The following is a 55,836-nucleotide window of genomic DNA, read 5'->3' on the forward strand; positions in this document are numbered from 1 at the left end:
CAAGTCGACCGACAAGGGCACGCTGGCCATGAACAGCACGAACAAATGGCTGGGCGACAAGCGCGTGCGCCAGGCGATCCGCCAGGCCATCGACCACAAGGCGGTCATCGAGGCGCTGGGCTCGGGGCAGACCCTGTTCGGGCCCATCCCCGAGCTCGACCCGGGCTATGAGGACCTCTCATCGGTCGCCCCGTACGACCCGGCCGCCGCGAAGAAGCTCCTGGCGGAGGCCGGGGCCGAGGGCATCACCCTGAACCTCACCATCTACAACGGCTACGGCACCACGATCCCGCAGATCCTCGTCTCCGACCTGAACGCCGTCGGCATCACGCTGAAGGTCGACGCGGTCGAGTTCCCCACCTGGCTCAACGACGTCTACGTCAACAAGGACTACGAGCTGAGCTTCGTACTGCACACCGAGGCGCGCGACTTCGAGAACTGGGCGAACCCCGACTACTACTTCACCTACGACAACCCGACGGTGCAGCAGCTGTACCAGGATTCACGCAGCGCCACCACCGATGAGGAGTCCGCGGCCGACCTGAAGAAGGCCGCCCGCATCGTCTCCGAAGACATGGCGGCCGACTGGGTCTACAACGGCGCGTCCGTGGTGGCCGTCGGCACTAACATCACCGGTATGCCGGAAGACAGCGTCAACGAGCGCCTGAACCTGTTCGAGATCGCCAAGAGCTCGGAGTGATCCGCTACGCGCTGACGCGACTGGCCCTCCTCGTGGTGGGCCTGTTCGTCGCCAGCGTGCTGATCTTCCTGACGCTGCGGGTGCTGCCCGGCGATGTGGCCCAGCTGATCGCCGGCACGAACAGCACACCGGCGCAGGTCGCCGCGATCCGCGACGAGCTGAACCTCGGCGCACCGCTGCCCGTGCAGTACGCGGACTGGATCGGCGGCGTTCTGCGCGGCGACTTCGGCTCCTCGCTCATCACCGGCAGTCCGGTGCTGGGCGAGCTGGCGCAGAAGGCGCAGGTCACGATCCCGCTGGGGCTGATGGCCATGGCGGTGGCCCTCGTCATCGCCGTTCCCCTCGGCGTGCTCTCGGCGATGCTGCGGGGTCGCGCCGGCGGCACCGCCATCAACGTCTCGTCGCAGGCCGTGGCCGCGGTGCCGGTGGTGTGGGCCGGGATGATGCTGGTCGTCGTGTTCGCGGTCTGGCTGGGCTGGCTGCCGGCCCAGGGCTTTCCGCGCGCGGGATGGCACCAGCCGGGCTTCGCGCTGCGCGCGCTGCTGCTGCCGGCGATCACGATCGGCGTCGTCGAGGGCGCCATGCTGCTGCGCTTCGTGCGCAGCGCGACGCTGCAGGCGATCGGGCAGGACTTCGTGCGTACCGCCGCCGCGAAGGGCCTGACCCGCACACAGGCGCTCATCCGCCACGGGCTGCCGAACATGGCACTGTCGGTCATCACGGTGCTGGGCCTGCAGGTCGCCGGCATCATCGTCGGCGCCGTCGTCATCGAACAGCTCTTCTCGCTGCCCGGAATCGGGCGGATGCTGGTGGCCGACGTCGGCAACCGCGACCTGGTGAAGGTGCAGGGCGAGCTTCTCGTGCTCACCGGTTTCGTGCTCGTCGTCGGCTTCGTGGTCGATCTCTTCCACCGGGTCATCGACCCCCGGCAGCGGGAGGCCGCATGAGCCGGGGTGCGTGGCTGCGCCGCCTGTGGCGCCTGTCGACCGGTCGGTTCGGCATCATCGTCGTGATCGTCATCGCCGCGACGGCGGCCGTATCTCTGTTCTGGACCCCGTTCGATCCGCAGCACGTCGACATCGCGGCGCGCTGGCAGGGCCCGGGCTGGCCGCACCTGCTCGGCACCGACGGCTCGGGCCGCGACATCCTGAGTCTGATCATGAGCGGCGCCCGCACGACGGTGTTCGTCGCGATCGGGTCCGCGGTGATCGCGGGGGTCTTCGGCATCGCCCTCGCGTCCCTCGCGGCCCTCACCGCACGCTGGGTGCGCGAGTCGATCGCGGTGTTCGTCGACATCCTCATCGCGTTCCCGGTGCTGCTGATCGCGCTCATGATCTCGGCGATCTTCGGCCGGTCGCTGTGGGTGGTGATCTGGGCGGTGGGAATCGGCTTCAGCGTCAACATCGCCCGCGTCGCCCGGCCCGAGCTGCGCCGCGTGCTGCACAGCGACTTCGTGCTGGCCGCGCGCGCATCGGGCCTCACCCCTGCCCAGAACCTGTACCGGCATCTCCTGCCCAACATCGCGCCGGTGTTCATCGTGCAGCTGTCGTGGGGCATGGCCGTCGCGGTGCTCGCCGAGGCGGGCCTGTCGTATCTGGGCGTGGGCGCCTCGGTCACCGAACCCAGCTGGGGACTGCTGCTCGCCGAGCTGCAGCAGTTCCTCACCGTGCATCCGCTGTCGGTGCTGTGGCCGGGGCTGGCGATCACGTTCACGGTGCTGGGGCTCAATCTGCTGGGCGATGCCCTGCGCGAGGCCACCGACCCGACGCTCAGCCGTCACGAGGAGCATGAGCCGGTGGTGGTGGCATGAGCCTGTCCGTACGCGACCTGAGGATCACGATCGGCGGACGCCGCGTCGTCGACGGGGTCTCGTTCGACGTCGCCGACGGACAGCGCGTCGGCCTCATCGGCGAGTCGGGCTCGGGCAAGTCGCTGACGGCGCTCGCGATCCTGGGCCTCCTGCCCGACGGCGCCGAGGCGACGGGGTCGATCCGCTGGGGCGGGCGCGAGCTCATCGGCATGCGCGACCGCGAGCTCGCCGGCATCCGCGGCGACGAGATCGGCATCGTGTTCCAAGAGCCGCGCACCGCATTGAACCCGATCCGCACGGTCGGCCGGCAGATCGCCGAGGCCGTGCGCATCCACGAGCGGGTGACGCGACGCGAGGCCCGCGAGCGCGCCGTCGCCGAGGCCGCGCGGGTGAAGCTGCCTGATCCCGCGCACATCGTCGACCGCTACCCGCATCAGCTCTCCGGCGGTCAGCGTCAACGCGTGGCGATCGCCATGGCGCTCGCGTGCCGGCCGCGGCTGCTGATCGCCGACGAGCCGACGACCGCGTTGGACGTCACGATCCAGGCCGATGTGCTCGAGCTGCTCGCCGGTCTCGTGCGCGACGACGGCATGTCGCTCGTGTTCATCACGCACGACCTCGCGGTGCTCTCGCACATCGCGACGCAGGGCGTGGTCCTCGAGCACGGGCACGTCGTCGAGGCCGCCCCCGTGCGCACGCTGCTGTCGGCACCGCAGTCCCCCGTCACGCAGGGGCTGCTGCGCGACGCGACGGCGACCCTGTGGCGACCGGAGGGACGCGCATGAGCTTCCTGTTGAGCGCACGCGGGCTGACCCGCCGCTACGCGGGTCCCCGGACGGCGCCCTGGCGCCCGCGCGGCGTGACGACCGCTCTCGAGGACGCCGACTTCGATCTGCGCGAGGGTTCGGCGGTCGGCGTCATCGGCGAGTCCGGGTCGGGCAAGTCGACGCTGGTGCGCCTGCTGCTGGCGCTGGACACGCCCACGTCGGGCTCGGTCGCCTTCGACGGGAAGACGGTGGATGCCGCGACCGGCGCCCGCTCGCTGCACTGGCTGCGCCGCCAGACGGGGATCGTGTTCCAGGACCCGTACGCGTCGCTCGACCCGCGCATGAGCGTCGGGCGGATCATCGGCGAACCGCTCTGGGCCATGAACGTCGCCGGTTCCGGCGCCGCCGGGTCTGCGGGCCGCCGCGAGCGCGTGCGCGAGGTGCTCGAGGACGTGGGACTTGAGCCGGAGATGGCCGCACGGTTCCCCCACGAGTTCTCGGGCGGCCAGCGCCAGCGCGTCGCGCTGGCGCGCGCCATCGTGCACCGGCCGCGCCTGCTCGTCGGCGACGAGCCGATGTCGGCGCTCGACGTGACGGTGCGTGCGCAGATCCTCGAGGTGCTGGAGCGCCTGCGCGCGCGCGACGGGATGAGCCTCGTGCTCGTCTCGCACGACATCGGCGTCGTGCAGAACCTGTGCGACGAGGTCGTCGTCATGAAAGACGGCCGCATCGTCGAGGAGGGACCCACCGAGAAGGTGCTGCTGGACCCCCAGGTCGCCTACACCCGGCACCTGCTCGCCTCGATCCCGGCGATCGGGCCGGATGTCGCCGGCTGACACTACGCTCGGGATATGAATCTCGGGATCGTCCCTCCTTTCCTGCTCGACCGCGTGGCCGCGACCGACAAGCCGCACCTCGTCCGCGCCGCGCAGGCGGCCCGCCGCACGCTGGTGGCGCCGCGCACCTACCGTCCGCTGCGCACGACGCTGAAGCTGTCCGTCGACGGCGACACGCTGGTCGCCGAGACCGCACCGAGCCCTGATCGCACGATCGCCGACGCGCACAACACCGAGACGCTGCCCGGCGACACCGTGCGCACCGAAGACCAGGGCCCGGTCGCCGACGCGACCGTGAACCAGGCGTTCGACGGCCTCGGCATCACGTTCGACTTCTACTGGAACGCCTACCAGCGCGACTCGATCGACGGGCGCGGCCTTCCCCTCGACGCGACGGTGCACTACGGCCAGGACTACGACAACGCCTTCTGGAACGGCGAGCGCATGGTGTTCGGCGACGGCGACGGCGACGTGTTCACCGGCTTCACCGGGTCGATCACGGTCATCGCGCATGAGCTCACGCACGGGGTGACCGAGGCCAGCGGCGGCCTCGACTACCAGGGGCAGTCCGGCGCGCTGAACGAGTCGATCTCCGACGTCTTCGGGGTGCTCACCGAGCAGTACCACCTGGGCCAGACGGCCGACCAGGCGTCGTGGCTCGTGGGGGCGGGCATCTTCTCCGACCAGGTGACCGGCGTCGCCCTGCGGTCACTGAAGGCACCCGGCACCGCCTATGACGACGATGTGCTCGGCAAAGACCCCCAGCCGGCGACGATGGCCGGCTACGTCACCACGAGCGAAGACAACGGCGGCGTGCACATCAACTCGGGCATCCCGAACCACGCCTTCTATCTGGCGGCCACGACGATCGGCGGCAAGGCATGGGAGACCGCCGGCCTCGTCTGGTACAAGACGGTCACCGCCGGCACGCTGCCGTCGAGCGCCGACTTCGCGACGTTCGCGAACGCCACCCTGAAGACCGCACAGGCGGAGTACGGTGAGCAGTCGAAGGAGGTCGACGCCGTCCGCACCGCCTGGATCGGCGTCGGTGTGCTTTCGGATGGAAACGACTGACGACCCCGTCCTCTCGATCACGGTCGTGCGCACCGGCGGTTTCGCCGGGCTCCGCCGTGAGTGGAGCGTGCAACCCCCCGAGCCCGCGCGCGAGCACTGGATCATGCTGATCCGGCAGTGTCCGTGGAATGACGTGGATGCCGCGGCCCCGCCGGGCCCCGACCGGTTCACCTGGCACATCCAGGCGCAGCTGGGCACCGACGATCGGCGCGCCGACGTTCCCGAGACGCAGCTGCACGGCCCCTGGCGCGACCTCGTCGCGGAGGTGCAGTCGTTCGAGCAGGAGCGCGAGGGCAACGGCCCCGGCGCCGCGGACGACCCCGGCCGCTGAGCGGTCCTCAGTCGGGCAGACGCCAGTCCACCGGTGCGGCGCCCTGCTGCGCGAGCAGCTCGTTCGCGCGCGAGAACGGCCGCGAGCCGAAGAACCCGCGGCTCGCCGACAGCGGTGATGGGTGGGCCGAGGCGATGATGGGCGTCTCGCCGAGCAGCGGGCGCAGGTTCGCGGCATCCCTCCCCCACAGGATCGCCACGAGCGGGCCACCCCGCGCCACCAGTGACCGGATGGCGTGCTCGGTGACCTTCTCCCAACCCCATCCGCGGTGGGATGCCGGGGCTCCCGGCGCGACGGTGAGCACCCTGTTCAGCAGCATGACGCCCTGGTCGCTCCATGCGGACAGGTCGCCGTGCGATGCACGCGGGATGCCGAGGTCGGCCTCGAGCTCCTGGTAGATGTTCCCCAAGCTCCGCGGGAGGGGGCGCACATGCCTGTCGACGGCGAACGACAGCCCGATCGGATGGCCGGGGGTCGGGTACGGATCCTGACCGACGATGAGCACCTTCACCTCGGACAGCGGCCGTGCGAACGCCCGCAGCACGCGGTCACCCGCGGGCAGATAGTGGCGGCCGGCCGCCACCTCGGCGCGCAGCTTCTCACCCATCGCGGCGATGTCGCCGGCGACCGGCTGCAGCTCGCGCGCCCAGCCGTCGTCGATGAGGCCGGCGCCGGCCAGCTCGGGCAGTGTCATCGCCACGTCAGGGCCTCGCTTCCCGGCCGGTGTCCTCTTCGATGACCGATCCGCGCGCCGACCACGGGAAGTCGATCCAGCGGTCGGTCGCGGCGAAGGAGAAGTCGGGCTCGATGATCGTCGTCGGCTTCGTGTAGATGACGGCCGAGCGCACCTCGGCGCCCTGCTCGACCAGCAGCCGCACGGCGAGATCGAGCGTGCGCCCACTGTCGGCGACGTCGTCGACCAGCAGCACACGGCGCCCATCGAGGTAGCTCATGTCGAGCTCCGGAGGCAGCAGCTCGGGGTTGTCGAGCACTGTGCCGATGCCGGTGTAGAACTCGACGTTGATCGCGCCGCAGTTCTTGGCGCCCAGGCCGTAGGCGATGGCACCGGCGGGCAGCAGTCCCCCGCGGGCGATCGCGACGACCACCTCGGGAACGAACCCCGACGCGACGATGTCGCGCGAGATCGTGCGTGTCGCGGCGCCGAAGCCCTCCCAGGTCAGGACCTCACGTTCGTCTTTCATCGCTCCGCGCCCCTCTCGTCCGCGCCCAGTGTGCGCACCAGCACGCCCTGCTCGGTACCGGTCACCGTCCAGACGCTGCCCGCGCCGGCGACCCGCAGCGGCCCGTTTCCGGCGATCAGCACCGTGTTCTCGTCGATGCCGATCACCGCTTCCACGGCCTGCGCCTCGACCGCGGCGACCATGCGTGAGAGCGCACCCCACTGGGCGACGTGCACATCGACCGATACGTCGACGAGCCCGATGCCCGGCAGGACCGTGAGCTCGTCGAGGTCTTCCGAGACGTCCTCGGGTGCGATCTCGACCGCGCCGATGCGCCAGCCGCCCACGATCGCGCGGGCGGCTGTGATCGCCGCGCCCGCGGAGAAGCCGAGGTACGGGATGCCCGCGCCCACGCGTGCGCGGATGAGATCGGCGTGCGGCGCGATCCGATCGCGGTAGACCGGGGTCAGGCCGCCGCCGACGGCGATTCCGTCGACGCCCTCGAACGCGGAGGCGGGGATCTCGTCATCCAGTCCGCCGGCGGTGACGACCGGGTCGATGGCGCCGCCCGCGGCGATCGCCTCGATCAGCTTGGCGGCGTGCGCGTCGCCGTCGCCGTCGCGCACCGCGATCACCGCGACGCGCGGCACGTCCCGCCCGCCGGCCGCGGCGCACGCGGTCGCCTCGGCGACGAACGCCCGATAGGCGACGCCGTCGGGCGCGTCCTGCCAGCCGCCGCCGACGAGGTGGATGCTCACTCGCGCACCCGCAGCGGGCCGCGGGCGAGCAGGTGCTGCGCCGACTGCGCGACGGGGCGCATCGTGATGAGGTCGAGGTTGACGTGGCCCGGGGCGTTCACGGCGTACGCGATCACATCGGCGACGTCGGCGGCGACGAGCGGAGCATCCACCCCCTCGTACACCTTCTCGGCGGCCGACTGGTCACCGCCGAGGCGGTTGAGCGTGAACTCATCGGTGAACACCATGCCGGGGGCGATCTCGACGACGCGGATCGGCTCGCCGTTCAGCTCGAGGCGCAGCGCGTGCGCGAGCATCGACTCCCCCGCCTTCGCCGCGTTGTAGCCGGCGCCGCCCGGGTAGGCGCCCTGCGCGGCCGTGGACGTGACGAACACGGTGTCGGCGTGACCGTCGGATGCCGCGGCGCGGCGCAGCTGCGGCAGGAGCGCGGCCGTGACGCGCTGTGCCGACATGACGTTGACGTCGAACATCCACTGCCAGTCGGCCGGTTTGCCGTCTTCGACCCGGTCGGTGCCGCGCGCTCCTCCGGCGATGTTGATCAGTGCATTCACGGGGCCGGTCTCGCCCAGCCAGCCGGCGAGGGCATCGACATCCTGCTGCTTCGTGAGGTCGGCGGCGAAGGCCGCGGCCCCGGTCTGCTGCTCGACCTCGGCCAGTCGCTCGGCTCGGCGGGCGACCGCCACGACATCCCATCCCGTGGCCCGGAGGGCCTCGACCGTGGCGCGCCCGATTCCCGAGCTGGCGCCGGTGACAACTGCTCGTCTGCTCATGTGACAACGCTACCTGCGCGGCCGCGCGCGAGGTTACGTCACATTTCCCGCACGTTGTTGACAACGACCCCGATCCGTAGCCTCGTAGGAGCCGCACGGAGACGCGTGGCCGCAGACGACCCGAGGAGATCCCATGTCCGCTTCCGAGAACTGGCGTTTCGAGACCGCGCAGATCCACGCCGGCGCCCAGCCCGACCCGGTGACCGGCGCGCGCGCCACCCCCATCTACCAGACCACGTCGTACGTGTTCCGCGACACCGAGCACGCGCAGAACCTGTTCTCGCTCGCCGAGACCGGCAACATCTACACGCGCATCCAGAACCCCACGCAGGACGTCGTCGAGCAGCGCCTCGCGGCGCTCGAAGGGGGCACCGGCGCCCTCCTCACCGCGTCGGGCATGTCTGCGGTCACCCTCGCGATCCTGAACATCGCGGGCGCCGGCGACCACGTCGTCGCCTCGTCGGCCCTGTACGGCGGCACCTACAACCTGCTGCGCTACACGCTCGACAAGCTCGGCATCCACACCACGTTCGTCGAGGACCAGGACGACCCCGAGGCCTGGCGTGCGGCCGTGCAGCCGAACACGAAGGCGTTCCTGGCCGAGACGATCGGCAACCCGAAGATCAACGTGCTCGACATCCGCACGGTCGCCGACATCGCGCACGCCGCGGGCGTGCCGCTGATCGTCGACAACACGATCGCCACCCCGTACCTCATCCGTCCGTTCGAGCACGGCGCCGACATCGTCGTGCACGCCGCGACGAAGTTCCTCGGCGGACACGGCACCGTCATCGCCGGAGCCATCATCGACGGCGGCGCCTTCCCGTGGTCCGAGCACGCCGACCGCTTCCCCGGACTGACCGAGCCCGATCCGTCGTACCACGGCGTCAGCTACACCGGTGTGCTCGGCGACGGCATCGCGTACATCATCAAGGCGCGCGTGCAGCTGCTGCGCGACCTGGGCCCCGCCATCTCGCCGAACAGCGCCTGGCAGCTCATCCAGGGCATCGAGACGCTGTCGCTGCGCGTCGAGCGCCACGTGCAGAACACCCAGGAGATCGCCGAGTGGCTCGAGGCGCGCAGCGATGTCGCGAGCGTCAGCTACGCCGGCCTGCCGAGCTCGCCCTGGTACGCCAACGCCAACAAGTACGCGCCCAAGGGCGCCGGTGCGGTGCTGTCGTTCGAGCTGACCGGCGGCGTCGACGCCGGCCGTGCGTTCGTCGACAACCTGAAGCTCTTCAGCCACCTCGCGAACATCGGCGACGTCCGCTCGCTGGTCATCCACCCGGCATCCACCACCCACTCGCAGCTGAGCCCCGAGGAGCAGCTGTCCAGCGGTGTCACGCCGGGCCTGGTGCGCCTGTCGGTCGGCCTCGAGAACGTCGAGGACCTCAAGGAAGACCTCGAGCAGGCCCTCGCCGCCGCGCACGAGGTGCGTGAGGCCGCCCGCGTCTGACCTCCTCCTCAGGGACACGATGCCCCGCCCCGCGCCCGTTCTCACGGGCCGGGGCGGGGCATCGGTCGTCTCGCCGCGGAGACGCGCTCAGGCGGCATCCCACCACCGCAGCACGCGCAGCGCGCGCAGGGTGACCCAGCGGCTCGGAAAGCCCTCGGGCACCTCCTCCATGTCGAACAGCGTCGGCCCCTCGTGGACGTTCTCGAGGTGCCACCGCCCGTCGGCATCGGCCTTCGCGCGGAGGATCTCCACCGCCTCGGCGCAGCGCTCGTCGCGCGCGTGGCCCGTGCGACGCAGATACTCGAGGCCGCGCAGCACGTCGTAGAACCACCGCACCGGGTACGAGGCCATCGTGAACCGCGGATCGATGATCTCGCCGGTGCTGCGGCGGCGGAACAGCCCGCGCTCGAGCAGGTACTCCTCGCCGCGCCGCCGCGCCGCGCGCGCCGCGTCGGAGCCGCCGGTGGCCTGCTCGGCGTCCCACAGCCCCTCCAGCGCGCAGATCGTCGAGTGCAGCGACGCCACCCGGGCGCCGTGCTCGGCCCAGCAGTTCCACCCGCCATCGGCGAGCTGGCCGGCGAGCAGCTGCTCGACCGGATGGTCGTCGAGCTCACCGAAGTACGCACCGACCGTGAGCACGACGCCGTTGATGCACGGCTCGGTCTCACCCGCGAAATACAGCTCGCCGGCATGGTCCCACCGCACGTTCTCGCGCACGCGCGCGATCGCGGTGCGCACGCGTTCGTCGGCCGGATCCACGCCGAGATCGACGAGCTGCTGAAGGCTGAAGTGCGTCGCCGTCCAGGCGTCGTACATGGGCCGTGACTCATCTGCCCACCCGGGACGGTAGACACCGCCGTCCCACAGGCCGTCGTCCGTCTGCTCGTCGAGGAGCCGCCCTCCCCATCCTTCGCGGGCGACCCGGGCGCGCTCGGCGGCGACCTCGTCGGCGGGCGCGTCGAGCAGGTCGCGCATGACCTGCCAGCGGATCGCCGGGTCGCCGGACATCAGATACTCCATCGTCGACTCCATGCGCGCGAGGCTACGCCGCACCTCGGACATCCCGGGTCTCGCCGCCTCCCGCCCCGCGCGCGGCCCGCCTCGCCTGCCGGCTGCCTCGCCTGCCGGATACCCCGCCTCACAGACTTCGGAGCATGCAACGAAGTTCGGACCCATTCGCTCAAAAGCTCCGAGCTTTGTGTCATCCTCCGAACTCTGTAAGCGCGTAGACGCGGAGCGCACAGACCCGGAGCGCACAGACCCGGGGCGCGCCCACCAGGAGCACGACGCCCCGCAGACCCGGAGCCCGCAGACCTTGAGCCCGCGCGCGGACCGGCGTAACAGCCGAGGCGGCGCGGTGTCGATACGGGAGAATGGATCCATGGATTGGCAGCAGACCTCGGAAGACACCGTGCCCAGCGCACCGGTCACCGAGGCCGACGCCCGATCCCTCCTCGGACGCCCGCCGGCCACCGGCGCGTGGCGCGACGGCGACCGGCCCGGTGACCGGCGTTTCGTCGGCATCGGTGCCTTCCGCACCGAGAACGGCGCCGAGCTGCCCTTCGTCCGGCTCGCGTACGAGTCGTGGGGCGAGCTGAATGAGACGCGCGACAACGCCGTGCTCATCCTGCACGCCCTGACCGGCGACAGCCACGTCCGCGGGCCGGCCGGCCCGGGGCATCCCACGGCCGGCTGGTGGGAGGACGTCGTGGGCCCCGGCTGCGCGATCGACACCGATCGCTGGTTCGTCATCGCCCCGAACATGCTGGGCGGATGCCAGGGGTCCACCGGTCCCGCGAGCATCGGCCCGACCGGCCGGGAGTGGGGCTCGCGCTTCCCCTACCTCACGATCCGCGACCAGGTTGCCGCCCAGCAGCGCCTGGCCGACGCGCTCGGCATCGACCGCTGGGCGGGCGTCATCGGCGGTTCGATGGGCGGCATGCACGCCCTCGAGTGGGCGATCTCGTCCCCCGAACGCGTCGCCCGCCTCGGCGTGCTCTCGTCGCCGCCGTTCAACACCGCCGACCAGATCGCCCTGAACTCGGTGCAGCTGGAGGCCATCCAGATCGACCCGCACTTCGCCGGCGGGGACTACTACGACGAGGGCTCCGGCAACGGCCCGCACCGCGGTCTGGCATTGGCCCGCCGCATGGCGCTGCTGAACTACCGCAGCCCGGCCGAGCTCAACATGCGCTTCGGCCGCTCGTGGCAGTCGGGCGTCTCACCGCTGGGGCAGGACGGCCGGTTCGCGGTCGAGTCGTACCTCGACTTCCACGGCAACAAGTTCACGCGCCGGTTCGACGCGAACAGCTACATCCGCCTGGTCGAGGCCATGGACTCGCACGACGTCGGGCGCGACCGCGGCGGCATCGAAGACGCCCTCGCTCGCGTGACGGCGACCACGCTGGTCCTCGGCATCGACACCGACCGGCTGTTCCCCGTCGACGGGCAGCATCGCATCGCCCGCGGCATCCCGAACACCCTCGACGGCAACGAGGCGGTCGTGCTCACCAGCGACTTCGGTCACGACGGCTTCCTCATCGAGACCGAGCTGGTCGGCCACCACCTCCGGCGGCTGCTCGAGGCCTAGTCCGACACCTCGTAGCGCCACGGCAGCGTCTCGGCGAGGAGGCGATGGCGGGGGCCGGATGCCGCGAGCTCGACGCTCTCGTCGCAGGCGACATCGGGCTCCCAGAGGAAGACCCGCCCGCGGATCACCGTCGCGAACATGCGGGGCGCGGCATCCCGCGCCTCTTCCAGCGCCGCGGCGACGTCGGCGTGCGCGGTCAGGCCGTGCAGAGTGACCCAGGTGGGCGGATAGAGGCGGATCCCGCCCTGCGCGTGGCGGGCGAGCACTGCTGCCGGCGACACCCACGACGCCGTGACGACCTCGTCGGCCGACAGCGTGAGCGCGGCGTCGGCACCGGCGCCGAGGTAGAACCAGGTGCGGATGCGCTTGGGCGCACCCGCCGGCGGCAGCGTCGGCGGGGTCCAGCGGCTGAGGGGCACGAGTGCGTCGGGGTCGATGGTCAGCCCGACCTCTTCCGCGGTCTCGCGGGCCGCCGCCCGCCGGGCGTCGTCGACGATCTCGGCCCGCGGCATCCGGTCCACGTCCTCCAGGCCCCCGCCGGGGAACACCCAGGCGCCCGCGAACGAGCCGCGGTCGGGGCGCTCGATCATGAGCACCTCGAGGCCCGCCGCACCGTCGCGCAGCAGCACCGCCGTGCCGGCCAGCGGCAGATCGTCGTCGCTCACGCCTCGTCGCCGATCGCGCGCTCGAGACGCTCGACCTTCGCGTCGATCTCGCCCGTGTAGCCCGGACGGATGTCGGCCTTCAGCACGAGCGACACGCGCGAGCCGAAGGGCAGGACGGCCTCTGTGGCGCGCTTGACGACGTCCATGACGGTGTCCCAGTCGGGGCTCTCGATCTCGGTGAACATCGAGGTGGTGCGGTGCGGCAGACCAGACTCGCGGACGACCCGGACCGCGGCGGCCACGGCGTCGTGCACCGAGCCGTCCTCGCGACCGGTTCCGGACGGGGCGACGGAGAAGGCGATGAGCATGCCTCGACGCTACCGCGCTGCCGCCTCTACCGTGCCGTGTCGGGGTGGACGACCGACACCGCGGCGAGCGCACGCGCCGGCCGCGGCATCCGCGCCGGGATCCGTGCGACCCGCACGACGCTCCACACGAACAGGACGACCGTGAGCGCATTGCGCACGGTCAGCACCGCGACGGGCCCCGCGTGCGCGGCGAGCAGGCCGCTGTACGTCATCGGGTAGACGACCTGCGTGAGCGCGGAGATCACCAGGACCAGTGCTGCCGGGCCCCACCAGCGACGCCGTTCGAGCACGATGCCGACCAGGACGGGCACGACGATCCACGTGAAGTACTGCGGCGAGCCGACCTTGTTGAAGACGATGAAGCCGGTGACCAGCGCCAGCGCGAGCGGCGGGAACAGCCGGACGAAGGATGCCCCGCGCCATGCCTTCACGGCTCCGAGGACGGCGACCGCCGTCATCGCGAGGATGAGCAGCGGGGTCATCAGCGCGATGAGGACGTCGACGTTCGGACCCGTCACCTGGAAGGTCAGCATGTCCTGGTCGTAGAAGATGAACGACCCGTCGATGCGCGCGACCGCGCGCCACATGTAGAAGGCGCTCACCGGCGCCTCGATCTGCAGGTCGCGCCCGGTCTGGTCGCCGATGAAGCCGAAGGCGTAGGCCGCGCCGCCTGCCGCCACGATCGCGACGAGGGTGAGGGCCGAGATGACGGCCGCGCCGCCGATGACCGCCAGACGCCGGCGGAGGGCGATGACCGCTGCCGCGAGGATCGCCGCCGGCCACACCTTGATCCACGTCGCGACCGTCAGCAGGATCGACCCCAGCCACGGGCGGCCGACCAGCCACAGGCATCCCGCGATCGCGAGCGGAATGGTGATGGCGTCGATGCGGTACATGCCGACAGGTCCCAGGCACGCGATCGCGACCAGCCAGAACCACGCGGCGGCGCGCCGCCCGCGTGAGGTCGCGCGGCCGATGAGCATCCAGAACGCCAGCGCGTTGCAGACGGTGACGAGGATCGCCCACCCGACGATGTACCCGTGGAGCCAGCCGAAGCCGTGCGCGAGCACCATGGGCACCAGCGCGAGCTGCGGATAGACCCAGGCCTCGGTGATGCCGACGATGCCGCCGCCGTTCAGCGCTTCGCGCGACCAGGGTTCGTAGACGAGGTAGACGTCGCCCATCGGCTGGTTCGGCATCACCCAGCCGAGCGTGGCGACGCCCAGGTGCACCACGACGAACGCCACCCAGAGCCATCCCCGTCTCGCCACCCCGACATCCTATGCGGCGCCGCCCATGGGTCCGCCGAGAGCGTGGCACGGCCGCCCGGCGCCTCTGCGCGTGCGCGCGTCGCCCGCCGAGATCGCACGCATCTCGCCGAGGTCGCACGCATCTCGCCGAGGTCGCACGCTTTTCACCGAGATCGCGTCGTTCTTCACGAGGTCGCGTCCGTTGGTCCGATGCGACCTCGCGAGTTCCCGTGCGACCTCGCGAGATTCCGTGCGACCTCGCGAGAATCCATGCGACCTCGGCGATCGGGGCCGCGGGCCGCGGGCAGGCCGCACGGCGGCGACGACTCAGGTGCGGGATGCCGCGGCCACCGCCTCGGGCAGCGCGAGCGCCACATCGAGCGCGGTGATCGGGCCCGGCGCGCCTCCGCCGGCGCGGCGCGCCGCGATCGCCCCGGCCCGCCCATGCAACCACGCCGCGGTCGCCGCCAACGGCCCGAGCGCCTCGACGTCGAGCGTGCCGCGCTCGGCCTCTGCCCGCGCCTGTGCGGCCGCGACCACGGCGCCGAGCACGCCGCCCAGCACATCCCCGGTGCCGGCGGTGGCCAGCCAGGGAGTACCGGCATCGACCCGCGCCGTCCATCCGGACGGCGCCGTCACGATCGTCTCCGCACCCTTGAGCAGCACCGCCCCGCCGAGCGCGGCCGCCGTCTCGTGCGCCGCGGCCACGCGTCCGGCGCCCGCGGGCTCCAGCCCGAGCGCCGCGCGCAGCACGTCGTGCTCGCGCGCGTGCGGCGTGACCACGACCGGTGCCGCCGCGCCCACCGCCAGATCCAGCGCGCCCGCGTCGACCACGGCCGGCAGCGCGCCGGCCAGCACAAGACGCAGATCATCGGTCAGCGCGGCCGGCCGCGCAGCGGCATCCATCCCCGATCCCATCAGCCATGCCTGAACCCGGCCCTCCGCGGTCACCGTCTCGGGCCGCCGCGCCATCACCAGGTCACGAGCGGCACCGAGATACCGCACCATGCCGATGCCGGTGCGCCACGCGGCCTCGACGCCGAGCACGGCCGCGCCCGGGTATGAGTCCGAGCCGGTTTGGACCCCGACCACCCCGCGGGAATACTTGTCGTCACCGGCCGTCGGCGCGTGCAGATACGCCGCCGCGTCGGCCGACGTCCAGGTCACCGGCTCTGCCATGGCCACACCCTACCCGGAGCATCCCGATGAGCGTCCTCTTCCGCCCGCTGACCGTCCGCGGCACGACCGTGCGCAACCGCCTGTGGGTGTCGCCCATGTGCCAGTACAGTGCACGGGACGGGATGCCGCAGGAGTGGCACCACGTGCATCTCGCCCAGTTCGCGTCCGGCGGCGCGGGCCTCGTCATGGCCGAGGCGACCGCGGTGAGCCCCGAGGGGCGCATCTCGCCCGACGACACCGGCATCTGGACCGACGCGCAACAGGACGCCTGGGCGCCGATCGCCGCCGCGATCCGCGCACGGGGCGCGGTCGCGGGCATCCAGCTCGCCCACGCCGGGCGCAAGGCCTCGACCTGGCCGCCGTTCGCCCCGCAGCGCGGGTCGGTGCCCGCCGACGCGGGCGGCTGGCAGACCGTCGCGCCCTCCGCGCTCGCATTCGGCGACTTCGCGACGCCCGCCGCGCTCGACGCCGAGGGCATCGACCGTGTGGTCTCCGCCTTCGCCGCGGCCGCCCGTCGCGCGCACGCGGCGGGATTCGAGGTGCTCGAGATCCACGGAGCGCACGGATACCTGCTGCACCAGTTCCTCTCGCCGCTGTCGAACACGCGGGGCGACGAATACGGCGGGTCCCTCGAGAACCGCGCCCGCCTGCTGCTGCGCGTGATCGACGCGGTGCGCGACGCCGTGCCGGACGCCCCGTTGTTCGTCCGTCTGTCGGCCACAGACTGGGCGGACGGCGGGTGGGACCTCGACCAGACCACGACCGTCGCCCGCTGGGCGGGCGCCCACGGCGCCGACCTCGTCGACATCTCCAGCGGCGGCCTGGTCGCCCACCAGAAGATCACGCTCGGGCCGGGCTATCAGGTGCCGTTCGCCGCGCACGTGCGCCGCGAGACCGGGCTGCCGGTCAGCGCCGTCGGGCTCATCGACGACGCCGCCCATGCCGAGCGGATCGTGGCCGACGGCGACGCCGATGCCGTCATGGCCGCGCGCGAGTGGCTCCGCGACCCGCACTTCGCCCTGCGCGCCGCGTTCGAGCTGGGCGACGACATCGACTATTGGCCGCCGCAGTACGAACGGGCGCGGCCGCGGCGCTGACGACCTCGCGAGAACACGCGCGACCTCGCGAGAACACGCGCGACCTCACGAGAACACGCGCGACCTCGCGAGAATCCGCGCGACCTCGCGAGGTCAGCGACCGCGACGGCCGCGCCGCGTGGCGTCCTGCACCTCGCCGATGAGCTCTTCGAGCACATCCTCGAGGAACAGCACCCCGGTCACGCGGCCGTCCGTGTCCCGCACCTGCGCGAGGTGACGGCCGGCACGGCGCATGAGCGCGAGTGCATCCTCGAGGTCGGTCGTCTGCAGCACAGGCACCATGTGGTGGATGCGCTTGGCCGGAATCGACTGCTCCACGTCCACCGGATCGATCGGGTCCTCCGCCGCCCGGAGCACGTCCTTCAGGTGCACGTATCCGATGGGCTCGCCGTCGTCGCCGGTGATCACATAGCGCGAGAAGCCGTATTGCGACACGGCATGCTCGATCTCGGCCGGCGTGGTCGTGCGCGGCAGCGTCACGAGGTCCGCGAGCGGCACGGCGATGTCGGCGGCCTTCTTGTCGGTGAACTCGACCACCGCGGCGACGGTGCCCGAGGCATCCTGCAGCACTCCCTCACGACGTGACTGGTCGACGATCGTCGCCACCTCGTCGAGCGTGAAGGTGGAGGATGCCTCGGCCTTCGGCTCGACGCCGAACATCTTCACCACGACATTGGAGAGCCAGTTCAGCGCGACGATGATCGGGTGGAACACCTTCGACAGCCACACCAGCGGCGTCGCGAGCATCAGCACGGCGCGGTCGGGCACCGAGAACGCGAGGTTCTTGGGCACCATCTCGCCGAAGACGACATGCAGGTACGAGACGAGCAGCAGCGTGATGATGAAGCCGAGGATGTCGACCATGGCCTCGGTCGCGCCGGTCAGGCCCAGCGGCACCGAGAGCAGATGGTGGATCGCCGGCTCGGAGACGTTCAGGATCAGCAGCGAGCAGATCGTGATGCCCAGCTGCGTGGTCGCGAGCATGAGCGTCGCGTGCTCCATCGCGAACAGCGCCGTCTTGGCCGCGCGCGACCCCTTCTCGGCGAGCGGCTCGATCTGCGAGCGTCGCGCCGAGACCACGGCGAACTCCGCACCGACGAAGAAGGCGTTGCCGGCCAGCAGGATGACCAGCCAGATGATTCCGGCCCAGTCGCTCATGCCTGCTCACCGCCTTCGCCCTCGAGCGGGCTGGGCACCGGCGTGAACGTCACCCGGTCGATGCGCCGCCCGTCCATGCGCGCGACGGTCAGCGTGCCGCCGTCGATCGCGACGGTGTCGCCGACCTTCGGGATGCGCTCCAGCACGCTCATGATGTACCCGCCCACGGTGTCGTAGACGTCGTTCTCGGGCACGCGCACGGCGGCGCGATCGCGCAGTTCATCGGGGCGCCAGTCGGCCGGGAAGGTCACCGTCTCTCCCCCGCGCACGAGCTCCGCGCGGCGCCGGTCATGTTCGTCGAGCACCTCGCCGACGATCTCTTCGACGAGGTCCTCGAGCGTCACGATCCCGGCGGTCCCGCCGTACTCGTCGACGACGATCGCGACCTGATAGCCGCGCGATCGCAGCTCCGACAGCAGCGAGTCCAGGTGCACCGACTCGGGTACGCGCAGGGCGTCCTGCGCCAATGCCGCCGCGGGCACGTCGGCGCGCCGGTCGCGCGGCACGCTGACGGCCGCCTTGAGGTGCACGATGCCGACGATGTCGTCCATCGAATCGTCATAGACCGGGAAGCGGCTGTACCCGGTGCGGCGGGCGAGCTGGATGACGTCCTCGGCGCTGTCGTCGGCGGCGAGCGCCTCGACACTGGGGCGCGCGGTCATGACGTCGGCCGCGGTGAGCTCCGAGAACCGCAGGCTGCGATCCAGGAGCGACGCCGTGTCCTTCTCGAGCACGCCGGCGCTGGCCGATCGGCGCACGAGGCTCGACAGCTCCGACGCGGTACGGGCGCCGGAGAGCTCTTCCTTCGGCTCGATGCCCATCGCGCGCAGCACGGCGTTCGCCGAACCGTTCAGCAGCGCCACGGCCGGCTTGAACACCGTCGTGAACGCGACCTGGAACGGTAGCACGAGCTTGGCCGTCTGCCGCGGCAGCGCGAGGGCGAAGTTCTTCGGGACCAGCTCGCCGAGGATCATCGACAGGATCGTCGCGATCGCGACGCCGATGACCGCCGAGATCGGCCGCACCGCGGCATCCGGGATCCCCCACCCGTCCATGAGCGGGCGCAGCAGGTTCGAGATGGCCGGCTCCATCGTGTAACCGGTCAGGAGCGTGGTCAGCGTGATGCCCAGCTGCGCACTCGACAGATGCGTCGCCGTCTTGCGCAGTGCGGCGATCGTGAGCGCCAGGCGGGTCTCGCCCCGCGCCTGACGGGCTTCGAGGTCGGCGCGGTCGAGGTTGACGAGCGCGAACTCGCTCGCCACGAACAGCCCGGTGCCGATCGTGAGCAGGAGCCCCACGCCCAGCAGGATGTAGTCCATCACTCGTCACCCCGATTCACGGGGCCTGGTTCGTGGGGCGGGCGTCTGCAACTCGGCGGGTCGTCCATCGTGCGGAACATTCTATGTCAGGCAGACGAGTGGATGCCGCACGCCGAGGCCACGCGGTGGACAGGCGTGGCGGTGGGCCGCGCTACCAGCTGACCGGCAGGGCCTTGCCCTCTTCGTAGCCGGCCGCCGACTGCAGGCCGACGCGCGCGTTCTCGTGGAACTCGGCCACACTGCGCGCGCCCGCGTACGTGAACGACGAGCGCACGCCCGACGTGATCATGTCGAGCAGGTCCTCGAGACCCGGCCGCAGCGGGTCGAGGTAGATCTTCGACGACGAGATGCCCTCCGCGAACAGCTCCTTGCGGGCGAGCTCGTAGGCGTCCAGCCGCCCGAACCGCTCGCGCACGGCCTTCGTCGAGGCCATGCCCCACGATTCCTTGTACGCGCGGCCGTCGGCGTCGGCCAGCAGTTCGCCGGGCGCTTCGACGGTTCCTGCGAACCACGACCCGATCATGACGGATGCCGCGCCCGCCGCCAGTGCGAGGGCGACGTCGCGCGGGTAGCGCACTCCCCCGTCGGCCCACACGTGCGCCCCCATGAGGCGCGCGGCCTGCGCGGTCTCGAGCACCGCGGAGAACTGCGGCCGCCCGACGGCGGTCATCATGCGGGTCGTGCACATGGCACCCGGGCCGACGCCCACCTTGAGGATCGACGCACCCGCCGAGACGAGGTGGTGCACCCCCTCGGCGGTCACGATGTTGCCGGCCACCAGCGGCAGGCCGAGGTTCAGCTCCGACACCTTCTGCAGCGCGCGCAGCATGCCCTCCTGGTGTCCGTGCGCGGTGTCGAGCACGAGCACGTCGACACCCGCGGCGACAAGTGCCTTGGCCTTGGCCTGCACGTCGCCGTTGATGCCGATCGCCGCTGCCACGATGAGCCGCCCGTCGGCGTCGACCGCCGGGCGATACAGCGTCGCGCGCAGCGCGCTGCGCCGCGAGAGCGTGCCGACGAGGGCCCCGTGCCGCAGCACGCAGACGGTCTCGGCCTCCGCATCGACGATGAGGTCGAACGCATGCCGCGCATCGGTGACGTCCTCGGCGTCGATCGCCGTGGGGCGCGCGTGCACGAGGTCGCCCAGCTGCGCGTCGGGCAGCGCCGTGCCCAGACGGCTCGCCGGCACGACGCCGCGCACGGCGTCGAGGGTCATCCCCTCGGCCGGATGGTCGGCCACCACGATCCCGTACCCCTCGAGCGGGGGCAGGATGCGGGCGGCATCGGCGACCGTCGCGTGCGACGGCAGCACGACCGGGGTGTCCCACGGCACCGGCTGGGCCTTCACCCAGCGGATCGCGGCATCCAATTCCTGCAGCGGCATGTCCTGCGGCAGCACCCCGAGACCGCCCCGACGTGCCAGCGTCGCGGCCAGCCGCGCGCCCGTCACGGAGTTCATGTTGGCCGAGACCAGCGGGATCGTCGCGCCCGTCCCGTCCCCCGGCGCGAGGTCCACGTCGAGCCGGCTGGTGACGTCCGAGCGGCGCGGGACGAGGAAGACGTCGGAGTACGTCAGATCGACCGCGGGCTGTTCCCCATAGAACTCCATGCTGTCAAGGCTAGCGATTCCTTCCCCCAGGGAAAGTGATGCGCAATCGTGCCTGCGCACACGCCGCGGCGCGAAGCGGGCGCACAGGCGCAGGGACTAGGCTTGGTGGTCGTGCGCAGCGGCTCAGCAGAGTCGGCACAGACCCAGATCTCAGCGAGGAAAGCAGGCGAGCGAACGTGTCGAGCCAGGTGGCAGGCGTCGGGACTTCGAGCGAGGGAGAGTTCGGGGCCAATGAGTGGCTCGTGGACGAACTCTACGAGCAGTTCAAGAAGGACAAGAACTCCGTCGACAAGTCGTGGTGGCCCATCCTCGAGGCCTATCACCCCGTCGACACGAGCGGTGTCGGAGGGCCGAACGACACGGCCACGACCACCCCGCCGGTGACCACGCCGTCGGCCGACGCGCACCCGGTGACCGCGCCGGTGCCCGTCATCGGCAGTCAGCCGGTCGCGCGGACCACCGCAAAGCCGGCGGCGCCCCAGCCGATCCCGGCACAGGCGCCGAAGGTGAAGCCCGCCGCGAACGGCGAGGCCGAGGCATCCACCGCCGACGACGACGTCGTCACCCCGCTGCGCGGCATGACCAAGACCCTCGCGGCGAACATGGACCAGTCGCTGACGGTCCCCACCGCGACGAGCGTCCGCACGATCCCGGCGAAGCTGATGATCGACAACCGCATCGTCATCAACAACCACATGGCCCGCTCCCGCGGCGGCAAGGTGAGCTTCACCCACCTGATCGGCTGGGCGATGATCCAGGCGCTCAAGGAGTTCCCGAGCCAGAACGTGTTCTACGGCGAGGTCAACGGCAAGCCGTCGGTCATCGCCCCCGCGCACATCAACCTCGGCATCGCGATCGACCTGCCCAAGCCCGACGGGACCCGTGCCCTGCTCGTGCCGAGCATCAAGCGCGCCGACACCCTCACCTTCAGCGAGTACCTCGCCGCCTACGAAGACCTCGTGAAGCGCGCGCGGGCCAACAAGCTGACCGCGACCGACTTCGCCGGCACCACGATCTCGCTGACCAACCCGGGCGGCATCGGCACCGTGCACTCGGTCCCCCGCCTGATGAAGGGCCAGGGCTGCATCATCGGCGCCGGCGCCCTCGAGTACCCGGCCGAGTTCCAGGGCTCGAGCGCCCGCACGCTCAACGAGCTGGGCATCGGCAAGACCATCACGCTGACCAGCACCTACGACCACCGCGTCATCCAGGGCGCCGGCTCGGGCGAGTACCTGAAGAAGGTGCACGAGCTTCTCATCGGCGAGCGCGGCTTCTACGACGCCATCTTCGCCGCGCTGCGCATCCCCTACGCACCCATCCGCTGGGCGCAGGACATCAAGGTCGATATCGCCGAGCGCGTCGACAAGACGGCGCGTGTGCAGGAGCTCATCAACTCCTACCGCGTGCGCGGCCACCTCATGGCCGACGTCGACCCGCTCGAGTACGTGCAGCGCACGCACCCCGACCTCGAGATCGAGACCCACGGCCTGACCTTCTGGGACCTCGACCGCGAATTCGTCACGAACGGGTTCGGCGGCAAGCGCCAGATGAAGCTGCGCGACATCCTCGGCGTCCTCCGCGACTCGTACTGCCGCACGATCGGCATCGAGTACATGCACATCCAGGACCCGGCCCAGCGCCGCTGGTTCCAGGAGAACATGGAGGTCCCCTACCAGAAGCCGAGCCACGACGAGCAGCTGCGCGTCCTCAGCAAGCTCAATCAGGCCGAGGCGTTCGAGACCTTCCTGCAGACGAAGTACGTGGGCCAGAAGCGCTTCTCCCTCGAGGGCAGCGAGTCGCTCATCCCGTTCCTCGACCAGACGCTGCAGGGCGCGGCCTCGGCCGGCCTCGACGGCGCCGCGATCGGCATGGCCCACCGCGGGCGCCTGAACGTCCTCACCAACATCGCCGGCAAGACGTACAGCCACATCTTCCGCGAGTTCGAGGGCTCGGTCGCCGTCGGCAACAAGAGCGGCTCGGGCGACGTGAAGTACCACCTCGGCACCGACGGCACGTTCGTCGCCGACGACGGCGCGCAGCTGCCGATCCACCTTGCCGCGAACCCGTCGCACCTCGAGACCGTCGACGGCGTGCTCGAGGGCATCGTGCGCGCCAAGCAGGACCGCAAGCCGATGGGCTCGTTCACCTACCTGCCGATCCTCGTGCACGGCGACGCGGCGTTCGCCGGTCAGGGCGTGGTCGTCGAGACGCTGCAGATGTCGCAGCTGCGCGGCTACCGCACCGGCGGCACGATCCACGTGGTCGTCAACAACCAGGTCGGCTTCACGACGCTGCCCAACGACGGCCACACCTCCGTCTACGCGACCGACGTCGCCAAGACGATCCAGGCGCCGATCCTGCACGTGAACGGCGACGACCCCGAGGCCGTCGTGCACGTGGCCGACGTCGCGTTCCGCTACCGCCAGGAGTTCCACCGCGACATCGTGATCGACATCGTGTCGTACCGTCGCCGCGGCCACAACGAGGGCGACGACCCGTCGATGACGCAGCCGCTGATGACGAACCTCATCGAGGCCAAGCGCTCGGTCCGCCGGCTGTACACCGAGTCGCTCGTCGGCCGCGGCGACATCACCGAAGACGAGTACGAGACCGCGAAGAAGGACTTCCAGGACCGCCTCGAGATCGCGTTCGCCGAGACGCACGCGGCCGAGACCGGCACCTCCCCCGTGGTGACGCCCGACGCCGCGGCGGCCGAGACCTTCGCGGGCGAGCCCGAGACCACCGGTGTGGACCGGGCCGTCATCGAGTCGATCGGCGACGCGTTCGTCAACAAGCCCGACGGCTTCACGGTGCACGCCAAGCTCGACAAGCTGCTGAACAAGCGCCTCGAGATGAGCCGCCACGGCGACATCGACTGGGGCTTCGGTGAGCTGCTCGCGTTCGGCTCGCTGCTGCTGGAGGGCACCCCGGTGCGCCTGGCAGGTCAAGACACCCAGCGCGGCACGTTCGTGCAGCGCCACTCGGTGCTGCACGACCGCGAGAACGGCCAGGAGTGGATCCCGCTGACGAACCTGTCGGCGAACCAGGGGCGCTTCTGGGTGTACAACTCGCTGCTGAGCGAATACGCCGCGATGGCGTTCGAGTACGGCTGGTCCGTCGAGCGCCCCGAGGCCCTCACCCTCTGGGAGGCCCAGTTCGGCGACTTCGCCAACGGCGCCCAGTCGGTCGTCGACGAGTTCATCTCCTCGGCCGAGCAGAAGTGGGGCCAGCAGTCCAGCGTCGTGCTCCTCCTGCCGCACGGCTACGAGGGCCAGGGTCCCGACCACTCGTCGGCGCGCATCGAGCGCTACCTGCAGCTGTGCGCGCAGAACAACATGACCGTCGCGCGGCCGTCGACCCCGGCATCCTATTTCCACCTGCTGCGTCGCCAGGCGTACGCGCGTCCGCGCCGTCCGCTGGTCGTCTTCACCCCGAAGGCGATGCTGCGTCTGCGCGGGGCGACCAGCCAGGTCGAGGACTTCCTCACCGGCAAGTTCGAGCCCGTGCTCGACGATGACCGCGGCATCGAGGCGGCGGGAGTGAAGCGCGTGCTGCTGCACTCCGGCAAGATCCACTGGGATCTGAGGGCCGAGCTGACGAAGAACCCGAACCCCGAGATCGCTCTCGTGCGCCTCGAGCAGTTCTACCCCGCCCCCATCGACGAGCTGAAGACGGTGCTGGCGCAGTACCCCGACGCTGAGCTGGTGTGGGTGCAGGACGAGCCCGAGAACCAGGGCGCGTGGCCGTTCATCGCGCTCGAGGTCGTCGAGCACCTCGACGGTCGCCCGGTGCGCCGCATCTCGCGCGCCGCGTCGGCGAGCCCCGCGACCGGGTCACCGAAGGTGCACGCGGCCGAGGCCGCCGCGATCGTCTCGCAGGCCACGACCCTCTAGCACTCCCTTCTCACCGCGAGAGAACATCTGACGGACGAGGATGCGGGTATTACCCGTGCTCTCGTCCGTCAGTTGTTCTCTCGGCCAGAATGAAGAGCCCGCACACAGAAGGAGGCGCCCGTGAGCATCGCGCTGCTGGTCAACCCCGCCGCCCGGGGCGGCGCGTCGCTGGCCGCCGCCGAGCGCGCCGCCGAGCGGCTGCGCGGGCACGGCGTGTCGACGGCGCTCATCTCGGGCGGGTCCGCGGCCGAGTCCGCCCAGTTGCTGCGGGTCGCCCTCGACGCGGGCGCCACCGGCGTGCTCGTGGCCGGCGGCGACGGCACCGTGAACATCGCCCTGCAAGAACTGGCCGGCACCGGCACGCCGTTCGGGATCATCCCGGTGGGCTCCGGCAACGACTTCGCCTTCGCCCTCGGGCTGCAGGAGATGGGGGTGGATGCCGCAGCCGACGCCGTCGCCGGCGGACGCACCCGGCAGGTCGATCTGGCCCGCCTCACCCGCGCCGACGGCTCGACGATGCTCTTCGGCACCGTGCTGGCCAGCGGCTTCGACGCGCGTGTCAACGACCGCGCGAACCGGATGCGCTGGCCGCGCGGCGGATCACGCTACACGATCGCGCTGCTCATCGAGTTCCTCGAGCTGCATTCGCTGCCGTTCACGCTCGAGCTCGAACTCGAAGACGGCACCACGACGCGCCTGGAGAAGGACCTCGTGCTCGCCGCGATCGGCAACGGACCGAGCTACGGCGGCGGGCTGCGCATGTGCCCCGACGCGGATCTGGCCGACGGGCTGCTGGACGTGACGACGGTGGATGCCACGGGTCGGCTGCGTCTGCTCCGCGTGCTGCCGACCATCTACAGGGCGACGCACACGGCGCTGCCGATCGTGAAGACGTATCGCGCGCGCAGCGTGTGGATCGACGCGCCCGAGGCCACCGGCTATGCCGACGGCGACGCCGTGGGCGTGCTGCCCGTGCGGGTGGACGCCGTGCCGGCGGCGCTGCGCGTGTTCACGCCCTGAGCGGGCTCACGCGACGGTGTGCTCCGCGCGCAGCCGCGCCAGCACCATCTCGCGCAGCTGCTCGGGAGCGGCCTCCTTGCACGAACGGGCCAGCACCTCGGTCAGCGTCCGAGAGACGAGCGCCTCGTCGCGGCATCCCGGGCACCCTTCCAGGTGCTCGCGGATGTCGGCCTCCGCCGTCTTGCACATCTCGTGGCGCAGGTATTCCTCGAGGTCTTTGCGGGCTTTCTCGCAGCCGCAGTCACTCATTTCTCACTCCCTGGTGCGGTGATGCCGCGCTCGGCGGCGTAGTCGGACAGCAGGTCGCGCAGCAAGCGCCTGCCACGGTGAAGGCGGCTCATGACCGTGCCGATCGGGGTCTTCATGATGTCCGCGATCTCCTGATAGGCGAATCCCTCGACGTCGGCGAGATAGACCGCCATGCGGAAGTCCTCGGGGATCGACTGCAGCGCCTCTTTGACGATGGATGCCGGCATCCGATCTATCGCCTCGGCCTCGGCCGAGCGGGCCGTGGTGGACGTGGTCGACTCGGCTCCGCCGAGCTGCCAGTCCTGCAGGTCGTCGATGGGGCTCTGGTACGGCTCGCGCTGCTTCTTGCGGTACGTGTTGATGTACGTGTTCGTGAGGATGCGGTAGAGCCACGCCTTCAGGTTCGTGCCCTGCGTGAACGTCTTCCACGAGCCGAAGGCCTTGACGAAGGTCTCCTGCACGAGATCGGCGGCATCGGCGGGATTGCGCGTCATGCGCATCGCCGCCGCGTACAGCTGGTCCATGTACGGGAGGGCCTGTTCTTCGAACTGCGTGCGCGCGTCGACTGCGGTCTGCGACTCATCCATCGCCCGCAAGTCTACGTGCGGCACCTGCCGCGCGGACTGACGTTCCAGAGTGGCGATCATCCGGCTCCATTCATAGGTTCGTTAGGGTAGAACGCGATGAGCGATCACCGGTATTCCCCTTCGGCCGGACCACGCACGTCCGGCACGACGTCTCCGCACGTCTTCTGGCATGCCCCCGCGGCCGCCGGGCCCCTCGAGGCAGTGGTCACCGTGCCCGGCTCGAAGTCGCTGACCAACCGCGAGCTCGTGCTCGCGGCACTGGCCGACGGGCCGAGCACCCTGCGCGAGCCGCTGCACTCCGACGACTCCGACCGCATGATCGAGGCGCTCCGGGTTCTCGGCGTGGGCATCGAACCCGTGCCCGGCGACGGCGCGTTCGGCGACGACCTGCACATCACGCCGCTGGGCGCCAGGGGTGCGTCGGGCGAGATCGACTGCGGGCAGGCCGGCACCGTCATGCGCTTCCTCGCGCCGGTCGCGGGCCTCGTCGAGGGCGAGATCACCCTCACCGCCCACGAGAGCGCTCTGCACCGCCCGATGGGCGCGATGATCAAGGCGCTGCGCGACCTGGGCGTCGACGTCGACGACGAGGGCCGCTGGGCACTGCCGTTCACCGTCCGCGGCCACGGGCACATCCGCGGCGGCGAAGTGACCATCGACGCGAGTGCGACCAGCCAGTTCGTGACGGGCCTGCTGCTGGCGGCCCCCCGGTTCGACATCGGCCTGCGCCTCATCCACGACGGCGAGCGGCTGCCCAGCATGCCCCACATCGACATGACGATCGAGGCTCTGGCCCACCGCGGCGTGAACGTCGAGCGCCCCAGCGGCACCGAGTGGGTCGTGCCCGCCGGCCCCATCCGCGGCAAGGACGTGCACGTCGAACCCGACCTCTCCAACGCCGCGCCGTTCCTGGCCGCGGCGATGGTCGCAGGCGGCCGGGTGTCGGTCACCGGGTGGCCCGTGCACTCGACGCAGCCGGGGGCGCTGCTGCCCGACATCCTCACCGTCATGGGCGCGCGCACCCAGCGTCGCGGCGGAGCACTGCACGTCACCGGCGGCGACGGGATCTCGGGCGTCGACCTCGACCTTTCGGCGGCCGGTGAGCTGACGCCCACCATCGTGGGGCTGGCCGCCCTCGCCGAGACGCCGTCGACGATCCACGGCATCGGGCACATCCGCGGCCACGAGACGAACCGCATCGAGGCTCTGATCGAGAATCTGCGGGCACTCGGCGGCGAAGCCGAAGAGCTCGAGGACGGCATCCGCATCATCCCGCGCCGCCTGCACGGCGGCGTGTGGCGCGCCTTCCACGACCACCGCATCGCGACCACCGGCGCCCTCATCGGTCTGGTCGTCGACGGCGTGCAGGTCGACGACATCGGCACGACCGCGAAGACCATGCCCCAGTTCCCGCAGCTGTGGGCTCGCATGCTGGGCGACGAGTCGGGGGATGCCGCGGCCTAGCCGTGCGGGCACGATGAGCTGGCTCGACGACACCGACGACGACGAACCGGAGTTCGACGAATCCTCGGTGCGCGTGCGCCCGAATCCCAAGGGCAACCGGCCGCGCACGAAGCGGCGGCCCGCCCACGAGGATGCGGTCCTGGCCCGCGTGCTGGGCGTCGACCGCGGGCGCTACACCGTGCTCGCCGACGAAGACCGTCCCGACGAGCGCGAGGTCACCGCGACCCGCGCCCGCGAGCTGCGCCGGCAGCCCATCGTCACCGGCGACATCGCCCGCATCGTCGGCGACACGTCCGGCGCCGAGGGGACCCTCGCCCGCATCGTGGGCATCACCGACCGCACGACCCTGCTGCGCCGCAGCGCCGACGACACCGACCAGGTCGAGCGGGTCATCGTCGCCAACGCCGATCAGATGCTCATCGTGGTGGCCGCGGCCGACCCCGAGCCGCGCGAGAGGCTCGTGGACCGCTACCTCGTGGCGGCGCTGGATGCCGGCATCCAGCCCCTCCTCGTCGTGACGAAGACCGACCTGGCCGACCCGACGGCGTTCCTGCAGCACTTCGACGGGATCGACCTGCGCGTGTTCACGAGCGCGCGCGGCGACATGCCGGTCGATGAGATCGGGGATGCCCTCGTCGGCCACGCGACCGTGTTCGTCGGGCATTCCGGCGTCGGCAAGTCGACGCTCGTGAACGCCCTCGTGCCCGACGCCCAGCGTGCAACGGGCCACGTGAACCAGGTGACCGGCCGCGGCCGGCACACCTCCAGCTCGACGGTCTCGCTGCGCTATCGCGGCCGCGCCGGCGCGGGGTGGGTCATCGACACCCCGGGGGTGCGCTCGTTCGGCCTGGGGCACGTCGACCCCGCGCACATCCTCGATGCGTTCACCGACCTCGCCGAGGTCGCGAAGGACTGCCCGCGCGGCTGCACGCACCTGCCCGACGCGCCCGACTGCGCGATCAACGAGGCCGTCGCCGACGGGCGGCTGGGCACCGGCGCCGCGGGCCGGCTGGACTCCCTCCAGCGGCTGCTCGCGACGTTCGCCGACACGACGTCCGGGCACTGACGCGGCCCAGGGCAGAGGCACGTGGCCGCGGCATCTCGCCCCGTGGCTCTCTGGCAGATGGGCTCCACAACGTCGCGCCCTTGCCCGCGCCCTTCCCGCGCGTCATGCCCGCCCCTTCCCCACCCGCCATCTCCCCTCGCCTCGGGCGAGGGGAAAGGCCGACGCGCGGACCGAAGCGCCGGAAAACCTCCTCGCTTCGGCAGATCTCCTCGCCTGAGGCGAGGGCGCCGCGGTGCGCGCCATGCGGACGCCGGGCGCGGCGGCGCGGCACCTGCGGACGCCGGGCCGCGGCATCCCGCACCGTAGGCTGGGAGCATGACCGTTCTCACCACCGGATCCGCCGCCCCCGATTTCACGCTCCTCGACCAGGACGAGAACAGCGTCAGCCTGCACGATCTGCGCGGGCAGAAGGTCGTGCTGTACTTCTACCCCGCCGCGATGACGCCCGGCTGCACGACCGAGGCCTGCGACTTCCGCGACAGCATCGCATCACTCGCCGGCGCCGGGTACACCGTGCTGGGCGTGTCACGCGACACCCCCGCGAAGCTGCGTGAGTTCCGCGAGCGCGACGGGCTGACATTCGCGCTGCTGAGCGACCCCGACCACGCCGTGCACGACGCCTACGGCGCCTGGGGCGAGAAGATGAACTACGGCAAGAAGATCGAGGGCGTGCTGCGCTCGACGTTCGTGATCGACGAGCAGGGCGTGATCACGCACGCCCAGTACAACGTCAAGGCCACCGGGCACGTCGCCCGCCTGCGCAAGACGCTCGGTATCGACTAGCGCTTCGGGGCCTCGTCGTCGCGGCGCTCGGCGTTCGCGCGACGGACGTCGAGGATCAGCGGCACGAGGCCCACCACACCCACCGCGGCGATGGCCAGGCCGATCAGCGGGTGTGCGTATCCTCCGGTCGCCGCGCCCAGCGCGACGGCCAGGATGAGCAGCTGCGTCACGATGCCGCCCGAGCGGCTCCACGAGGCGCCGCGCGCCACCCCGACGGCGAACGCACCCACCGCGACCGCGCCGATGAGGGTCAGCACGATCAGCGCGATGCCGCTGGCGATCGAGACCGTGTCGCCCTCGCCGAGGGCGACCACCTGCCAGACGGCGAGGGCCAGGATGCCGAGAGCCTGCAGCCCGAGGACGGCCGCCGCCACGCGCGCCGCAGGGTTTGTCCGCATCGTTCATCGCCCTTTCGAGACAGCATGTCGCGTTTGTCGGCACCCTCCAAGCCATACGGAGGACTGACAGCACACGGCACGGCTTTCACCAGAGAAAACCCTTGATTAGACCGCAACGCTGTGAAACCATGGAACATGTTGTGTGCTCCCACAGCGCGGTGGGGCGAGCATTCCGCTCGCGCAACGTCCAGGTTACCGGAACCCGAATCCCGACCTGGAACCGAACCCGACACGACACCACGTGACGTTTCACTCAAGGAGCACCCCCATGGATTGGCGCGACAAAGCCGCTTGCCTCACAGTCGACCCCGAGCTTTTCTTCCCGGTCGGCAACACCGGTCCTGCCGTCGAGCAGATCGAGAAGGCGAAGGCCGTGTGCGCACGGTGCACTGTCACCGAGATCTGCCTGCAGTACGCGCTGGAGACCGGCCAGGACTCGGGCGTGTGGGGCGGTCTGTCCGAAGACGAGCGTCGCGCTCTCAAGCGGCGCGCCGCCCGCGCCCGCCGCGCGTCCTGATCGCACTGCACGAAGCGCCGGCACCCGAGGGTGCCGGCGCTTCGTCATGCGTCAGACGACGTCGCGTTCGAGATAGCGCAGCGGGATGTCGATCGTGACCTCGGTGCCCTCGCCGTTCAGCGTGTGCCAGTCGATCGAGCCGCTCAGCTCACCCTGGATGAGCGTGCGCACGATCTGCGTGCCCAGACCCTGACCGACCTGCCCCTCCGGCAGCCCGACGCCCGTGTCGCGCACCCGCACCTCGAGCTTCTCCTCGGTGCGCTCGGCGCTGATCTCGACGTCGCCCTCCTTGCCGGCGAGGCCGTGCTCGACGGCGTTCGTGACCAGCTCGGTCAGCGCGAGCGCCAGTGGCGTCGCATATTCACTGGGCAGGGTCCCGAAGCGGCCGGTGGTGTGGGTCTTCGCCTGTGTTCCGGCGCCGGCGGCCACCTCGGCGACGAGCTTGAGCACGCGCTGGAAGACGTCGTCGAAGTCGACGTTCTGGGCGAGCCCCTGCGCCAGGGTGTCGTGCACCACCGCGATCGCCGACACCCGGCGCATGGCCTGGGTGAGCGCGTCGCGCGCCTCGTCGGAGTGCGTACGACGCGCCTGGATGCGCAGCAGCGACGCCACCGTCTGCAGGTTGTTCTTCACCCGGTGGTGGATCTCGCGGATCGTCGCGTCCTTGGTGATGAGCTCCTGCTCCTGATGCCGCATCTCGGTGACGTCGCGGCACAGCACGATGGCGCCGATGCGCGTGCCGTGATCGCGCAGCGGAATCGTGCGCAGCGAGATGGTCACGCCGCGTGCGTCGACGTCGGTGCGCCAGGGCGCACGGCCGGTCAGCACGAGCGGCAGCGACTCGTCGAACTGTCGCTTCTCGGGAAGGATGTCGGTGACCACCTTCACGAGCGACTCGCCCTCGAGCTCGTCGTCGAACCCGAGCCGGTTGAACGCCGAGAGGGCGTTCGGGCTCGCGAACGTCGCCATGCCGTCGACGTCGAGACGGATGAGGCCGTCGGCCGCACGCGGCGCGCCGCGACGGGGGCCGGTCGGTGCCGACAGATCGGGGAAGTCGCCGCAGGCGATCATGCCGAACAGGTCGTCGGCGCACTCGTTGAACGTGATCTGCTGCCGTGACGGGGTGCGTGCCTCGCTCAGGTTTGTGTGCCGCGTGAGCACGCCGATGACCTTGGGCTGCTCACCGGCCCGCGGAGGCTCGCGCACGATCGGCACCGCGCGCACGCGGGTCGGCGTCTCCTCGAACCAGTCGGGCGAGGCCGAATCGACGATCTGGCCGCTCGTGAACGCCGACTTCACCTGCGCACGCCACTGCGGACGCACCCGCTCGCCGACGATGTCGCGGTAGAAGAGCGTGGCCGCTCCCCCCGGCCGGGTGTGCGCGACGGCGGTGAACTGCGCGTCGGCCGTCGGCACCCACATGACGATGTCTGCGGAGGCGAGGTCGGCGAGCAGCTGGCCGTCGCCGGCCAGGCGGTGCAGCCATTCCACGTCGGCCTCGTTGGACAGGCCCTGGGCGTAGACGAGATCTGTGAGCGTCGACACGGATTCAGCCTACGGTGCCGCGACCCCCTCGGCGACGCGCACCCGCGGACGTGTCTTCATCTTGCGCTGCTCCGCACGAGTGAGCTCCCGCGGCGGAGCGATCGCGTCGGCCGCGAACCGGCGCACGGCCAGCGGCAGCGCGCTCTTCGGCGCGATGTCGGCCATCGGCCGGGCGGCGAGCAGCGCGGCATCCACCCCGCGGGTGTCGTGCGGCACGAACCACACGTCGCGGATGCCGGCGAACCGCTCGAGCGTGCGGCGGATCTGTCCGCGTGCGTCGATGCCCAGCGCCCCCGGGCGCACCTTGTTGGCCACGACCGAGATGGGCGCGGCGCCCACGACCGCGCGCAGTTCGCTATGGCCGCGCAGGAATCGCGCGACGCCCACGGGGTCGGCCGAGAGCACGGCGACGATGCGGTCGGCGGCCCGCAGCGCGGCGAGCGTCGCGGCGTTGCGCCGGGGCCCGTCGGTCAGGTCGCTGACGATCTCCTCGTCGCTCTCGAGGGCGGCCGCGGCATCCACCACCGTGTATTCGGCCCAGTCGCGGCACGCCTCCAGCGCGGCGGACACCCGGCGCTCGCTGAGCTCGGGCCACCGCGCCGGCCGGTTGATGCCCGGCAGCACCGACATCGCGCCGTCGCGCACCGGCACCGCCGTGCAGATGCGGTCGAGCTCGGCCGGGTCGAGGGTGCCGCGCTCGGCCTGCCGGCAGGCGACGGCGAACCCCGGGCCCTCGTCGGCCAGTCCGAGCAGCAGCGCGAGCGAGGGGGCGTGGGTGTCGGCGTCGACGAGGGCCACCCTTCGCCCCCCACGGCTGAGCTCCGACGCGATCTCGATCGCGAGGGTCGAGCGTCCGGGCGCGCCGTGCGCACCCCACACCGTGATGACCTGGCCGCGCTGCGCGGGCACGGCGGGCGAAGGCGCCGCCGCGGGAGCCGTCAGGATCTCGGCGATCGCCCAGGCGTCGGCGTCGGCGGGCAGCGCGGGCGCCAGCCCGAACGCCGCCGCGCGCCGGGCGTCGTCGCCGGCGCACAGCGGAACGATGCGCACGCCGAAGCCGTCGCACGCCTGCACGAGTTCGGCCGTCAGTGTGTGCGCGCCGGCCTCGAGCACGAGCGCGTCGACGCCCGCCAGCAGCCCCTGCGCCGCGCCGGCGAGCACGTGCTCGGGCGCGACGGCGGCGCGCACCGACACTCCGGCGCGGATGAGGTCGTCGGCCAGCTGCGCGGCACGGGATGCCGCCACGACGACGGTCGGCATCAGTGCCCTCCTGCCGGAACGACCGAGAGCTCGGCATCGGCGGCGATGGCGGCGAGCGCCGCCGCGACGTCGGCGCGCGGGATCACGAGCTCGACCGCGTCGGCACCGCCGCCGATCATGGAGTCGTCGTGGGTCACCGACACGACCGTGGCACTCGGCACGAGCACGCTCGGGGTCGCGAACCCTCCGTTCTCGGCGGGCGCCGCCGACCACAGGTCGACCGCGCTCCCCGCGGCCACACCGCTGGGCACCGTGACGCTGCTGTGCACGACGACGGTCGTCGTCTCGGACTGCGCCGCCGGCACGGTCGCCGCGGCCGGGACCAGCTCACCCGTGCCGATCGTGCGCGTCGCGACCACGCCGTCGAGCGCGGCGCCGGGTGCCAGGTACGCATCGCCGGAGCGCCCCAGCGACACGTCGACGACGGTCACGTCGGCCGCGGTCACCGCCTGGCCGGGCACGATCGTGTGCGCCGCGGCGTAGACCGGCGCGGTCTGCCGCGACAGGGCGACCACCGCCCACACGCCGGCGATCGAGGCCACGATGAGCACCACCCCGAGGAAGAACCGGAGGTCGGTCCAGAACCCGCGCCGGCGCGGACGCACCGGGGTCGGGGTCGGCGGCGCAGCGACACGGTCTTCGACGGCAGTCATGTCTTCATCGTGCCGCAGACGCGCGAACGACGTCGAAAGTTATCCACAGGCATGATCCGGAGGGTGCACGCGAGCCGTTCGCCACGATAATTGACGCATGCCCGATACGCCCCCTGCCCCGGAGCGCTTCGTGACCCCCGCCGAGGTCGCGGAGGCCCTCGGCCTGTCCGTCGACGAGGTCATCGCCCTCGCGCTCGAGGGACAGCTGCGCGGCGTGCGCGTCGGCACGCCGCCCCGCTGGCGCATCGCCGAAGACAGCGTCACCGCGTACCTCGACGAGCAGACCGAGCAGACGCGCCGGATGGCGCTGTGGCGTCAGTCGAACGCCGCGAGCTTCCCCGAGCTGTGGGGCACGGGCACCGTGCACCGCCCGGACTGACCCGCTGCGCGGGCACGGCCCCTGCGGGCGCCGCCCGCGTGTGCGTAGCGGGCCGGGCCGGGCGCTGCGCCTGCAGTGTGCGTGTGCCTCACAGCCCGACGTCACGCGCCTCGATGCGCACCCACGCCAGCGCCGACAGCGGCACCATGCGCACGCCCTGGATCGCCCCGCTGCGGCGCGGGGCCTCGGCGTCGTGCAGTGCGACGTCGAGGTGGTCGGCCAGCGCGCGGTCGATCGTGCCGACCAGCGTCCGTCCGACGCGCAGGTGGAGCGTCACCGGGGCACGGCGCCGCGCCAGGCTGCGCAGCACGAACCCCAGTGTCATGCGCTCGGCCAGGCGCCGCGGGCCGGGCGCGTCGGCGCGGGCGCTGCGCAGCAGCTCGGCCTCCGGCATCCCGATCCCGGCGACGGCGTCCAGCGCGAGAACGGTCGTGCGCCCGTCGGAGGCCTGCAGCCCCGCCCAGTCGGCGCCGACGGCCGTGAGCGTGCCGGTGAGCACGGCCCCGTCGGCGAGGTCCACGGTCAGCGCCGTGCCGGCGTCGGCGGCCAGCACCTGCAGCCGCTCGCGCATGCTCAGCCGCGAGATGCGCAGCCGCTCGGCCTCCGAGTCGAGAGCGGCGCGCTCGGCCTCCCATTCGGAGTCGAGCTGACCCTCGAGGTCTTCGAAGAACCTGTCCCACCGCACGCTGAGAGAGTATGCGATCGCGGCTGCTGGGCCGGGAAGTTATCCACAAGTGAGAGGGTTCTCATCACCCTGGGAGTTCGCTGTGTGCTCTACTGGTGCGCGGAAGACCTGACATCATCCGCCGGCCGTGGGGGCCGGCGACGACGAGAGGCAGTGGTCGATGGCGATGCATTCGGCGGTCCGGTCCATGGCGCGGTACACACGCGACCTCGACCCGGGAGCCGCCGAACGCACGAGCGCCGACGACCTGCCCGATCCCGAGCCGCTGCTGCGCAACCTCACCCAGGGCGTGCTCGAGGTGCTCGCCGGCGTCCGCGACGTCAACCAGCTCGCGCGATGGATGACCGAAGACGCCTTCCGCTCTCTCGCGACCCGCGCCGCCCTCGGCACCCGCGCCCGCAGCGCGCGCGGGGTGACCGCCACCCGTCCCGTGCACGCCATCTGCTCCGTGCACGTCACGGCCCCCGCCCCCGATGCGGTCGAGGCGGTCGTGGTCGTCGGCGGCCCCGCGCGCACGCGCGCCGTGGCGATCCGGCTCGAAGGCCTCGACCACCGGTGGCGCGCGTCGTCCGTCGCGCTGCTGTGACCTACGGCCTGTAGGAGGCGAGGAAGTTGCCGATGCGCTCCACCGCATCGGCGAGCACCCGCGACTCGGGCAGCGTCACGATGCGGAAGTGGTCGGGCGTCGGCCAGTTGAAGCCGGTGCCCTGCACGACCAGCACGTGCTCGGCGACGAGGAGGTCGTAGATCAGCTTCTCGTCGTCGCGGATCTCGTACACGTTCGGATCGAGCCGCGGAAAGGCGTACAGCGCACCCTGCGGCCGATAGCAGGTGACGCCGGGGATGGCCTCGAGCCCCTCCCAGGCCACATCGCGCTGCTCGTGCAGGCGCCCGGTGGGCCCGATCAGGGCGTCGATCGACTGCACGCCCGAGAGCGCCGCCTGCACGGCGTGCTGCGCGGGCACGTTCGGGCACAGACGCGTGGATGCCAGGAGGTTGATCCCCTCGAGGAAGCCGCTGGCGTGCTGCTTGGGCCCGGTGATGACGACCCAGCCGCTGCGGTAGCCCGCCACCCGATACGTCTTCGACAGGCCGTTGAACGTGAGGCACAGCAGGTCGGGCGCGAGCGTGGCGAGGTTGATGTGCTGGGCCCCGTCGTAGAGGATCCGGTCGTAGATCTCGTCGGCCAGCAGCAGAAGCGAGTGCTCACGGGCGATGTCGACGATGCCCTGCAGCGTCTCGCGCGTGTAGACCGAGCCCGTGGGGTTGTTCGGGTTGATGACGACGATCGCCTTGGTGTGCTCGGTGATCCTGCTGCGGATGTCTTCGAGGTCGGGCTGCCAGTCCCCCTCGGGGTCGCACCGGTAGTGCACCGGGGTGCCACCCGCGAGGCTCGTCATGGCCGTCCACAGCGGGTAGTCCGGCGACGGGATGAGCACCTCATCGCCGGCGTCGAGCAGCGCCTGCATGGTCATCGTGATGAGCTCGGACACGCCGTTGCCCAGGAACACATCGTCGGGGTCGAACTTCGGGAAGTCGGGGATCTCCTCGTAGCGCGAGACCACCGCACGCCGTGCGGACATGATGCCGCGGCTGTCGCTGTAGCCGTGCGCGTACGGCACGGCCTCGATCATGTCGCGCACGATCTGGTACGGCGCATCGAAGCCGAAGATCGCCGGGTTGCCGGTGTTGAGCTTCAGGATCTTGTGCCCGTCGGCCTCCAGTCGCCCTGCCTCGGCGAGGGCTGCTCCGCGGATCTCGTAAAGGACGTCCTTGAGCTTGTTCGACTGGTCGAGAGGGCGGAGACTCATCCGTTCAGGATAGCCCCGCGCGCCGTGCTCCTCCGCCACGCGCGGGCTGCGGCATCCGCCCCCTTCCCGCCGATGTTCAGCAGTCGCCTTCTGCAGCCGCCAGACCGCCTCGCCGGCAGATAGCGACTGCTGAACAAGAGCTCCTCCTGTTCAGCAGTCGGCTTCGGCGGCTTGGCACAACCGCGGGTTGCACTTATCGACTGCTGACCGGGAGTGGGGTGGATGCCGCGGGCCGGCGCCCGCACGATGACGCCACCGACGAAGCGAAGGGCCGACCCCCGCGATCATACGAGAGGCCGGCCCTTCGTCGGAGGCCGCGCGCAGCGGCCCCCGTAGCTCACTTGCGCTTCTGCGCGGCGCGACGCTCGGCGCGGTTCTGCGGTGCCGCGTCATTGCCGCCCTGCTGCTGCGGCGCCGAGGTCGGCTGGCCGAACGCCCCGCGCGCGGCGGGCTGCTCGGGCGCGGGCGCCGCCTGCGCCTGCGCGGCCTGCGCCGCGGCGGCCGCCTGGCGCACGCGGCTGGTCGCGGCCTGCTGCACCTGACCGCGGTCGTTGCGCACCTCGACCTCGCCGCCCTCGTTCGAGGCCGAGTACTCGAGCCGCTGGGCGTCCTGCGCGGGCGCGACCAGGCCCTTCGCCTCGACGTCGAGCTCGCCCTCGGCCTGGGCGCGCACCTCGACCTCGAGGTTGTAGAGGTAGCCGACCGACTCTTCCTTGATCTGCCCCATCATGGTCTGGAACATCTGGAAGCCCTCGCGCTGATACTCGACGAGCGGGTCGCGCTGCGCCATGGCGCGCAGGCCGATGCCGTCCTTCAGGTAGTCCATCTCGTAGAGGTGGTCGCGCCAGCGGCGGTCGAGCACCTGCAGCACGACGCGGCGCTCGAGTTCGCGCATCGCGGGCTCGCCGAGCTTCTCCTCGCGCTTCTCGTAGGCGATCTTCGCGTCGGAGAGGATCTCGCGCGTGAGCACCTCGGGGGTGATCCGTCCCCTGTTGCCGGCCTCGGCGACGACCTCGTCGATCGTGACGCTGACCGGGTAGAGCGTCTTCAGCTCGGTCCACAGCGCATCGAAGTCCCAGCTCTCGGTGTGGCCCACCGAGGTGTGCTCGTCGATGATCTCGTTGAGCGTGTCCTCGATGAAGTGCTGCACGCGGTCTTCGATGTCGTCGCCCTCGAGCATCTGCCGGCGGTCGGCGTAGATGGCCTCGCGCTGGCGGTTCAGGACGTCGTCGTACTTCAGGACGTTCTTGCGGATCTCGGCGTTGCGCGCCTCGACCTGCGACTGCGCGCTGCGGATCGCGCGGGTGACCATCTTCGACTCGATGGCGACGTCGTCGGGGAAGTTCGTGCGCGCGAGGATCGCCTCGGCGGCGCCCGACTGGAACAGGCGCATGAGGTCGTCGGTCAGCGAGAGATAGAAGCGGCTCTCGCCGGGGTCGCCCTGACGGCCCGAGCGGCCGCGCAGCTGGTTGTCGATGCGGCGGGACTCGTGGCGCTCCGTACCCAGGACGTAGAGGCCGCCAGCTTTCACGACGTCCTCGGCTTCGGCATCCACCTTCGCCTTCATGGCCTCGTAGACCTCGTCCCACGCGGCCTCGTACTCTTCCGGGGTCTCCTCCGGGTCGAGCCCGCGCGACTTCATCTCCTGCACGGCGAGGAACTCGGCGTTGCCGCCGAGCATGATGTCGGTACCGCGACCGGCCATGTTCGTGGCGACGGTGACACCGCCCAGGCGCCCGGCGCGCGCGACGATCTCGGCCTCGCGCGCGTGGTTCTTCGCGTTCAGGACCTCGTGCTTGATGCCCTTCTTGGCGAGCATCCGCGAGAGGTACTCGCTCTTCTCGACGCTGATCGTGCCGACCAGCACCGGCTGGCCCTTCTCGTGGCGCTCGGCGATGTCTTCGACGACCTGGATGAACTTGGCCTGCTCGTTCTTGTAGACGAGGTCGGACTTGTCCTTGCGGATCATCGGCTTGTTCGTCGGGATCGGCACGACGCCCAGCTTGTACGTCGACATGAATTCGGCCGCCTCGGTCTCGGCGGTACCGGTCATGCCCGAGAGCTTCTCGTACAGGCGGAAGTAGTTCTGCAGCGTGACGGTGGCCAGGGTCTGGTTCTCGGCCTTGACCGGCACGTTCTCCTTCGCCTCGATCGCCTGGTGGATGCCCTCGTTGTAGCGGCGCCCCACCAGGATGCGACCGGTGTGCTCGTCGACGATCATGACCTCGTCGTTCATGACGACGTAGTCGGTGTCGCGCTTGAACAGGGCGACGGCCTTGATCGAGTTGTTCAGGAACGAGATGAGCGGCGTGTTGGCCGACTCATAGAGGTTCTCGATGCCGAGGTAGTCCTCGACCTTCTCGATGCCGGGTTCGAGCACGCCGACCGTGCGCTTCTTCTCGTCGACCTCGTAGTCGACGCCGGCCTCGAGGGTCTTGGCGACCTTGGCGAACTCGGCGAACCAGCGGTTCGCCTCGCCCGACGACGGTCCCGAGATGATGAGCGGGGTACGGGCCTCATCGATGAGGATCGAGTCGACCTCGTCGACGATGGCGTAGAAGTGGCCGCGCTGCACGAGGTCGGACTTCTGCCACGCCATGTTGTCGCGCAGGTAGTCGAATCCGAACTCGTTGTTCGTGCCGTAGGTGATGTCGGCGTTGTACTGCTCGCGGCGCACATCGGGGGTCTGGCCCGAGATGATCGTGCCGGTCGTCATGCCGAGGGCGCGGAAGACACGGCCCATCAGCTCGGACTGGTACGAGGCGAGGAAGTCGTTGACGGTGATGACGTGCACGCCCTCACCGGCGATCGCGTTGAGGTAGGCGGGAAGGGTGGCGACCAGCGTCTTGCCCTCACCGGTTTTCATCTCGGCGATGTTGCCCAGGTGCAGGGCCGCGCCGCCCATGAGCTGCACGTCGTAGGGACGCTGCCCCAGCGTGCGCTTGGCTGCCTCGCGGACGGCGGCGAAGGCCTCGGGCATGAGCTTGTCGAGCGTCTCGCCCTTCGCGTACCGCTCGCGGAACTGGGCGGTTTCGTCGCGCAGCTCATCGTCCGTGAGCGCGGTGTACTCGTCTTCGAGCGCGTTCACGGCCTTCACGACCTGCTGAAGTCGCCGCAGAACGCGGCCCTCACCGGCGCGAAGAAGTTTCTCGAAAGCATTGGCCACGGAGGATCTCCATCTATCGGGTCTGTGCGGGTACGCGGGGTCGAACCCGGGCACACCCACTTATGTTATCCATCGGTGACCTTTGAGGGTGCTGGCAGAAGGGCGGATGGATGCCGCGGGCCGGCCCATCGGGGTGGGGTGGCGGATGCCGCGGGTCGGCGGACGGGCGGCGTGCGGGATGCCGCGGGCCGCGGCGCCGGGCGGCGCTCAGTCCCCCGACGACGAGTACACGGGCACCGGCGCCGTGGCGCGCGGCTGCAGGCCGGCGACGATCGCGACGACGCCCAGGCCGATCAGGGCGACGGTGCGGCACACCAGCATGAGAGCGCCGTAGGCGAAAAGGGCGCTCGTGTCCATCGACAGCAGGATCCCGCCGGCGGCATACTGACCGAGCGGCGGCACCACGCAGAGCACCAGCGCGATCAACGGCATGAAGCGGTAGATGCGCGGGATGGCGGCTGCTCTCCACACCAGCACGACCGCGATGACCGCCAACACCACGGGCACCAGCTGCAGGCTGATCCAGACGATGGCCTTCGCGTCCTCGTTGTCGCGGTCGACGGGGGCGTTCAGCAGCGGGATCATCGGCGCCACGACGCGCACGAGCAACGGCCACCCCGCCAGCGCGCACAACACGATGGTGCAGCCGATCCGCCGTGCGACGACGCTGTCGCGGCCGATCGCGAAAAGGACGAGCGCGGCGCACCACAGCGCATCGGCGACGAATGCGACCACAGCGGTGACGCCCAGCGGTGCGATGGCCTGCCACAGCAGCCCGGGAACGGCGCTGGCCGCCAGGCAGATGCCGCCCCACACCCAGGTCGGGCGGACCATTCGTGCGATGTGCGGCGTCGGAGACGTGGCATCCATGACCCACACGCTATCGGGGCGCGGCGGTGCCATCAGCCGCTCCACGGGTCGAAGACCCGCACCCCCAGCGACGCGAAGTCTGTGAGGTTGCGCGTGACGACGGTGAGGTTGTGGTGCAGCGCCGTGGCCGCGATGAAGGTGCGCGGTGGGTCAACGCTAGCCACGCCCGCCGACACCGCGAGCGAGTTATCCACAGCCCGCGACACGCCCGCGTGAAAAGTTCTTCCCTCAGATTTCCCGGTATGTATATACTCGGCAACTACATACTCGGAAAACACCTACGAGAGGCACCGCAATGTCGGTCAAGCAGAGTCTGCTGGCGATCCTGGATCAGGGCGCCTGCTACGGATACCAGCTGCGCCATGAGTTCGACCGCCGTACCGGGTCGACCTGGCCGCTGAACGTCGGCCAGATCTACAACACCCTCGAGCGCCTCGAGCGCGACGGCCTGGTCGCCAAGGGCGAGACGGACGAGCAGGGCCACGTGTTCTTCGAGATCACGGATGCCGGCCGGGCCGAGGTCCGCTCGTGGCTGGGCTCCCCCGTCGAGCGCGGGCAGGGCACCCGCGACGAGCTGGCGATCAAGCTGTCGCTGGCGGCGACCCTGCCGGGCGTGGACGTGGCCGAGGTCATCCAGACGCAGCGCAAGGCCTCGCTCGCGCAGCTGCAGGAGCTCAACCGCGCCAAGTACGCCGGCGCCGACCCCGAGGGGCCCGAAGAGCTGGCCTGGTCGCTCGTCGTCGACTCGATGATCTTCGCGGCCGAGGCCGAGGTGCGCTGGCTCGATCACACCGAGCAGCGGCTCGCGATGCGCCCGCACCACGCGATGGAACTCGAGCTGTCGACCGAGAGGCCCAAGCGCGGGCGGCCGACGGCGAGCGCCACCGCAGACAAGAGCGACAACACCCAGAAGACGGAGGCGGTCCGATGAGCGAGGCGATCCTGCGGATGGTGGGCGTGAGCCAGCAGTACGGCGTCGGCGAGACGAGCGTCTCGGCCCTGTCGGGAGTCGACCTCGAGGTCGCGCGCGGCGAGCTGGTCGCGATCATGGGCGCGTCGGGTTCGGGCAAGTCGACGCTGCTGTCGATCGCGGGCGGGCTGCAGCATCCCACCACCGGCGAGGTCATCGTCGAAGGACGCCACCTCTCCACCGCGTCGCCACGCGAGCTGGCGCTGCTGCGGCGGCGCTCCCTGGGCTTCGTGTTCCAGGACTTCAACCTCATCCCGACCCTCACCTCTCTCGAGAACGTCACGCTGCCGCTCGAGCTGGACGGCATCGGGACCCGAGCGGCGCGCCGTGCGGGTCGGGATGCCCTCACCTCGGTGGGTCTCGACGACAAGTTCGACGCCTATCCCGACGACCTGTCGGGCGGCCAGCAGCAGCGCGTCGCCATCGCTCGCGCCGTGGTGGGCGGGCGGCGGCTGATCCTGGCCGACGAGCCGACCGGCGCGCTCGACTCGGTCACCGGCGAGCTCGTCCTGAAGGTGCTGCGCACGCGGGTGGATGCCGGCGCCGGCGCCCTCCTCGTCACCCACGAGCCGCGCCATGCGGCGTGGGCCGACCGCATCGTCTTCCTGCGCGACGGGCGCATCGTCGACGAGACGCGCCGCGACGGCGTCGAGGCGCTGGCAGAGGTGGGCGCATGAGCGGCGAACAGTCGCGCCGCCCCAGCGCATGGGCGCGCTGGCGGGCCGATCTGCGCCTCGCGGGGCGGCAGGTACGCCGCACCAAGGGCTCGAGCGCACTCGTGGTCGCGCTCGTCGCGCTGCCGGTGCTCGCCCTGGCCGGCGGCGTCGTCTTCGCCGACAGCCACATGAGCACACCGGCCCAGCGGACCGAGCTCGCCCTCGGGCAGGCGCAGTCGTGGATCGGCATCGCCGGGGGCTCGGACCCGAGCCGCGTGCAGGCCGTCGACAACGCGAGCTGGACCGATGTCGACACCGATGACAACGGCGCTCCGGTCCATGAGGAGGGGCCGGCACCCACCGACGTCGCCGGGGCCGTGCCCGCCGGCACACGCACGATCGAGATCACCGAGTACGCCAGCGTCTCGGTCGACACGAAAGGCGGCATCGGCCAGGTCGAGGCGGTGACCGGCCCCGCGTGGGACCCGGTACTCACCGGCCGCTACGTGCTGCTCGACGGCACAGCGCCCACGTCCGACGCGCAGGCCATGGTCAGCCCCGGCCTGCTGGACCGCCTCGGCGCATCGATCGGCGACCAGGTGACGCTCACCGATTCGGGTCGGTCGTTCACGATCACAGGGACCCTGCGCGAGCGCGATCGCGAACCGGCCGACGACGTGATCTTCCTTCCGGCGGCGGCCTCGAACCTCGTCCAGGGCGGCGCCCAGGGATGGTTCGTTCCGAACTGGCAGCCCGACTATGCACAGCTGCAGAAGCTCAACCACGAAGGCTACGTGGCGCTCGCCCACGACCTCGCCGTGAACCCGCCCGCGGGTGCGACCGTGGTCAACGGCACCGACAGCTCGTGGTTCTGGGTGGGCACGACCATCGTGATCATCGCCGCCGCATTCGGCGGGTACCTCGTGGTGCTGCTGGCGGGGGCCGCGTTCGCCGTGGCTGCGCGGCGCCAACAGCGCTCGCTGGCGATGGCGGTGAGCGTGGGGGCATCGCGCTCCGACGTGTTCCGCATCGTGCTGCTGCAAGGCTCCGTGCTGGGTGCTGTCGGCGGCGTGATCGGGTCGGTCATCGGCATTGGGCTCGCCTTCGCGTTGCTCGCCGTCACAGACCGCGGCGTGGCCGGATCGTTCTGGGGGCACTGGAGCTACGACATCCCGTGGCTCATCATCGTCGGCGTCGTGGTGTTCGCGGTGCTCGTCGGCACGATCTCGGCCATCGCCCCCGCGCGTGCGGCGACGCACGGCGACCCGCTTGCCGCTCTCCGCGGCTCGCGCCGACCGGTCACGCTCAGCGTCCGTCGCCCGCTGTGGGCGCTGCTGATCATGGCGCTGGGACTGGTCGCATCCATCGGCGGCGCCCTCGGCACCGCCGCGCTCAACCGCATGACGGACGTCGACCCCACCGGGCAGCTCCATGCGGCACTGATCATCGCGGCGATCCTCGGGCCGCTGCTCTTCCAGATCGGGCTCATCGTCGCCGGACACTTCACCCTCGCGCAGGTGTCGAAGGTGCTGTCGCGGTGGGGGCTCGCGGCCCGTGTCGCGGCGCGGGATGCCGCAGCCAACCCCTCACGCGTCGTACCGGCGTTCGCCGTGATCGCCGCGTGCGTGTTCGTCGCCGCGTTCTCGATCTCAGTGGTCGGCATGACGGCGAAGCAGACAGTCGAGAACTACGCGTGGGAGGGACACCCGGGCACCGTGGCCGTGGGCATGTGGGGCACCGACGTGGCCACACATCCCGACGAATACGTGGATGCCGCGCAGAATGCCGTCGCCGGCACCGGCGCGACCGCGACCGCCACCGCGTGGACGACCGCGCAGCCGGTGACGGATGACAACGGTGACCCGATCGACCCGAATGCACCGGACTGGACGCTCGCCGCCCCGACCGCGCACACCGACGACCCGGTGACCGCATACGACTCGGGGGTTCTGGTCACGGTGCTCGCCCCCGACGATCTCGAGACGGTCCTGGGCGCCGTGCCCGCCACCGCGCGCGACGCGTTCCGAGACGGCACCGCCTTGTCGGTGGCGCGGTGGGGTGGCTTCGACGGGGCCTCGACGCTGAACGTCTTCCGGTGGAAGGCCGGCGCGCTCACCGAGTTCCGTGAGAAGGCGTACTCGGAAGCGCAGCCGCCCGCGGCATCCCTTCCGAAGCCCGTCAGCACCACCTCGATCCCGCTGATGCGCGTGTCGCTGCAGTACCCGCAGGCGAGCACCGTGGTGGTGATCTCGACGGCGACCGCCCAGCACCTGGGCATGACGCTGCAGCCGCAGACGCTCTATGCGCTCTATCCGAAGATCCCGTCGACGACGGTGGTCGACCAGATCACGGCAGCCGCCGCGAACACCCGCGTCGGCACCGACGGCACGCTCAACGTGCAGGCCGAGAAGGGGCCCGCCTCGTTCGACCCGGTGCTCTGGCTGATCGTCGCCGCGGCCATGGTGCTCGTGTTCGGTGCAGGATCGGTGTGCCTCGGGCTCGCGCGCTTCGAGCGACGCCCCGACGACGCGACGCTGGCCGCGGTGGGCGCGTCCGGACGCATCCGCCGCAGCATCGGGGCCTGGCAGGCGGTGGTCGTGGTCGGAATCGGCACCGTCGTGGGCACCGTCGCGGGCACGATGTCGGCGTGGGCACTGGCCAAGGCATCAGACGGCCTCTACTCATTCGACGCCACGCCGTGGCTATGGCTCGCGATCACGGCGTTCGGTCTGCCGCTGGTGATGGCCGCGGCATCCTGGCTCATCCCGCCCCGTGCACCCGACCTCACCCGCCGGACGGCGATCGCGTAAGGCGTCCGGGCCCCGGTCGGGCTCCGGTCGGGGCCCGACCGAACGACGGCACGGCCATCGCGTGAGCGCCGCGCGAACGCCCGCCGGATACTTGACTCTGACACTGTGGAAGGCGGGAGAACGGATACATGTTGTCCATTGGAGCGTTCGCACAGATCGGCCAGGTGTCCCACCGCATGCTGCGGCATTGGGACACCGAGGGTCTGCTCGTGCCCGCCCACGTGGACGAGTTCACCGGCTACCGCTCGTACGATCCGTCGCAGCTCGCGAGGCTGCACCGGATCGTGGCGTTGCGCCAGCTCGGGTTCGGGTTGGACGACGTGGCTTCGATCCTCGAAGAGGGCGTCGATGTGGCCAGGCTCACCGAGCTGCTGCACGCGCGCCGCGACGAGGTCGAGCGCGAGCACCGGATCGCGGCCGCGAGACTCGTCGACGTCGAGCGGAGGCTCCGTCTTATCACTGAGGAGAATCACATGTCCCGTATCGAAGCCATCGCGAAGACCCTTCCCGCCGTGCGCCTCGCCGCACGGCGGGGCGTCGCCCCGGATCAGCCGTCGATCGCCGCGATCATCGGGCCGCTCTTCGACGCGGTCGCCGATGCCATAGCACCCACCGGCGCAGCGTTGGACACTCCGATCGCCACGTATGAGGTGCGCGAAGACGGCACGCACATCGTCGCGGGTTTCGCCTACACGGGCGATCCCGTCGAGGGCGTCGAGATCATCGAGCTGCCGGCCGAGGCATCCGCCGTCTGCGCCGTGCACCTCGGATCGATGGACGGTATCGCAGACAGTTGGATGGCGCTGCACGAAGAGATCCTCACCCGCGGTTCTGTGCCGTCCGGGTCATGCCGCGAGGTGTACCTGCGGTCAGAGTCCGCCGATCAGCGCGACTGGGTCACCGAGCTGCAGCAGCCCGTGGCGTCTGCCTGAGTGGGTCGCGGGGGCCGCGGGGGTCGCGGGGCGCGGGGCGCGGGGGGCTGCGCGGCAGAGTTCAGCACCCTCGCCTCAGGCGAGGGGAATGGACGGAGCGAGGGCCGTTTCGGCGGAATCGGCCCTCGCTCCGGCAGATCCCCTCGCCCGAGGCGAGGAGGGGGCGGGATGCCGCGGTCCCGGCGCTCTCGCTGCGCTCGCTCAGGGACCTGTGTTCGGCCCGCGGCACGGCCGCGGCCCGCGGCATCCCGCCCCTACTTCGTCACCTCGAAGATGCCGTGGGCGCCGCGTTCGGCGTCGATCATGAAGTGCGACACGAACGGGTAGTGGCCGGCCTCGGGGAATGTCAGCTCCACGAACCCGCCCTGCGCAGGCATCAGGCCCAGCGCCTGTGACCCCGTGTCTTTCGCCCGGTCGATGAGGTATCGACCCTCGCTCCACACGGTGTCGAACTGTCCGCCCACGATGTGGAAGCTGGTCGACCGGTTCGGCCCGGCATCCAGCACCCAGACGCGCACGCGCTCGCCGACCTTGGCCGTGAGCGGCGCATGGTCGTACTGGTTCGCATAGCCGTTGAACACCACGAGGTCGGGCTCGTCGGCCGCGATCTTGTCGGTGTCGACCGACCCGCCGTCATGCGAACCCAGGTAGTACTCCCCCTGCACGAGCACGTACGACTCGTCGACCGCCGGCAGATCCTTCGGCTCGATGACCACGGCGCCGTACATGCCGTTCGCGATATGCGCGGTCATGGGCATCGTCGAGCAGTGGTACATCCAGATGCCCGAGCGGGTCGCCGTGAACGTGTACGTCAGGCTCTCCCCCGGCGCGATGGTGCGCATCGGCTCATCCGGCGCGAGCGAACCCGCATGGAAGTCGATGGAGTGCCCCATGTCGCCGTCGTTGACCAGCGTCACCACGAACGTGTCGCCGACCCGGCCGTGCAGCACGGGCCCGGGGGCTGTGCCGTTGTAGACCCACAGCGTCTGCGTGACGCCGGGCGCGACCTCGACCTTCTTGTCGGTGACGGTCATGGTCACCTTCCGCGTGACCGGGCCCGACGACTGCTCGAGCGCGGGAAGCTTCGCGTTGTATGGCTCGAAGCCCGCGCCGGGCGACGCCGACAGGTCGATCCCCGAGGTCGACCCCATGTCCATGTCGCCCATATCACCCATGTCGTCGGTCGCCGTCGGCGACGGTGAGGCGGTGGACGCCGCGGCACCCGTCACCGTCACGGTCATGGTCATGCCCAGCTGCTTGTGTCCGATGATCGAGCACCAGCCGTCGAGGTCGGCGGTGATGACGCCCACGTCGATGGTCTCGCTCTCGCCCGGCGACAGGCGGTGGCCGGCGACGCCGTTGGAGAACACGAGGTCGTGCACCATCGACGTGTCGACGTTCGTCAGCTCGATCTTCAGCCGGGTGCCCGCGGGCACCTCGATCGTGTTCGGCGTGTACTTGTAGCTCGTCGCCTGCACCTGCACGACCTTGACCGGCGCGTTCGCATCTCCCGCGCCCGCCGTCGAGCCCCAGCCGAGTGAGACGGGGTCGAGCGCCGCGGTCACCGCGACGGCCAGCACCACCGCGAGCAGCCCCGCCACCGCCTGCCCGGCACGGTGCGGCTTGTCGCCCTCGGGTGTGATCGGTCCGTGCGGGCGGTCGCCCGACGCCATGCCGGCCTTGGTGGCGGCCAGGCCCTCGCCCGACTTCTTGGCACGGCCCTGCGCGCGCATGCCGAGCAGCATGAGCACGAGGAACGACGCCATGGCGACGAAGGAGAGGATGGATGCCACGACCCGCATGAGACTCGACACGGGCAGCGCGCACACGACGAGTCCGGCGTTGGCGACGGCGATGCGCAGCGCCCCGCCGCGGTCGAACACCGCCGTGCCGATGCGCACCGGGGTGGGGCCGCCGCCCAGCACCACGGGGATGAGGTAGCTGAGCGCGCCCAGCAGCACCTGGGCGGCGAAGCCGGCGGCCAGGAACGGGACGATCTGGTCCACGGCATCCTGCACCGCTTCGAAGCCCGCACCGGAGTGGAACGCGACAGCCGTCGCGACGATGAGCCAGAGGACGCAGCCGATCCACCACAGCACGCCCATGCCGATCGACAGGGCCGAGTAGCTGCGCGGCGGGGCCTGACGGGCGGCGCGCCACAGCGACACCCCGATGATCGACAGTCCCACGACGTAGCCGAGCAGCCCGATGACCAAGGCCGGCAGCAGCTCGGCGGCCGCACCCGCCGCGGCCACGATGACCGCGGTCGCGAGCACCGGCAACGCGCGGGCCGCCCCGACGGCGGCATGCTCGTCGGCACGCGTGCGCAGGATCGTCGGCCACAGCGTCACGAGCGTGCCCGCCACGGTCAGGCCGATCCATCCGAGCACGTTCAGGATCGCGTGCGAGAGCACGAGGTTCGCCGCCGAGTCGTCGTGCGCGAGCCACGCGCCCAGCGCCGCGCCGATCGGCAGGATGGCCGCCGACGTGATGTAGTAGCGGATCGTCTTGCCGAACCGACCCGGCAGGCTCTTGCGCGAGCGTGCGTACAGGCTCGCCCCGTGCCAGATGACGCCGGCGATGAGGGATGCCGCGCCCACCAGCGTGATCGGCCAGATCGTCGAGAGGACGCCGGCGATCACGAGCACCGCGCCGCCGTTGGTCAGCGCCAGCCGCCAGCTCTGCAGCCGGCGACCGGCGATCGTCGGCGACGAGCTCAGCAGCGCGTGCGAGAAGTACTGGCTCCACACCATGATCGCGTGGGTGACCCCACCCAGCAGCAGCAGGTGGATCATCAGCCAGCGCGGTTCCGGCAGCCAGCGGTGGGTGATCACCGCCACGACGACGAGGATCAGCCAGAGAAGAGTCGGGATGTCGCGCAGCGCCCAGAACCCGCGGTTCGGCGCCTTGTCATCGGGATTCTTGGGCGCGACGGGAGGCTTCGGCGAGCTCATTCCTGTCCTTCGGGAGTGTCGGCGGCGGGGCGCGACGTCGTCGGCACGCGGGAGGGATCTGTGGTGGATGCCGCGTCTCGCCCGCGCTCGCTGCGCGCGGCCGCCGCGGCCCGGGCGGGCGCGGCATCCCGCTTCTTCTCATTCTTCTTCGGCGGGCCGAGGATCGCACTCGTGACGGCCGTGACAACGAAAAGGAGCAGGGCGATCACCCCGATGACGCCGCCGACCTGCCAGCCGATGGGCTGGGCGAGGCCGTCGCCGATCCACAGGCGCACGACGAGGCTCAGCTGCAGGAGCGCGGCCGGCACCCAGAACGCGGCGCGATACGGCAGGTCGATGTGCAGCACCGCGGGCAGGATCGTCGTGGCGTGCGCCATGATCATCGAGATCGTGTAGCCGAGGAAGACGGCGTGCACGATCGCGTCGTACGCCGGCTGCGCGTCGGGGTAGCCGAAGAGCAGGGCGATTCCGGCGATGGCCAGCCAGACGTAGCCCGACAGGATGCACGCGGCCATGTAGCGCGCGGCGCCCTTCGCGCGAATGGTGCGCCGCGCGATGTCGTGCACGATGAGCCACGCCACCATGGCCAGCAGCGCCAGCCCGAGCAGGATCGCCCCCGCGTCGGGGAAGACGACGCCGACGATCAGCGCGATCGCGATGGTCCACGCGTGCACGAGCAGCCGGTTGCCGGCGTTCGGCCCCATCGTGATGCGGGCCAGCTCGACGCGCTCGGCGGCGATCGTGAGCACGACGAATCCGATGAGCCAGGGCAGCACGTGGTCCATCGTGTTCTGCGTGAGCCAGATCACCGCGCCCGCGCAGCCCAGCCCCGCACCGAGCAGCTGCACCAGCAGCGGCGCATCGTACTGGCGCCGCCACAGCGGAATGTAGATCAGCGTGAACGCGGCGGTGCCCGCGACCAGCAGCACCTTCGCGACCACGAGCGGCACCGGGTCGGCCAGCAGCGCGATGCCGCCCAGCCCCAGCAGCCCTGGCGCGATGAACCCGTACCACTTCGCCAGGGCCGTGGCGCGCTCGAGGGCGATCAAGGTGCCGACGAAGCCGAGCACCATGAGCATGCCGTGCACGTCGGGCAGTCGTGCCGCGCTCACCGGCGCGGCCACGCCCAGCAGCAGCAGCGCGGCGTCGAGTCCCGCCAGCAGCGAGAGCCCCGCGGGCAGAATCCAGATCAGGCGCCACGAGGGTCCGCGGCGACGGCGGGCGCTCATCGCACGACCCGCAGCTGCAGCGTGCAGCGGCCGGGGGCGCTGAACGGGATGAGCCGCGTCTCGGCCCGGTCCCCCGTCGACGCGAGCACGCCGTCGATCATGCCCTGGTGGACGGCGCAGATGATGGTGGGATGCTTCGTCGCCGCCTCGATGAGCGGGCACCGGCACAGCATCACGTCGTCGCCGCGGTCGTCGGGCGCGAAGCCCTGCTCGCGCATGACGTCGATGACGGTCTGCCGGGCGGAGGGTGCGGACGCTTCGTCTCGGTGCCCCTCACTCCGTGCTGGTGCCGGGGCCTCGGGCGTCTGCGCGGCGGCCGCGCGCCGCGCGGCAATCTCCTCCCCCCAGCGACGGCCGGCCTCGCGCGCGCGTCCGACGGGATCGCCGCCGGCCTGTGCGAGCGAATCGGCCAGCACACCGGCGAGAGCGGCGTAGGGGTTCTCCGAGTCGGGGCGCGCCGCGGTCCACAGCCACGCGGGGCGGCCGCGACCCGATGCGGGCTCGCGCTGCCGCCCGATGTAGCCGTCGACGTACAGCTGATCGAGGTGACCGCGCACGGTGTTCTCGTGCAGCCCGGTCGCCGTCGACAGCGCCGCCGTCGACACCGGGGCGCTCTGCGCCTCGATCATGCGCAGCACCATCTCTCGCGTCTCGGAGTGACGCCGCCCCGACGCCGACAGACGCCGCCGCGCGGGCCCGTCGATGACCGAGGCGCGGGCGGTCGCGGCATCCCGTGCCGGCCGATCTCCCTCACGACGATTTTCCACGGAATCAAGTGTAATAAACTTGGCGCGAACTTCGCGAACGCCCTCGCGAATTGCCGAGCAGACGGGAGACGTCATGTCGAACATCGAGATCCACCGGACCCGAGAGGATGCCGCCGAGGCGGCCGTGCACGACCACGCCACGGAGTGCACGTGCGGCGAGGTCGACGAAGATCTGCCCGAGTTCGACGTGCAGACGATTCCGCACGCGATCCGCCACCAGGCGATCTTCGGCGCCGTCGAGGCGCTGAAGCCGGGCGCGGGCCTGATCATCTCGGCGTCGCACAACCCGCTGCCGTTGCTGGCACAGCTCGAGGCGCGCTATGAGGACCGCTTCAGCACGAGCTACCTCGACCAGGGTCCCGAGCGCTGGCGCATCCTGATCCGCAACGCGGCGTGAGAGCTCGCGCGGGCGGCGACCCCCTTCCGAGCCGCCCGCGCGTCCGAAGACCCGCCCGGTGACCTGTCCACCGGGCGGGCCCTTTTGCTCTGTGCCGCGCGTCCCGTTCGCTCCCGCGCACAGCGCTTCACCCCCGGAAGCGCGCACGCAGAAGGGGCGCCCCCGAAGGGACGCCCCGTTGCTGCTAGGAAGCCAGCTCTGCCGACGGTGGAGCCGCCGTGGTCAGCGAGATCACGCCGTAGTCCCAGCCCTTGCGGCGGTAGACCACGCTCGGGTGATCGGTACGTGCATCGATGAACAGGAAGAAGTCGTGCCCGACCAGCTCCATGCGGTCGACGGCGTCTTCGACCGTCATCCACTCCGGCTCGAACCGCTTGGTGCGGATCACGACGGGCGTGTAGTCCTCCTCGGTCTCCTCCCCCGTGATCAGGGGGATCTCACCGGTCGCGACGGCGCGCAGCACATCGGCCGACGCCGGTTGCAGATCGACGCCCGACAGCGCCCCGGTGCCCTTGTCGAGCACGGCCCCGCGCGGGCGGCGGCGCGCATCCACGCGCTTCTCCTTCGCGCGGCGCACCTGCTCGGTGAGCTTGTCGACCGCGAGGTCGAGGGCGGTGAACTTGTCTCCGTCCACGGCCTCTGCCCGCACGACGGGCAGGCCCTTGCCGCTCAGAGTGAGCTCGACCGTCGAGTCTTCCATGCGCCCGTTGTGGTACGCGCGGTGAGTGACCTTCACGTCCATCTGTTGCGCGCGCGGTGCCAGGTTCTCGATGCGGGTGGCCTTCTCACCCACCACGCCGCGGAACCGATCGGAGACGCTCACGCCCACGCCGACGATGCTGGTTTCCATCCCTGACCTCCTTGTTCCGGTCCCCCCGGCCAAGGGCGGACCTGAGTCGCCTTGTTGACTCCCCAACCTAGTCCGCTGACCCTCGGGTGTCACCCTCCGATCGTCGTGAGAAATGTCGGCGTTCGCCCAGAGCCGCAAATGCGGGGTGGATGCCGCGACCCGCCGCCTCCGAGATCGCCGCCGCGTCCTCGGCGATCACCGCGGCGTCATCCCTCGACGTGGCCGCCGCATCGCTCCTCCGAAAGCACCCCCGCGTCACCCCTCCGGAGAGCACCCCGCGTCACCACTCAGGAAACCGCCGCGGCGTCGCCGCCACCGTCGCGGCCGCGCGCACCTGCGCACCCGCCGCGCGCAGGGCGCGAGCCGCTTCGACCAGGGTCGCCCCCGTCGTGACCACGTCGTCGACCACGATGACCTCGAGCCCGTCGAGTCGCCGCGTCGCCCGGAGGCTTCCGGTGACGTTGTCGGTGCGGGCCGTGCGCGACAGCCCCCGCTGATCGGCCGTCGTGCGCACGACCCGCAGCGCCCGCAGCGGACGCGCCCCGGCCCGCCGTGCCAGCAGCTCGGCGACGCGGTACCCGCGGCGGCGCATCGCCGCGCGCGAGGTCGGCACCGGCACGACCACGCCGCGCCCGTCACCCAGCGCGGCCGCCAGCGCCGGTCCGAGTGCCCGCGCCAGCGAGGTGCGCCCCTCCTCCTTGAGCGCGCGCAGCACCCGCGCGGGCACGCCATCGAACGGCAGCCCGCTGCGCACCACGAGCCCGTCGGCGAGCGCGCGCGTCGTGACCTGCGGCCGCAGCATCGCGCGACACGCGTCGCACAGCGCCACGTCGAGCACCCCGCACCCCGCGCACGCGACCGGGAACGCGAGGGCCAGGGCCTGCGCGCAGGCGGCGCGCACCGGCATCCACACCTCTCCCACGCCTCGATCGTGGCCTCCGCGACCGCACCGGTGACGGCCCGGTGCGCAATCTGTGGAGAACGGCAGCCTGGGGAGGAACCGCGCCCACCGTGCCCGCCGCGTCAGCCCTGCGACGGCGGGATGCCCTGCACCTCGCCGAGCACCAGCACGCCGGTGCCCGCCTTCTCCCAGTTCGAGCCGCGCTGCGAGTACAGCGTGCCGTCGTCGCCGAGCAGTCGCACCGTGGTGCCGGTCGTGCCGGCGATCGCGACGGCGTCATCGGGGGCCGATGTCGAGGTGGCCGGCCCCGACACGACCTGCTGCACGACGGTCGTGTCGCCGCCGGTGCCCACGACCGCACCCAGCTCGGTGTCGCTGAGCCAGGTCAGCGACACGCCGGTGTGCGGCAGCACGCCCAGCGTCGTGGAGTCGCCGAGCGAGGTCGGCACGCCGTTCTGGTCGCGGACGACGCCCGCGATCTCGATCGTCGACCGGCCGCCCACGGTGACGATCGCCGCGAGCCGCGTGCCGTCGCGCGAGAGCGCCATCGCCGTCACCCGCGACGCGTTCGACCAGGCTCCGGTGATCTTGACCGATCCGCCGTCGGGTGTGTACGCGGTGAGCGCGTGCGGGTCTGACGCGGGCACGCTCCAGATGTCGTCACCAGGGTCGACCACCGGGTCGATCAGCCCCGCGCGCCTGTCGATGACGGCGACCTCGCCCTCCGAGGTGGCACGGGCGACCGTACCATGCGCGGTGCGGACGGCGGCCGTCGTGTAGTCGGCCGACAGCTGCGCCGAGACGGGATGGAGCTTCGCCATCGCGTCGCTGATGCCCTTGACCGCCTCGACGTCGGTGCCCGAGGCGAGGAAGCCGAAGGCCTTCGCGGTCTGCACGAGCGCCCGCGTGTCGATGCGCGTGGACCGCGTCGAGACCGGCTGGGCGCTCAACGGGCTGGAGTTGTACTCCATCGAGACGTCCGAGAGCCCGGCCGCCGCCATGCTGTAGACGAGCTGTGTCTGCATGCGGTCGAGCGTCTGCCGGTCGAGGGAGAGGGCCGCGCGGGTGAGCCCCACGCGTCCCGTACTGCCGGTGACGGCCACCGAGACCGGGTCGAGCGACACGTCGTCGGTGAACGCCGACTTCACGCTGCCTGCCAGCCAGCCGCTGGGCTTGCCGTCGATGAGTGCCGTGGCGATACGCGTAGGCGCGTTGATCGAGGGGAACCACCGCATGTCGGGCACGAGGTAGCGCCAGGCGGGGTCGAAGTACATCAGCGGGTACTGGTGGAACACGCTCGTGAACTGATCGGCGCCCAGCACGATGCCGTCGGGCGCCTTGCTGATACGCCACTGGCCGTCGACCTTCTTCAGTTCGAACGACAGGGGCGTCTGCCCGCCCTCGGACGTCTTGTACACGCCGTCGGCGTCGACGGTGGCCTGCTGCGTGACCGTCAGCACGACCTGCCCGTCGTCGGTCGCGACGTACGAGCGCGCCGAACGGTCGTCGATCGTGGTGTTCGCGCTCGGGTTCCACTTGCCCTGGAACGACGGCGCGAGGTACAGCTGGGCGATCGCCCAGTTGCTCTCGGGTCCGATGCCCGCGTCGATGAAGCCCTGCACGATCTGCTCGGGCGAGGCGCCGTCCTGCGGCTTGACCGGCACGTACGAGAAGTCGGGCGGAGCGACGGCCCCCGGCTGCAGCCCCGCGAACACCGGCCCCGACGTCGGCAGGCCTGCGCACGCCGACAGCACCACGGCCACCGCGGCCGCCATCGCGACCGCCGCGGCCCGGCGCAGCATCCCCCGCCTCATTCCGCACCCCCGGTCTCGCCCATCTCGCCCGCGTCGCCGAGCACCGCGATGGGCTGCGTCAGCCCCAGGTCGTCGGCGCTCTGCTCACCGGGATCGGTCGGCAGCGGTGATCCCGCCTCGACCGGATGCGGCCCGCGCGGCAGCGTGAGCACGAAGTTCGACCCGCGCCCGGGCTGTGACCACACCGCCAGCGAGCCGCCGTGCAGGGTCGCGTCGCCCTGCGCGATCGACAGCCCCAGCCCCGTGCCCCCGATCGTGCGCTTGCGTGACGGGTCGGCGCGCCAGAACCGGTCGAACACCCGCTCGGCATCGGCCTCGGTCATGCCCAGTCCGTAGTCGCGCACCGCGATGG

General features: G+C 71.1%; 53 protein-coding genes (2 of these 53 cut by a window edge). 23 read left to right on the top strand and 30 right to left on the bottom strand.

Features of this window, described 5'->3' with window-relative positions:
- The 7 genes in view from ABMQ42_RS04560 to ABMQ42_RS04590 are tightly spaced (at most 15 nt apart) and all read left to right on the top strand, a layout consistent with a single transcriptional unit that may run on beyond the window.
- Positions 1–700, top strand: partial view of an ABC transporter substrate-binding protein gene (locus ABMQ42_RS04560; protein WP_349721671.1) — the 3' end only. 809 nt of this gene lie to the left of the window's left edge; the window shows 700 of its 1,509 coding nt (coding positions 810–1,509); its start codon lies beyond the left edge, outside the window; it ends in the stop codon at positions 698–700.
- On the top strand, positions 697–1,647 hold the full coding sequence (locus ABMQ42_RS04565; RefSeq protein WP_349721672.1) for an ABC transporter permease: 951 nt from the start codon (positions 697–699) through the stop codon (positions 1,645–1,647). The genes ABMQ42_RS04560 and ABMQ42_RS04565 overlap by 4 nt, the downstream gene beginning before the upstream one ends.
- The gene (locus ABMQ42_RS04570; protein WP_349721673.1) at positions 1,644–2,510 is read left to right on the top strand and encodes an ABC transporter permease; all 867 of its coding nucleotides are present in this window, start codon (positions 1,644–1,646) and stop codon (positions 2,508–2,510) included. Before ABMQ42_RS04565 ends, ABMQ42_RS04570 begins: the two co-directional genes overlap by 4 nt.
- Positions 2,507–3,295: an ATP-binding cassette domain-containing protein gene (locus ABMQ42_RS04575; protein ID WP_349721674.1), complete on the top strand. Its 789-nt coding sequence runs from the start codon at positions 2,507–2,509 to the stop codon at positions 3,293–3,295. The genes ABMQ42_RS04570 and ABMQ42_RS04575 overlap by 4 nt, the downstream gene beginning before the upstream one ends.
- On the top strand, positions 3,292–4,113 hold the full coding sequence (locus tag ABMQ42_RS04580; protein WP_349721675.1) for an ABC transporter ATP-binding protein: 822 nt from the start codon (positions 3,292–3,294) through the stop codon (positions 4,111–4,113). The genes ABMQ42_RS04575 and ABMQ42_RS04580 overlap by 4 nt, the downstream gene beginning before the upstream one ends.
- Positions 4,114–4,128: 15 nt before the next feature.
- Positions 4,129–5,187, top strand: coding sequence for a M4 family metallopeptidase (locus ABMQ42_RS04585; protein ID WP_349721676.1), 1,059 nt, complete (start codon positions 4,129–4,131; stop codon positions 5,185–5,187).
- Positions 5,174–5,518 (top strand): protealysin inhibitor emfourin, encoded by a 345-nt coding sequence (locus ABMQ42_RS04590; RefSeq protein ID WP_349721677.1) that lies wholly within the window; start codon positions 5,174–5,176, stop codon positions 5,516–5,518. The genes ABMQ42_RS04585 and ABMQ42_RS04590 overlap by 14 nt, the downstream gene beginning before the upstream one ends.
- A 7-nt stretch (positions 5,519–5,525) precedes the next feature.
- Here ABMQ42_RS04590 and ABMQ42_RS04595 read toward each other — a convergent pair whose 3' ends face one another.
- The 4 genes from ABMQ42_RS04595 to ABMQ42_RS04610 are packed head-to-tail and all read right to left on the bottom strand — an operon-like array spanning position 5,526 to position 8,227.
- Positions 5,526–6,218, bottom strand: a complete 693-nt coding sequence (locus ABMQ42_RS04595) for a uracil-DNA glycosylase (RefSeq protein WP_349721678.1) — start codon at positions 6,216–6,218, stop codon at positions 5,526–5,528.
- A gap of 1 nt (position 6,219) precedes the next feature.
- Positions 6,220–6,720 carry a phosphoribosyltransferase gene (locus ABMQ42_RS04600; RefSeq protein ID WP_349721679.1) on the bottom strand — a complete coding sequence of 167 codons (501 nt, stop codon included), beginning with the start codon at positions 6,718–6,720 and terminating at the stop codon, positions 6,220–6,222.
- Positions 6,717–7,457 (bottom strand): Type 1 glutamine amidotransferase-like domain-containing protein, encoded by a 741-nt coding sequence (locus tag ABMQ42_RS04605; RefSeq protein WP_349721680.1) that lies wholly within the window; start codon positions 7,455–7,457, stop codon positions 6,717–6,719. The genes ABMQ42_RS04600 and ABMQ42_RS04605 overlap by 4 nt, the downstream gene beginning before the upstream one ends.
- Positions 7,454–8,227, bottom strand: a complete 774-nt coding sequence (locus ABMQ42_RS04610) for an SDR family oxidoreductase (RefSeq protein WP_349721681.1) — start codon at positions 8,225–8,227, stop codon at positions 7,454–7,456. The genes ABMQ42_RS04605 and ABMQ42_RS04610 overlap by 4 nt, the downstream gene beginning before the upstream one ends.
- Before the next feature lie 133 nt (positions 8,228–8,360).
- Here ABMQ42_RS04610 and ABMQ42_RS04615 point away from each other — a divergent pair, with 133 nt between their 5' ends.
- Positions 8,361–9,683: a bifunctional o-acetylhomoserine/o-acetylserine sulfhydrylase gene (locus ABMQ42_RS04615; protein WP_349721682.1), complete on the top strand. Its 1,323-nt coding sequence runs from the start codon at positions 8,361–8,363 to the stop codon at positions 9,681–9,683.
- An 87-nt stretch (positions 9,684–9,770) separates the two neighbouring features.
- On the opposite strand, the gene ABMQ42_RS04620 is transcribed toward ABMQ42_RS04615, so the two are convergent.
- Positions 9,771–10,715, bottom strand: a complete 945-nt coding sequence (locus ABMQ42_RS04620; RefSeq protein ID WP_349721683.1) for a hypothetical protein — start codon at positions 10,713–10,715, stop codon at positions 9,771–9,773.
- Positions 10,716–11,064: 349 nt separating this feature from the next.
- Between ABMQ42_RS04620 and metX the strand changes: the two genes are divergently transcribed.
- Positions 11,065–12,273 carry a homoserine O-acetyltransferase MetX gene (metX, locus tag ABMQ42_RS04625; RefSeq protein ID WP_349721684.1) on the top strand — a complete coding sequence of 403 codons (1,209 nt, stop codon included), beginning with the start codon at positions 11,065–11,067 and terminating at the stop codon, positions 12,271–12,273.
- Here the strand turns inward: metX and ABMQ42_RS04630 are convergent.
- The 4 genes from ABMQ42_RS04630 to ABMQ42_RS04645 all read right to left on the bottom strand — a co-directional run bounded on the left by ABMQ42_RS04630 (position 12,270) and on the right by ABMQ42_RS04645 (position 15,675).
- Entirely contained in the window at positions 12,270–12,938 is a 669-nt protein-coding gene (locus ABMQ42_RS04630; protein ID WP_349721685.1) for an NUDIX domain-containing protein, read from the bottom strand. The two genes, metX and ABMQ42_RS04630, sit on opposite strands and share 4 nt — an antisense overlap.
- Entirely contained in the window at positions 12,935–13,246 is a 312-nt protein-coding gene (locus tag ABMQ42_RS04635; protein WP_349721686.1) for a thiamine-binding protein, read from the bottom strand. The genes ABMQ42_RS04630 and ABMQ42_RS04635 overlap by 4 nt, the downstream gene beginning before the upstream one ends.
- Positions 13,247–13,272: 26 nt before the next feature.
- Complete coding sequence (locus ABMQ42_RS04640) at positions 13,273–14,517, bottom strand: glycosyltransferase 87 family protein (protein ID WP_349721687.1); 1,245 nt, start codon at positions 14,515–14,517, stop codon at positions 13,273–13,275.
- Between the two features lie 306 nt (positions 14,518–14,823).
- Positions 14,824–15,675 carry an ADP-dependent NAD(P)H-hydrate dehydratase gene (locus ABMQ42_RS04645; RefSeq protein ID WP_349721688.1) on the bottom strand — a complete coding sequence of 284 codons (852 nt, stop codon included), beginning with the start codon at positions 15,673–15,675 and terminating at the stop codon, positions 14,824–14,826.
- Between the two features lie 26 nt (positions 15,676–15,701).
- Here ABMQ42_RS04645 and ABMQ42_RS04650 point away from each other — a divergent pair, with 26 nt between their 5' ends.
- Positions 15,702–16,772 carry an NADH:flavin oxidoreductase/NADH oxidase gene (locus ABMQ42_RS04650; RefSeq protein ID WP_349721689.1) on the top strand — a complete coding sequence of 357 codons (1,071 nt, stop codon included), beginning with the start codon at positions 15,702–15,704 and terminating at the stop codon, positions 16,770–16,772.
- A gap of 93 nt (positions 16,773–16,865) precedes the next feature.
- Here ABMQ42_RS04650 and ABMQ42_RS04655 read toward each other — a convergent pair whose 3' ends face one another.
- The 3 genes from ABMQ42_RS04655 to guaB1 all read right to left on the bottom strand — a co-directional run bounded on the left by ABMQ42_RS04655 (position 16,866) and on the right by guaB1 (position 20,858).
- Positions 16,866–17,930: a hemolysin family protein gene (locus tag ABMQ42_RS04655; protein WP_349721690.1), complete on the bottom strand. Its 1,065-nt coding sequence runs from the start codon at positions 17,928–17,930 to the stop codon at positions 16,866–16,868.
- Entirely contained in the window at positions 17,927–19,249 is a 1,323-nt protein-coding gene (locus tag ABMQ42_RS04660) for a hemolysin family protein (protein WP_349721691.1), read from the bottom strand. The genes ABMQ42_RS04655 and ABMQ42_RS04660 overlap by 4 nt, the downstream gene beginning before the upstream one ends.
- Before the next feature lie 151 nt (positions 19,250–19,400).
- Positions 19,401–20,858: a GMP reductase gene (gene guaB1 / locus ABMQ42_RS04665; protein WP_349721692.1), complete on the bottom strand. Its 1,458-nt coding sequence runs from the start codon at positions 20,856–20,858 to the stop codon at positions 19,401–19,403.
- A gap of 176 nt (positions 20,859–21,034) precedes the next feature.
- Between guaB1 and ABMQ42_RS04670 the strand changes: the two genes are divergently transcribed.
- Entirely contained in the window at positions 21,035–24,751 is a 3,717-nt protein-coding gene (locus ABMQ42_RS04670; protein WP_349721693.1) for a multifunctional oxoglutarate decarboxylase/oxoglutarate dehydrogenase thiamine pyrophosphate-binding subunit/dihydrolipoyllysine-residue succinyltransferase subunit, read from the top strand.
- Between the two features lie 120 nt (positions 24,752–24,871).
- A complete protein-coding gene (locus tag ABMQ42_RS04675; RefSeq protein ID WP_349721694.1) occupies positions 24,872–25,771 on the top strand; it encodes a diacylglycerol kinase in 900 nt (299 codons plus the stop codon).
- Between the two features lie 6 nt (positions 25,772–25,777).
- Here ABMQ42_RS04675 and ABMQ42_RS04680 read toward each other — a convergent pair whose 3' ends face one another.
- Both ABMQ42_RS04680 and ABMQ42_RS04685 read right to left on the bottom strand, forming a co-directional pair.
- Positions 25,778–26,020: a zf-HC2 domain-containing protein gene (locus tag ABMQ42_RS04680; protein WP_349721695.1), complete on the bottom strand. Its 243-nt coding sequence runs from the start codon at positions 26,018–26,020 to the stop codon at positions 25,778–25,780.
- Positions 26,017–26,607: a sigma-70 family RNA polymerase sigma factor gene (locus ABMQ42_RS04685; RefSeq protein ID WP_349721696.1), complete on the bottom strand. Its 591-nt coding sequence runs from the start codon at positions 26,605–26,607 to the stop codon at positions 26,017–26,019. Before ABMQ42_RS04685 ends, ABMQ42_RS04680 begins: the two co-directional genes overlap by 4 nt.
- A gap of 96 nt (positions 26,608–26,703) precedes the next feature.
- Between ABMQ42_RS04685 and aroA the strand changes: the two genes are divergently transcribed.
- The 3 genes from aroA to bcp all read left to right on the top strand — a co-directional run bounded on the left by aroA (position 26,704) and on the right by bcp (position 29,920).
- Entirely contained in the window at positions 26,704–28,071 is a 1,368-nt protein-coding gene (gene aroA / locus ABMQ42_RS04690; protein WP_349721697.1) for a 3-phosphoshikimate 1-carboxyvinyltransferase, read from the top strand.
- A gap of 13 nt (positions 28,072–28,084) precedes the next feature.
- Positions 28,085–29,137 carry a ribosome small subunit-dependent GTPase A gene (gene rsgA, locus ABMQ42_RS04695; RefSeq protein ID WP_349722079.1) on the top strand — a complete coding sequence of 351 codons (1,053 nt, stop codon included), beginning with the start codon at positions 28,085–28,087 and terminating at the stop codon, positions 29,135–29,137.
- A 315-nt stretch (positions 29,138–29,452) separates the two neighbouring features.
- Positions 29,453–29,920: a thioredoxin-dependent thiol peroxidase gene (gene bcp, locus ABMQ42_RS04700; protein ID WP_349721698.1), complete on the top strand. Its 468-nt coding sequence runs from the start codon at positions 29,453–29,455 to the stop codon at positions 29,918–29,920.
- Here bcp and ABMQ42_RS04705 read toward each other — a convergent pair.
- A complete protein-coding gene (locus ABMQ42_RS04705) occupies positions 29,917–30,294 on the bottom strand; it encodes a histidine kinase (protein ID WP_349721699.1) in 378 nt (125 codons plus the stop codon). The genes bcp and ABMQ42_RS04705 overlap by 4 nt on opposite strands.
- A 292-nt stretch (positions 30,295–30,586) precedes the next feature.
- Between ABMQ42_RS04705 and ABMQ42_RS04710 the strand changes: the two genes are divergently transcribed.
- Positions 30,587–30,835, top strand: a complete 249-nt coding sequence (locus ABMQ42_RS04710) for a WhiB family transcriptional regulator (RefSeq protein WP_029146319.1) — start codon at positions 30,587–30,589, stop codon at positions 30,833–30,835.
- Between the two features lie 51 nt (positions 30,836–30,886).
- Here ABMQ42_RS04710 and ABMQ42_RS04715 read toward each other — a convergent pair whose 3' ends face one another.
- From ABMQ42_RS04715 to ABMQ42_RS04725, 3 genes are read right to left on the bottom strand one after another with little or no spacing between them, the layout of a single operon-like run.
- Complete coding sequence (locus tag ABMQ42_RS04715; protein ID WP_349721700.1) at positions 30,887–32,380, bottom strand: sensor histidine kinase; 1,494 nt, start codon at positions 32,378–32,380, stop codon at positions 30,887–30,889.
- 9 nt (positions 32,381–32,389) lie between these two features.
- Positions 32,390–33,640, bottom strand: a complete 1,251-nt coding sequence (locus tag ABMQ42_RS04720) for a CpaE/TadZ family protein (protein WP_349721701.1) — start codon at positions 33,638–33,640, stop codon at positions 32,390–32,392.
- Positions 33,640–34,293, bottom strand: a complete 654-nt coding sequence (locus ABMQ42_RS04725) for an SAF domain-containing protein (RefSeq protein WP_349721702.1) — start codon at positions 34,291–34,293, stop codon at positions 33,640–33,642. Before ABMQ42_RS04725 ends, ABMQ42_RS04720 begins: the two co-directional genes overlap by 1 nt.
- Before the next feature lie 97 nt (positions 34,294–34,390).
- On the opposite strand from ABMQ42_RS04725, the gene ABMQ42_RS04730 reads away from it, so the two are divergent.
- Positions 34,391–34,672 carry a helix-turn-helix domain-containing protein gene (locus ABMQ42_RS04730; protein WP_349721703.1) on the top strand — a complete coding sequence of 94 codons (282 nt, stop codon included), beginning with the start codon at positions 34,391–34,393 and terminating at the stop codon, positions 34,670–34,672.
- An 88-nt stretch (positions 34,673–34,760) separates the two neighbouring features.
- On the opposite strand, the gene ABMQ42_RS04735 is transcribed toward ABMQ42_RS04730, so the two are convergent.
- Positions 34,761–35,357, bottom strand: coding sequence for a hypothetical protein (locus ABMQ42_RS04735; RefSeq protein WP_349721704.1), 597 nt, complete (start codon positions 35,355–35,357; stop codon positions 34,761–34,763).
- 187 nt (positions 35,358–35,544) lie between these two features.
- Between ABMQ42_RS04735 and ABMQ42_RS04740 the strand changes: the two genes are divergently transcribed.
- Positions 35,545–35,943 (top strand): Rv3235 family protein, encoded by a 399-nt coding sequence (locus ABMQ42_RS04740; protein ID WP_349721705.1) that lies wholly within the window; start codon positions 35,545–35,547, stop codon positions 35,941–35,943.
- Between the two features lies 1 nt (position 35,944).
- Here ABMQ42_RS04740 and ABMQ42_RS04745 read toward each other — a convergent pair whose 3' ends face one another.
- The 4 genes from ABMQ42_RS04745 to ABMQ42_RS04760 all read right to left on the bottom strand — a co-directional run bounded on the left by ABMQ42_RS04745 (position 35,945) and on the right by ABMQ42_RS04760 (position 41,368).
- Positions 35,945–37,168 carry a pyridoxal phosphate-dependent aminotransferase gene (locus ABMQ42_RS04745; protein WP_349721706.1) on the bottom strand — a complete coding sequence of 408 codons (1,224 nt, stop codon included), beginning with the start codon at positions 37,166–37,168 and terminating at the stop codon, positions 35,945–35,947.
- 337 nt (positions 37,169–37,505) lie between these two features.
- Positions 37,506–40,334, bottom strand: coding sequence for a preprotein translocase subunit SecA (secA, locus tag ABMQ42_RS04750; RefSeq protein WP_349721707.1), 2,829 nt, complete (start codon positions 40,332–40,334; stop codon positions 37,506–37,508).
- Positions 40,335–40,541: 207 nt separating this feature from the next.
- Positions 40,542–41,204, bottom strand: a complete 663-nt coding sequence (locus ABMQ42_RS04755; RefSeq protein ID WP_349721708.1) for a hypothetical protein — start codon at positions 41,202–41,204, stop codon at positions 40,542–40,544.
- Between the two features lie 32 nt (positions 41,205–41,236).
- Positions 41,237–41,368: a PIN domain-containing protein gene (locus ABMQ42_RS04760; RefSeq protein ID WP_349721709.1), complete on the bottom strand. Its 132-nt coding sequence runs from the start codon at positions 41,366–41,368 to the stop codon at positions 41,237–41,239.
- A 131-nt stretch (positions 41,369–41,499) separates the two neighbouring features.
- On the opposite strand from ABMQ42_RS04760, the gene ABMQ42_RS04765 reads away from it, so the two are divergent.
- The 4 genes from ABMQ42_RS04765 to ABMQ42_RS04780 all read left to right on the top strand — a co-directional run bounded on the left by ABMQ42_RS04765 (position 41,500) and on the right by ABMQ42_RS04780 (position 46,572).
- Complete coding sequence (locus ABMQ42_RS04765) at positions 41,500–42,135, top strand: PadR family transcriptional regulator (RefSeq protein ID WP_349721710.1); 636 nt, start codon at positions 41,500–41,502, stop codon at positions 42,133–42,135.
- Positions 42,132–42,851, top strand: coding sequence for an ABC transporter ATP-binding protein (locus ABMQ42_RS04770; RefSeq protein WP_349721711.1), 720 nt, complete (start codon positions 42,132–42,134; stop codon positions 42,849–42,851). Before ABMQ42_RS04765 ends, ABMQ42_RS04770 begins: the two co-directional genes overlap by 4 nt.
- A complete protein-coding gene (locus ABMQ42_RS04775; protein ID WP_349721712.1) occupies positions 42,848–45,640 on the top strand; it encodes an ABC transporter permease in 2,793 nt (930 codons plus the stop codon). The genes ABMQ42_RS04770 and ABMQ42_RS04775 overlap by 4 nt, the downstream gene beginning before the upstream one ends.
- A gap of 128 nt (positions 45,641–45,768) precedes the next feature.
- Positions 45,769–46,572, top strand: a complete 804-nt coding sequence (locus ABMQ42_RS04780) for a MerR family transcriptional regulator (RefSeq protein WP_349721713.1) — start codon at positions 45,769–45,771, stop codon at positions 46,570–46,572.
- Between the two features lie 254 nt (positions 46,573–46,826).
- Here the strand turns inward: ABMQ42_RS04780 and ABMQ42_RS04785 are convergent, their stop codons facing one another.
- Genes ABMQ42_RS04785 through ABMQ42_RS04795 form a run of 3 tightly spaced genes read right to left on the bottom strand, consistent with a single transcriptional unit; the run spans position 46,827 to position 51,522 of the window.
- On the bottom strand, positions 46,827–49,526 hold the full coding sequence (locus ABMQ42_RS04785) for a multicopper oxidase domain-containing protein (protein ID WP_349721714.1): 2,700 nt from the start codon (positions 49,524–49,526) through the stop codon (positions 46,827–46,829).
- Positions 49,523–50,755, bottom strand: coding sequence for a DUF8744 domain-containing protein (locus ABMQ42_RS04790; RefSeq protein WP_349721715.1), 1,233 nt, complete (start codon positions 50,753–50,755; stop codon positions 49,523–49,525). Before ABMQ42_RS04790 ends, ABMQ42_RS04785 begins: the two co-directional genes overlap by 4 nt.
- Positions 50,752–51,522, bottom strand: coding sequence for a helix-turn-helix transcriptional regulator (locus ABMQ42_RS04795; RefSeq protein ID WP_349721716.1), 771 nt, complete (start codon positions 51,520–51,522; stop codon positions 50,752–50,754). Before ABMQ42_RS04795 ends, ABMQ42_RS04790 begins: the two co-directional genes overlap by 4 nt.
- A gap of 73 nt (positions 51,523–51,595) precedes the next feature.
- Here ABMQ42_RS04795 and ABMQ42_RS04800 point away from each other — a divergent pair, with 73 nt between their 5' ends.
- On the top strand, positions 51,596–51,919 hold the full coding sequence (locus ABMQ42_RS04800) for a DUF2249 domain-containing protein (protein WP_349721717.1): 324 nt from the start codon (positions 51,596–51,598) through the stop codon (positions 51,917–51,919).
- A gap of 184 nt (positions 51,920–52,103) precedes the next feature.
- Here the strand turns inward: ABMQ42_RS04800 and hpf are convergent, their stop codons facing one another.
- The 4 genes from hpf to mtrB form a co-directional block, all read right to left on the bottom strand.
- The gene (gene hpf / locus ABMQ42_RS04805; RefSeq protein ID WP_349721718.1) at positions 52,104–52,769 is read right to left on the bottom strand and encodes a ribosome hibernation-promoting factor, HPF/YfiA family; all 666 of its coding nucleotides are present in this window, start codon (positions 52,767–52,769) and stop codon (positions 52,104–52,106) included.
- Between the two features lie 280 nt (positions 52,770–53,049).
- Positions 53,050–53,691: a ComF family protein gene (locus tag ABMQ42_RS04810; protein WP_349721719.1), complete on the bottom strand. Its 642-nt coding sequence runs from the start codon at positions 53,689–53,691 to the stop codon at positions 53,050–53,052.
- A gap of 101 nt (positions 53,692–53,792) precedes the next feature.
- Entirely contained in the window at positions 53,793–55,472 is a 1,680-nt protein-coding gene (locus tag ABMQ42_RS04815) for an LpqB family beta-propeller domain-containing protein (RefSeq protein ID WP_349721720.1), read from the bottom strand.
- Between the two features lie 8 nt (positions 55,473–55,480).
- A protein-coding gene (gene mtrB, locus ABMQ42_RS04820; RefSeq protein WP_349721721.1) for an MtrAB system histidine kinase MtrB crosses the window boundary here: on the bottom strand, positions 55,481–55,836 show its final stretch. The gene runs 1,348 nt beyond the window's last position; 356 of the gene's 1,704 nt are visible here — the last part of the coding sequence; the start codon falls outside the window, past its right edge; the stop codon is at positions 55,481–55,483.

The organism is Microbacterium sp. KR10-403, assembly GCF_040196215.1.
Classification (GTDB): Bacteria; Actinomycetota; Actinomycetes; order Actinomycetales; family Microbacteriaceae; genus Microbacterium.

Excerpts from the sequence above, each read along its gene's own strand:
- ABMQ42_RS04570 (WP_349721673.1), top strand. The coding sequence starts at position 1,644 with ATGAGCCGGGGTGCGTGGCTGCGCCGCCTGTGGCGCCTGTCGACCGGT.
- ABMQ42_RS04575 (WP_349721674.1), top strand. The coding sequence starts at position 2,507 with ATGAGCCTGTCCGTACGCGACCTGAGGATCACGATCGGCGGACGCCGC.
- ABMQ42_RS04580 (WP_349721675.1), top strand. The coding sequence starts at position 3,292 with ATGAGCTTCCTGTTGAGCGCACGCGGGCTGACCCGCCGCTACGCGGGT.
- ABMQ42_RS04585 (WP_349721676.1), top strand. The coding sequence starts at position 4,129 with ATGAATCTCGGGATCGTCCCTCCTTTCCTGCTCGACCGCGTGGCCGCG.
- ABMQ42_RS04590 (WP_349721677.1), top strand. The coding sequence starts at position 5,174 with ATGGAAACGACTGACGACCCCGTCCTCTCGATCACGGTCGTGCGCACC.
- ABMQ42_RS04600 (WP_349721679.1), bottom strand. The coding sequence starts at position 6,720 with ATGAAAGACGAACGTGAGGTCCTGACCTGGGAGGGCTTCGGCGCCGCG.
- ABMQ42_RS04610 (WP_349721681.1), bottom strand. The coding sequence starts at position 8,227 with ATGAGCAGACGAGCAGTTGTCACCGGCGCCAGCTCGGGAATCGGGCGC.
- ABMQ42_RS04615 (WP_349721682.1), top strand. The coding sequence starts at position 8,361 with ATGTCCGCTTCCGAGAACTGGCGTTTCGAGACCGCGCAGATCCACGCC.
- ABMQ42_RS04620 (WP_349721683.1), bottom strand. The coding sequence starts at position 10,715 with ATGGAGTCGACGATGGAGTATCTGATGTCCGGCGACCCGGCGATCCGC.
- metX (WP_349721684.1), top strand. The coding sequence starts at position 11,065 with ATGGATTGGCAGCAGACCTCGGAAGACACCGTGCCCAGCGCACCGGTC.
- ABMQ42_RS04635 (WP_349721686.1), bottom strand. The coding sequence starts at position 13,246 with ATGCTCATCGCCTTCTCCGTCGCCCCGTCCGGAACCGGTCGCGAGGAC.
- ABMQ42_RS04645 (WP_349721688.1), bottom strand. The coding sequence starts at position 15,675 with ATGGCAGAGCCGGTGACCTGGACGTCGGCCGACGCGGCGGCGTATCTG.
- ABMQ42_RS04650 (WP_349721689.1), top strand. The coding sequence starts at position 15,702 with ATGAGCGTCCTCTTCCGCCCGCTGACCGTCCGCGGCACGACCGTGCGC.
- ABMQ42_RS04655 (WP_349721690.1), bottom strand. The coding sequence starts at position 17,930 with ATGAGCGACTGGGCCGGAATCATCTGGCTGGTCATCCTGCTGGCCGGC.
- ABMQ42_RS04660 (WP_349721691.1), bottom strand. The coding sequence starts at position 19,249 with ATGGACTACATCCTGCTGGGCGTGGGGCTCCTGCTCACGATCGGCACC.
- guaB1 (WP_349721692.1), bottom strand. The coding sequence starts at position 20,858 with ATGGAGTTCTATGGGGAACAGCCCGCGGTCGATCTGACGTACTCCGAC.
- ABMQ42_RS04680 (WP_349721695.1), bottom strand. The coding sequence starts at position 26,020 with ATGAGTGACTGCGGCTGCGAGAAAGCCCGCAAAGACCTCGAGGAATAC.
- ABMQ42_RS04685 (WP_349721696.1), bottom strand. The coding sequence starts at position 26,607 with ATGGATGAGTCGCAGACCGCAGTCGACGCGCGCACGCAGTTCGAAGAA.
- aroA (WP_349721697.1), top strand. The coding sequence starts at position 26,704 with ATGAGCGATCACCGGTATTCCCCTTCGGCCGGACCACGCACGTCCGGC.
- rsgA (WP_349722079.1), top strand. The coding sequence starts at position 28,085 with ATGAGCTGGCTCGACGACACCGACGACGACGAACCGGAGTTCGACGAA.
- bcp (WP_349721698.1), top strand. The coding sequence starts at position 29,453 with ATGACCGTTCTCACCACCGGATCCGCCGCCCCCGATTTCACGCTCCTC.
- ABMQ42_RS04710 (WP_029146319.1), top strand. The coding sequence starts at position 30,587 with ATGGATTGGCGCGACAAAGCCGCTTGCCTCACAGTCGACCCCGAGCTT.
- ABMQ42_RS04720 (WP_349721701.1), bottom strand. The coding sequence starts at position 33,640 with ATGCCGACCGTCGTCGTGGCGGCATCCCGTGCCGCGCAGCTGGCCGAC.
- ABMQ42_RS04725 (WP_349721702.1), bottom strand. The coding sequence starts at position 34,293 with ATGACTGCCGTCGAAGACCGTGTCGCTGCGCCGCCGACCCCGACCCCG.
- ABMQ42_RS04730 (WP_349721703.1), top strand. The coding sequence starts at position 34,391 with ATGCCCGATACGCCCCCTGCCCCGGAGCGCTTCGTGACCCCCGCCGAG.
- ABMQ42_RS04740 (WP_349721705.1), top strand. The coding sequence starts at position 35,545 with ATGGCGCGGTACACACGCGACCTCGACCCGGGAGCCGCCGAACGCACG.
- ABMQ42_RS04745 (WP_349721706.1), bottom strand. The coding sequence starts at position 37,168 with ATGAGTCTCCGCCCTCTCGACCAGTCGAACAAGCTCAAGGACGTCCTT.
- ABMQ42_RS04755 (WP_349721708.1), bottom strand. The coding sequence starts at position 41,204 with ATGGATGCCACGTCTCCGACGCCGCACATCGCACGAATGGTCCGCCCG.
- ABMQ42_RS04765 (WP_349721710.1), top strand. The coding sequence starts at position 41,500 with ATGTCGGTCAAGCAGAGTCTGCTGGCGATCCTGGATCAGGGCGCCTGC.
- ABMQ42_RS04770 (WP_349721711.1), top strand. The coding sequence starts at position 42,132 with ATGAGCGAGGCGATCCTGCGGATGGTGGGCGTGAGCCAGCAGTACGGC.
- ABMQ42_RS04775 (WP_349721712.1), top strand. The coding sequence starts at position 42,848 with ATGAGCGGCGAACAGTCGCGCCGCCCCAGCGCATGGGCGCGCTGGCGG.
- ABMQ42_RS04780 (WP_349721713.1), top strand. The coding sequence starts at position 45,769 with ATGTTGTCCATTGGAGCGTTCGCACAGATCGGCCAGGTGTCCCACCGC.
- ABMQ42_RS04785 (WP_349721714.1), bottom strand. The coding sequence starts at position 49,526 with ATGAGCTCGCCGAAGCCTCCCGTCGCGCCCAAGAATCCCGATGACAAG.
- ABMQ42_RS04790 (WP_349721715.1), bottom strand. The coding sequence starts at position 50,755 with ATGAGCGCCCGCCGTCGCCGCGGACCCTCGTGGCGCCTGATCTGGATT.
- ABMQ42_RS04800 (WP_349721717.1), top strand. The coding sequence starts at position 51,596 with ATGTCGAACATCGAGATCCACCGGACCCGAGAGGATGCCGCCGAGGCG.
- hpf (WP_349721718.1), bottom strand. The coding sequence starts at position 52,769 with ATGGAAACCAGCATCGTCGGCGTGGGCGTGAGCGTCTCCGATCGGTTC.
- ABMQ42_RS04815 (WP_349721720.1), bottom strand. The coding sequence starts at position 55,472 with ATGCTGCGCCGGGCCGCGGCGGTCGCGATGGCGGCCGCGGTGGCCGTG.